This is a genomic window from Moritella dasanensis ArB 0140 (assembly GCF_000276805.1).
GTDB classification, from domain to species: domain Bacteria; phylum Pseudomonadota; class Gammaproteobacteria; order Enterobacterales; family Moritellaceae; genus Moritella; species Moritella dasanensis.
This window is the reverse complement of sequence record NZ_AKXQ01000009.1, coordinates 1-57,671: the sequence shown is the minus strand read 5'-3', so window position 1 is coordinate 57,671 and position 57,671 is coordinate 1. Positions and strand designations below refer to the sequence as shown.

The 57,671-nt window shown below is 35.9% G+C and carries 43 protein-coding genes and 2 pseudogenes (1 of these 45 running past the window's edge); 29 read left to right on the top strand and 16 right to left on the bottom strand.

The genetic code is table 11. From position 1 onward, the window contains the following. Positions 1-83, top strand: the 3' portion of a protein-coding gene (locus A923_RS22985; RefSeq protein ID WP_017221381.1) for a hypothetical protein. Its footprint begins 55 nt before the window's first position; the window shows 83 of its 138 coding nt (coding positions 56-138); its start codon lies beyond the left edge, outside the window; it ends in the stop codon at positions 81-83. Between the two features lie 130 nt (positions 84-213). Here A923_RS22985 and A923_RS0109205 read toward each other — a convergent pair whose 3' ends face one another. The 7 genes from A923_RS0109205 to A923_RS22520 form a co-directional block, all read right to left on the bottom strand. After that, the gene (locus A923_RS0109205) at positions 214-1,452 is read right to left on the bottom strand and encodes an ISL3 family transposase (RefSeq protein ID WP_420192180.1); all 1,239 of its coding nucleotides are present in this window, start codon (positions 1,450-1,452) and stop codon (positions 214-216) included. A gap of 678 nt (positions 1,453-2,130) precedes the next feature. Next, positions 2,131-2,805: an HNH endonuclease gene (locus A923_RS22770; protein ID WP_017221377.1), complete on the bottom strand. Its 675-nt coding sequence runs from the start codon at positions 2,803-2,805 to the stop codon at positions 2,131-2,133. A gap of 214 nt (positions 2,806-3,019) precedes the next feature. Further along, positions 3,020-3,295, bottom strand: a complete 276-nt coding sequence (locus A923_RS0109185; protein ID WP_017221376.1) for a hypothetical protein — start codon at positions 3,293-3,295, stop codon at positions 3,020-3,022. A gap of 843 nt (positions 3,296-4,138) precedes the next feature. Next, a complete protein-coding gene (locus A923_RS22640; protein WP_017221374.1) occupies positions 4,139-5,125 on the bottom strand; it encodes a cold-shock protein in 987 nt (328 codons plus the stop codon). 258 nt (positions 5,126-5,383) lie between these two features. Next, positions 5,384-5,953, bottom strand: a complete 570-nt coding sequence (locus A923_RS0109170; protein ID WP_017221373.1) for a hypothetical protein — start codon at positions 5,951-5,953, stop codon at positions 5,384-5,386. Between the two features lie 109 nt (positions 5,954-6,062). Further along, positions 6,063-6,410: a hypothetical protein gene (locus A923_RS23165; protein WP_202800837.1), complete on the bottom strand. Its 348-nt coding sequence runs from the start codon at positions 6,408-6,410 to the stop codon at positions 6,063-6,065. 825 nt (positions 6,411-7,235) lie between these two features. Then, on the bottom strand, positions 7,236-8,588 hold the full coding sequence (locus tag A923_RS22520) for an ankyrin repeat domain-containing protein (RefSeq protein ID WP_017221370.1): 1,353 nt from the start codon (positions 8,586-8,588) through the stop codon (positions 7,236-7,238). A 253-nt stretch (positions 8,589-8,841) separates the two neighbouring features. Between A923_RS22520 and A923_RS0109155 the strand changes: the two genes are divergently transcribed. Further along, a complete protein-coding gene (locus A923_RS0109155; protein ID WP_017221369.1) occupies positions 8,842-9,834 on the top strand; it encodes a helix-turn-helix transcriptional regulator in 993 nt (330 codons plus the stop codon). Between the two features lie 48 nt (positions 9,835-9,882). On the opposite strand, the gene A923_RS22980 is transcribed toward A923_RS0109155, so the two are convergent. Beyond that, on the bottom strand, positions 9,883-10,035 hold the full coding sequence (locus tag A923_RS22980; protein ID WP_017221368.1) for a hypothetical protein: 153 nt from the start codon (positions 10,033-10,035) through the stop codon (positions 9,883-9,885). A gap of 137 nt (positions 10,036-10,172) precedes the next feature. Here A923_RS22980 and A923_RS0109145 point away from each other — a divergent pair, with 137 nt between their 5' ends. The 3 genes from A923_RS0109145 to A923_RS23090 all read left to right on the top strand — a co-directional run bounded on the left by A923_RS0109145 (position 10,173) and on the right by A923_RS23090 (position 12,812). Continuing rightward, a complete protein-coding gene (locus tag A923_RS0109145; RefSeq protein ID WP_017221367.1) occupies positions 10,173-10,739 on the top strand; it encodes a hypothetical protein in 567 nt (188 codons plus the stop codon). Between the two features lie 35 nt (positions 10,740-10,774). After that, positions 10,775-11,542, top strand: a complete 768-nt coding sequence (locus A923_RS22635; protein ID WP_157532806.1) for an AbaSI family restriction endonuclease — start codon at positions 10,775-10,777, stop codon at positions 11,540-11,542. Between the two features lie 82 nt (positions 11,543-11,624). Continuing rightward, complete coding sequence (locus A923_RS23090; RefSeq protein ID WP_017221365.1) at positions 11,625-12,812, top strand: 8-oxoguanine DNA glycosylase OGG fold protein; 1,188 nt, start codon at positions 11,625-11,627, stop codon at positions 12,810-12,812. A 661-nt stretch (positions 12,813-13,473) separates the two neighbouring features. Here A923_RS23090 and A923_RS0109130 read toward each other — a convergent pair. Next, on the bottom strand, positions 13,474-14,178 hold the full coding sequence (locus A923_RS0109130) for a hypothetical protein (protein ID WP_017221364.1): 705 nt from the start codon (positions 14,176-14,178) through the stop codon (positions 13,474-13,476). Between the two features lie 812 nt (positions 14,179-14,990). Here A923_RS0109130 and A923_RS0109125 point away from each other — a divergent pair. The 4 genes from A923_RS0109125 (at position 14,991) to A923_RS0109110 (ending at position 20,228) form a co-directional block, all read left to right on the top strand. Continuing rightward, positions 14,991-15,566, top strand: coding sequence for a hypothetical protein (locus tag A923_RS0109125; protein WP_017221363.1), 576 nt, complete (start codon positions 14,991-14,993; stop codon positions 15,564-15,566). 346 nt (positions 15,567-15,912) lie between these two features. Further along, entirely contained in the window at positions 15,913-18,264 is a 2,352-nt protein-coding gene (locus A923_RS0109120) for a TOTE conflict system archaeo-eukaryotic primase domain-containing protein (RefSeq protein WP_017221362.1), read from the top strand. A 382-nt stretch (positions 18,265-18,646) separates the two neighbouring features. Next, positions 18,647-19,300 (top strand): GTP cyclohydrolase I FolE, encoded by a 654-nt coding sequence (folE, locus tag A923_RS0109115; RefSeq protein WP_237716198.1) that lies wholly within the window; start codon positions 18,647-18,649, stop codon positions 19,298-19,300. 55 nt (positions 19,301-19,355) lie between these two features. Next, positions 19,356-20,228 (top strand): 6-carboxytetrahydropterin synthase, encoded by an 873-nt coding sequence (locus A923_RS0109110; RefSeq protein ID WP_017221360.1) that lies wholly within the window; start codon positions 19,356-19,358, stop codon positions 20,226-20,228. Positions 20,229-20,296: 68 nt separating this feature from the next. Here the strand turns inward: A923_RS0109110 and queC are convergent, their stop codons facing one another. Beyond that, complete coding sequence (gene queC, locus A923_RS0109105; RefSeq protein WP_017221359.1) at positions 20,297-20,989, bottom strand: 7-cyano-7-deazaguanine synthase QueC; 693 nt, start codon at positions 20,987-20,989, stop codon at positions 20,297-20,299. A gap of 67 nt (positions 20,990-21,056) precedes the next feature. Between queC and queE the strand changes: the two genes are divergently transcribed. From queE to dpdD, 13 genes and pseudogenes are all read left to right on the top strand, one after another. Beyond that, the gene (gene queE / locus A923_RS0109100) at positions 21,057-21,725 is read left to right on the top strand and encodes a 7-carboxy-7-deazaguanine synthase QueE (protein WP_017221358.1); all 669 of its coding nucleotides are present in this window, start codon (positions 21,057-21,059) and stop codon (positions 21,723-21,725) included. Between the two features lies 1 nt (position 21,726). Further along, positions 21,727-22,668, top strand: a complete 942-nt coding sequence (locus A923_RS22160) for a DUF6884 domain-containing protein (protein WP_033197591.1) — start codon at positions 21,727-21,729, stop codon at positions 22,666-22,668. Between the two features lie 31 nt (positions 22,669-22,699). Continuing rightward, positions 22,700-24,091 carry a tRNA-guanine transglycosylase DpdA gene (dpdA, locus tag A923_RS23225; protein WP_017221356.1) on the top strand — a complete coding sequence of 464 codons (1,392 nt, stop codon included), beginning with the start codon at positions 22,700-22,702 and terminating at the stop codon, positions 24,089-24,091. After that, a complete protein-coding gene (locus A923_RS0109085; RefSeq protein ID WP_017221355.1) occupies positions 24,092-25,282 on the top strand; it encodes a DGQHR domain-containing protein in 1,191 nt (396 codons plus the stop codon). It abuts the gene before it with no gap. 173 nt (positions 25,283-25,455) lie between these two features. Further along, a pseudogene (locus tag A923_RS22765) lies at positions 25,456-25,838 on the top strand (integrase core domain-containing protein); the annotation flags it as partial. A gap of 230 nt (positions 25,839-26,068) precedes the next feature. Beyond that, positions 26,069-29,203: a protein DpdE gene (gene dpdE, locus A923_RS0109075; protein WP_017221353.1), complete on the top strand. Its 3,135-nt coding sequence runs from the start codon at positions 26,069-26,071 to the stop codon at positions 29,201-29,203. Between the two features lie 2 nt (positions 29,204-29,205). Continuing rightward, positions 29,206-31,686: a protein DpdF gene (gene dpdF, locus A923_RS0109070; RefSeq protein ID WP_017221352.1), complete on the top strand. Its 2,481-nt coding sequence runs from the start codon at positions 29,206-29,208 to the stop codon at positions 31,684-31,686. Between the two features lie 2 nt (positions 31,687-31,688). Continuing rightward, positions 31,689-32,630: a protein DpdG gene (dpdG, locus tag A923_RS0109065; protein ID WP_017221351.1), complete on the top strand. Its 942-nt coding sequence runs from the start codon at positions 31,689-31,691 to the stop codon at positions 32,628-32,630. Positions 32,631-32,632: 2 nt separating this feature from the next. Continuing rightward, positions 32,633-35,875 (top strand): protein DpdH, encoded by a 3,243-nt coding sequence (dpdH, locus tag A923_RS0109060; protein ID WP_017221350.1) that lies wholly within the window; start codon positions 32,633-32,635, stop codon positions 35,873-35,875. Next, on the top strand, positions 35,865-36,617 hold the full coding sequence (locus A923_RS0109055; protein WP_017221349.1) for a hypothetical protein: 753 nt from the start codon (positions 35,865-35,867) through the stop codon (positions 36,615-36,617). Before dpdH ends, A923_RS0109055 begins: the two co-directional genes overlap by 11 nt. Next, positions 36,610-41,079: a protein DpdJ gene (dpdJ, locus tag A923_RS0109050; RefSeq protein ID WP_017221348.1), complete on the top strand. Its 4,470-nt coding sequence runs from the start codon at positions 36,610-36,612 to the stop codon at positions 41,077-41,079. Before A923_RS0109055 ends, dpdJ begins: the two co-directional genes overlap by 8 nt. 23 nt (positions 41,080-41,102) lie before the next feature. Further along, entirely contained in the window at positions 41,103-41,660 is a 558-nt protein-coding gene (gene dpdK, locus A923_RS22155; RefSeq protein ID WP_192810678.1) for a phospholipase D-like domain-containing protein DpdK, read from the top strand. Next, entirely contained in the window at positions 41,644-43,911 is a 2,268-nt protein-coding gene (gene dpdD, locus A923_RS0109040; protein WP_017221346.1) for a protein DpdD, read from the top strand. Before dpdK ends, dpdD begins: the two co-directional genes overlap by 17 nt. A gap of 123 nt (positions 43,912-44,034) precedes the next feature. On the opposite strand, the pseudogene A923_RS0109035 reads toward dpdD, so the two are convergent. Further along, positions 44,035-44,286: pseudogene (locus tag A923_RS0109035) on the bottom strand (IS21 family transposase); the annotation flags it as partial. A gap of 207 nt (positions 44,287-44,493) precedes the next feature. Here A923_RS0109035 and A923_RS0109030 point away from each other — a divergent pair. Then, positions 44,494-44,748 carry a hypothetical protein gene (locus A923_RS0109030; RefSeq protein ID WP_017221344.1) on the top strand — a complete coding sequence of 85 codons (255 nt, stop codon included), beginning with the start codon at positions 44,494-44,496 and terminating at the stop codon, positions 44,746-44,748. Positions 44,749-44,756: 8 nt separating this feature from the next. Here the strand turns inward: A923_RS0109030 and dbpB are convergent, their stop codons facing one another. From dbpB to A923_RS0109015, 3 genes are all read right to left on the bottom strand, one after another. Further along, positions 44,757-45,893 (bottom strand): DGQHR domain-containing protein DpdB, encoded by a 1,137-nt coding sequence (gene dbpB / locus A923_RS0109025; RefSeq protein WP_017221343.1) that lies wholly within the window; start codon positions 45,891-45,893, stop codon positions 44,757-44,759. Positions 45,894-45,910: 17 nt separating this feature from the next. Next, positions 45,911-47,209, bottom strand: a complete 1,299-nt coding sequence (dpdA, locus tag A923_RS0109020) for a tRNA-guanine transglycosylase DpdA (RefSeq protein ID WP_017221342.1) — start codon at positions 47,207-47,209, stop codon at positions 45,911-45,913. A gap of 1,327 nt (positions 47,210-48,536) precedes the next feature. Further along, positions 48,537-48,773 (bottom strand): helix-turn-helix domain-containing protein, encoded by a 237-nt coding sequence (locus A923_RS0109015; protein ID WP_017221341.1) that lies wholly within the window; start codon positions 48,771-48,773, stop codon positions 48,537-48,539. Positions 48,774-48,928: 155 nt separating this feature from the next. Here A923_RS0109015 and A923_RS0109010 point away from each other — a divergent pair, with 155 nt between their 5' ends. Then, a complete protein-coding gene (locus tag A923_RS0109010; protein WP_017221340.1) occupies positions 48,929-50,461 on the top strand; it encodes a sigma-70 family RNA polymerase sigma factor in 1,533 nt (510 codons plus the stop codon). 89 nt (positions 50,462-50,550) lie between these two features. Continuing rightward, positions 50,551-50,952, top strand: coding sequence for a DUF6957 family protein (locus tag A923_RS22630; protein ID WP_017221339.1), 402 nt, complete (start codon positions 50,551-50,553; stop codon positions 50,950-50,952). Positions 50,953-51,594: 642 nt separating this feature from the next. On the opposite strand, the gene A923_RS0109000 is transcribed toward A923_RS22630, so the two are convergent. Together A923_RS0109000 and A923_RS0108995 are read right to left on the bottom strand one after the other, a co-directional pair. Further along, positions 51,595-52,641 (bottom strand): IS110 family RNA-guided transposase, encoded by a 1,047-nt coding sequence (locus tag A923_RS0109000; RefSeq protein WP_017221338.1) that lies wholly within the window; start codon positions 52,639-52,641, stop codon positions 51,595-51,597. A 68-nt stretch (positions 52,642-52,709) separates the two neighbouring features. Then, positions 52,710-53,573 carry a hypothetical protein gene (locus A923_RS0108995; RefSeq protein ID WP_017221337.1) on the bottom strand — a complete coding sequence of 288 codons (864 nt, stop codon included), beginning with the start codon at positions 53,571-53,573 and terminating at the stop codon, positions 52,710-52,712. Positions 53,574-53,752: 179 nt separating this feature from the next. On the opposite strand from A923_RS0108995, the gene A923_RS0108990 reads away from it, so the two are divergent. The 4 genes from A923_RS0108990 to A923_RS22140 all read left to right on the top strand — a co-directional run. Beyond that, positions 53,753-54,895 (top strand): helix-turn-helix domain-containing protein, encoded by a 1,143-nt coding sequence (locus A923_RS0108990; protein ID WP_157532802.1) that lies wholly within the window; start codon positions 53,753-53,755, stop codon positions 54,893-54,895. Positions 54,896-55,127: 232 nt separating this feature from the next. Next, the gene (locus tag A923_RS0108985; RefSeq protein WP_017221335.1) at positions 55,128-55,700 is read left to right on the top strand and encodes a recombinase family protein; all 573 of its coding nucleotides are present in this window, start codon (positions 55,128-55,130) and stop codon (positions 55,698-55,700) included. A gap of 385 nt (positions 55,701-56,085) precedes the next feature. After that, a complete protein-coding gene (locus A923_RS22145; RefSeq protein ID WP_017221334.1) occupies positions 56,086-56,286 on the top strand; it encodes a hypothetical protein in 201 nt (66 codons plus the stop codon). 883 nt (positions 56,287-57,169) lie between these two features. Beyond that, positions 57,170-57,671 (top strand): leucine-rich repeat domain-containing protein (locus A923_RS22140; protein WP_026006162.1); only part of this gene is annotated, 502 nt, incomplete at its 3' end.

Here is a 57,671-nt window from a genome sequence, read left to right as displayed (position 1 = left end):
CGGCTTTTGCTAAGGCTATGAAAAATGTTGCAATACCTTTAGAGCCTAAAGGATCTAATCACGATCGAAATTCAGCCAGCTAATTTTGGTTTCGAGTGTTCACAGGTTTCGAGTGATTATCCTAAGCCGCTTTTGCCCCAAACCTCGTTAGAGCTGTTACTCAGTCGAAATATATTCATATCAATTTTCCATACATTTGCGGCTCTTCTCCGCTTACATGAGCTTGATATTTGGATAAAAGGTTGAATGGGTATCAGGGACTGATGTTTGTCTGATCTTGAGTTTGAAGTATTCAATGTCTCGAATCCCTCTTGCTCTTCGCCTGAGTAAACCAATAGAGACATTCCCAGCTTCAACTCGAGCGTTGGTTAATCTATATTTTGCGTAATTACAGACGCCAACTTTTCTGTCCAGTAGTGCGTCTGCATAATTACTCAAGGACAATATTCTCGTTGATCTCGCAAGACGGCACCAAGCTTCAAGAGCCTCTACCATCGACTCGTAACACGGTTCATCCCATATTGCTTGTAACTGCTCTTTCAGCATATAAACAATGCAGAGCGTCTTGTTACTCTCGAGTAAGTCAGCAAGCTTATCCGACTGTCTGTCATCCAGTTTATGGGCGTTTTTTAGCAAGAGAAATAACGTTCCCTTGATCATTTTTTTCTCTTCATTAGAACCATTTCGAAAGGCTTTTGCGCGTTCTTTTTTGATTAACAAACAATAGTTTTGCATCACATGAAATCGGTCGAAAACAATATCTGCGTTAGGTAGCATTTGCCTTACTGCGGATTGATAAGGTTGACCCATATCCATTGAAACTGCTTTGATACCGTCTCTCGTAGCTGTTGATAGTTGCTTGAAGAACGAAATAAGGATCGCTGCTTTTCTACCATGTTCGACCCAAATTAAATGACCAGAAACCAAATCGTATACCACTGTCATATAGTCATGTCTTTTAGCTCGGGCTACCTCATCAACTCCAATATGGATTAAGTTGTTAAGCTTCTCGGGCTCCAAGCCAGGTAGGGTTGAGTGTAGATATTCCTTATCAATATTTTTTACCGTCTCCCAGCGAATACTTAGATGTTGAGAGACTGCGTGAATGCTCATGTATCGGCACAATCCACTGATGAACTGACAGAAACGCGTTGTGTATCTCGCTCCTTTTGCAACATATTCAGTAGCCTCAATCAACCTTCTGCCGTCTTTATCTCTGGTTTGAGCGAGTTCGACTTCGATGTGACAAGGATGACCACTAACAGGCAGGTCTTGTACCTGTCTTCTAACGTAGTGATCGACTGTACATAGTCTTCCAGTCCTTGGTTCTTCAACCTTAAATCGCCTGTCACGGCGGCATCGTACAAGAACGGAATGAGTCCCTTTTTCTATAGAAAAAGACTGTACACATTGGCCTTTAAAGCTAAATAGAGCGGATGATAATGATGGCAAGGTATATTCACTTATTCACAAACAAAGAAGTGTTGTAAATGATAGTGCTATTTATGATCTTTCGTATGAATCGACTCACCTAAGCGGAGAAGAGCCCTTTTTCTAATGGTTAATAACGCCGCATTAAGGTGCGACCAACGTGTACCACACTATTGGACAAAGCTAAAATAGCATCCGTTTGGGAGTCACTCTTAAACGATATGTTAGGCATTTATTTCTTACCTTTACCTACACCAAATCCCCCTCCGCTCACAATTTCTCGAGAATCGAGGAGATCTCTCGAGTAATTATGATCCTCAGATTTTACCGCCTTGTTTAACATCTGCCGTGGCGTTAAAGGATAATCTTGTTCGAATTCTTTAGGGTGCCACTCTTCAATATGCGTTTTAAGGTGCTTGGGAAGCATATTCTTACCACAATATAGACACTTTCGTTGTTCAGTTTCGTTGTTCAGGACTTAAAACTAAGGGTTTTGGTTGAATTTCATTAAGTATTTGTTTGGCTTCTTTAATTCCAGCCCAACCATTATGAGCTTTTTTATATGTACAAGCATTTTCTTTCTATCAAAGCTCTTACCGCAAATAGGACACTCTTTTTTCATATCATAGCCTTATACCAACGCCCCAGCTCAGCCGCGCGCGCCTTTGGCGCGTCGGCTGGATCGCCGTGTTATACGTATTATTTCTTGCTGATTCCAACATCCTTAATGCTGCGACATTTGCCACCCAAATGGATATATGCATGACAATTTGGGCACACTGGGCGAAGATCTTCTATCTGGTTCACGGTATACTCTTGATTTATAAGATGTAGTGGCTTTATGTGGTGAACATGAATAAATCCTTCTGCTTCATTCCCATACACTTCTTTAAAATTAAATCCACATATTATGCAAGAAGTCCCATAGTGATCAATGCACTTCTTGCGTGCCAACGAATTTCGTTCATAAGCATTTACATATAACTGCTTTACGCTTCCTTCAGTGTATTTTTCTGGGCTTTCGATTTCATCTTCAAACACATTAGTTGCATTGCCTTTACTTGTTACTACGCTTGCAATATTTCCATTTAATTCTATGGATATTTCATCATTTTTCTTAAATCCCGCTTCAAATATCACATCAGACAACCTAGCTGTTGGCTGCTTTAAATCTGGGGAGATCCAACATCCATTCTTATCTGTGTGCCTGATTCTAGCTATATACTTTTGGTCATCAACCAAAATTGTAATATTTACTGCTCCATTTCGCACAAAAGGAAGCATATGCTCTTGTTTAGAGTGAAAGCTAATCTCAACGGATTTTGTTTTGTCTGCATATTCATTCGGACATAGAACCTTCCCGGTAACCTTCATAACTTCTCCGTCCTCTGATACATACCAACGCCGTTTTAAGCGGCAAGTAATAGTTTGTTAAAATGTGAAACGAAGTGGAGCCGAGGAAACTGTTACGAGTCCGACTTGAAAACCCTCGTTAGGCTTATTTAATGCCAGATGATAACTCTAATATGTCCTTTAACTTTACATCTATATACCTTAGAAGTCCGAGTGCAGCAACTTGTTAGGTAAATTACTTTACACTTTGATTCGCAATGGATTTTGATAATGCTTCAATGATGGCTGCGCATTCAGGGATGTTTAATAGATCATTCTCAGCAGCAACCTCAATTAATGGCTGCAAATCACTTAACGGTAGTTCACTTGATCCGTGTGGACTAAAGCGACCAGAATCAGGGGCATTATAACGACACCGAATCGATTTCTCTTCATCATTCCAACTCGAAATTCCGACTTCAAAAGAGTGTGTGTCATTAATAATTCTAGTTTTACTTTTATCTACTTTCATAGGTATTCCTATATATATATTTAATGTGAAATAAGACGTTAGGCAATTATAATACTCCTAATAACAATTTAAAATCAATAGGATAAGTAGCACAACTGAGTTATAGATCTAACCTGGTACTTGCGTGAAACTAAGACTTGGATCTATAGAGACCTATCATGAACGCATGACAAAAGTATAAATCCAATTAAATCAGAACGATAGAGTCATTATTGCGGTGAAATTAAGACTTTTGACTATGAAAAATGAGAAGTAAACAAAGGAAATTGGTACTATTTTCATTATACCTGTATATACAACAGGTAAATCACGTAAGAGAATAATTGATTTTGGGATAGAAAAGTAATGAATAAAATAACACATTAGATTCAACACTCTAAGGCGGTATGTGCCCCAAATCAACTTAGAGTCGCTACTCACAGTCGCTACTCACTCACTGTGATCACTCACAATATGTTCATATCGATTCACTATATATTTGCTCATGTGAGGTATAGGAGTAGTTTTTCATATCACAACCACTCAAGCACCCAATGATGAGTGCCCGTAATGCGTAAATGGTTTTCAATCTTTTAATTGGATGTTAAAAGTAAACAAGTTTGAGTTACTACATATATAGGTTGCTGGTAACGCAGTCATGTTATTGAGAGCGCATACAAATATGCCTTTCTGGCTAATTATTGTCCAATTCAACTTTCTCCAATATGGTGAAAATAATCTAGGTGAGATAACGGAAAATATGCGTATTAAGTTCAATAGGCCGTGTATGGACGATTTGATCCCAAGATCAAAAAATATTCCGACTAGGAGTGCTGATTAACCATTTCACTACAGTTCATTACATTAGTAAGCTTCTGATTTCAACAACGGAGCACCGTTATCACCACTAATTGAAAGTATTTCACATACAATACTGTAGAATTTAGGCAAAATACCAGGAACAGTTTTACTATTACCATGATCATTCATAGAACGAATGTTTGAAAATTGGCCCCAGACCTGATTTTTAGTGATATATGTATTCACTTCATGATGTTTAGAGTAACGCTCTGTTTTATAAATTCGTACATATTGCTTAATTTCTTTAATTTGTTCGTTTGTAACACGATAATCTAATTTCAACCGTAGATCAGAAAAGCGTGGGTTATCAAAGATATTGAAGGTTTGTGAAGTAACTATTTTATTAGGTTTTATTTCTTGATTAGTTTTAGAATTTTCCAGTAACTTATTTAATGTCGGACTTTTGCTACTTTGAAGAGGTTGCTTAACAGCCATCTGCTCTGCAAGCTCCACTAAATATTCGACCGGTATTGAATTAGCATCTGTCCATGCTTGACTAACCGCCATGCCTTTTTCTGTTTTCTCAACAATAAACCAAAAGCTTATATTTGAATCAGAAGTGAGGTTAATTAATTCAGATTCAATACCTAACTTATTAACAACAGATATATGAAAGAAATACTCATTCTTCAAGATGTCTGATGAAGCTGTATCTTTTATAAATCCAAAACCTCTATCGCTATACTTTATGACATTTCCGTACTTCAATTTCACCAGCGGGTCTTCATGCAAAAAATTAACGGCTTTATGTTCTGTTACTAAATAAGAATTATAATCGGCATTTTTTCCTGAGTTGATATTAAAGCGTGCCATTGTGTTGCTATCAACTCTGAACCACCTAGTTTCATCATATCCACGAGTCTCGACACCATATTTAATATCTAATTCTCGATTCTTCTCTCTGTCGTGAAGATCAGTTAAGCACGTACCACCTTTTGCTTTCACCTGCTCCATTAATTGGTAGTATTCCTTCTCTGATGATGCAAACATTTATTTCTCTTTAATATTTATTAAGTTACTGATATTGTAGATGAAAATATTACTTTCCTCTACTCCAAGATAGAGAGATATTCTATTTCGACTTCCATGTCTCAACCGTGAAACCCAAGTCGGAGGGCTTATATAGTACCTTAACGGCTCATGTGAGGAATTGGTGTAGTTTTTCACATCGAAACCGCTTACTACACTCGATTATGAACATAAATTTTTTCCATCTTTTAACTGGACACTAAGGCGCTTACGCCCCCATTATATTTGAATTTCGTTCACTGCGATTAATAGTTTGTAGTTATGTTTCCAAAATTCTTGAGAGTGCAAACCACCAAAACTTATTTTATCTGAATAAGCAAATTCCTCATCGGATAAACATTTTGGCCAGTTTTCAAAAAGCTCTTTTTTTCCATTATTTTCAGTCCAAACATCAGCCAAGACTATGGAATAGCGCTTTCTCGGTTCAACTTTATCAATCAGCCCCTTTTCTAATAACTCAATCGAACTACTAAGGTGCATTCTTTCAATATCAGATTTGACACTATTGACTTTTGATTCCGGTGAAGTAAAACGCTTTGCTTCAATAAGAATCGTTGTGTTATCAGTAAATATTACAGCATCAATATGTGCTTTATTCTCTAAACTAATAGGGGCTTCAAACCATGATATACAATTTTCACCAATTTCATTTTCCATTGCGGCTACGAAATTATTTGTTAAGTTACGCTCAGTGAACCCTGTTGATTTATGAGCCGGATAATATTTATTTAGAATGTGAACGTAGCGTAAGTATGTTCGGTTAAATGCATTTCTAATATTATTTATCATAACTAACCTTAAAATATAATGCCTCATTAAGAATCTAAAAATTGTGTGCTAAAATACCAGCATCGCTAGATCGTCCGCTGTTTTTATTTCTTTTAAATGACTTGTTAGTTTAGAAAATGGTAAATGCGAATCTGGTGTCTTTTATCTCTTTCGTCATAATACAATTTGGCGCTAAATCGACATTATAGTCATCCGCATAATCTATAACTGCATTCTTGAGCTCTGTTTCTGACAGGGCATGATGAATCCCCAAAGACCACATGCTACGAATATCATCTTCAGCTCCCCTAACTAAGCTAATTTTACAAACGTCTTCCATCATGCCTCGGATGCACGATGCTGCACTTTTATTTTGCTTGATTTCCAACGCAATATATTGATTCAACTTAGCTCGCTTCTTACGGATAAGGAAGTCAATTGCCATATACTGTTTATTCTTTGATGAGCGTTTATCCATAGAATACTGAAATTATCTCAACCATTGATCAACTTCAATTTGATCCTCAATAAACATAGCAAATTCAACTTGAAGCCAAATTTCCCAACCTGTTATATCATTGCTGTGAATCAGATTCATTCGCCGGATGATATGTGCTTGATTGAAGAACTTCGTTACTAAGTCAGTTATAAACTTGAAATCACTTTTAACCATGAAACACCTATGTTGATAAATAAACTAACATTTTAATCGTGCAACTGCGTACATGAAAATATTCATTTTATAAAAATAACCTTATTATACTGATTTTAAATACATTTAATAACTTTTACATAGATTAGCCCAGAAATAAGAGCATGCTCATATGCAAAAACAACGAGACCTCACTATTAAAACGTAACGCATGTAACAAGTTGATTTACTTATCTTTGAAAGATAAATTCAGTACATAACGCGCAATATTCAAAAAACATTGGTAAAACTCGACATAATGTATTTTTAGCTAAATACGGAGTATAGAGGTAGGGTGAAAAAGGTTAAGAAAATATGATTAAAAGTAATGAATAAAATCACGAATTAGCCTCAACCGACAACACTCTAAGGCGCAATGTCCCTCTTTTTTAGATAGTAAATAGCTGACGCACAAACACCCCCATTGTGCCTTAGAATAATCACTCAGCCATTAAGGGCGCAAGAAAGGATTTGGTTGTTCGCTCTAAGCCGATTTCGCCCTGAAATCCGTAAGAGCAAAAGCTAACTCACATCCTGTTAATGCGAGTTAGCCATACGAGAACTTATCTGAAAGAGAGTGAGGTATAGAGCTGCGGTGATCAAGTTGTGGGGTCAAGCCCATCCAACATTTCGCCAATGATCCGCTTGTTCTTTATTCTGTTCAACTCCTACTCCTTCCATATACATCTGGGTGACATTGCGAGCGGCCCAACCACCGGCTAGTTCTGCTGCCTGAAGCAAGACAGAAAATTGATAGGCTTTGTCATTTTCTACCGTCTCAATTAGATCACTTACAGTCATGTCGAGAGCATAAGTTACAGAGGGCTTTTCTCCAAAACAAACCAGAAATCTTACCCAAGGCCAGTCTTTGTCGCTAATGGCCTTGTCTATTAAATTGTCATATTCCAGCATTCCATGAGGTCCCACGTGGGCTAACAGATATTTGAGTAAATCACGATCGGTTGAGTCACTAACGACAAAATCATTTAGCCAGTCATAATCGTTAGGTGTAAATGAAATATCTGCTTTTAGCTCCATTAATAAGGGGTATAGTTCTTCTGCATCACGTAATATTGCACTGTAAAAAATAGAGCTAAGTGAAATTGAGTGGTTAGCTAGGTGTTTTATCGTTTCCATCGCCAAACGGGTAAATTTATTAGAGATAGCTATATCAGCTATGGATTCACAGACTTCAATCTCAAATTTAGAAAGCTTAAGTAGTTCAGTTAGAAATTCAGCATCGAGAGAGCTTACACTTACAAAACTAGCGTAAATATATTCATCTAGCGCCCCTGATATTATTGCCCCACTATCATAAAGTTGAGGAAGGAGCGACTTACAGCCTTTAAACCAAGCCATGTAGTACGCTTCTGCGCTCTTTTCATTGTCTTGATCGAAATCTACGCCACTGTCTAAAAACAGCTTAGCAATAGTTCCATTGCCGTGGTCTAGAGCTATTAGAGTAGCAGTGAGCCATGATTCTTTTGGAAGAGATGCTGCGAGTGTATCCGCCAATCGGAGGTTTCCCTGGCTAAGGGAATTGTCTAATAGGGTCTCGTAATCTATGTCAGATTCACTTTTAATGCAAAGCTGCACGAACGTGGTTAATTCTTCGGGTGAAGTATTGGCTTTGGTCGCTTCTTTCCAAATATCCCCATTACGATCTAAAATATCGGCATCGTTAGCCAATAAGATGGCAGTAATCGCAGTATGGTGATTTATTATAGCTAACCAGAGTGCTTCGTTACTGTTTTGGTGAATATCTACATCTGCGTCTATTAAAAGTTCTACTATGAGGTCGTGACCTAACTGACAAGCCAGTAATAATGCTTGATTATCATTCTCTTCAATGTCTACATCTCGTGCAATTAAATCTGAAACAAGTTTGCCATTATTAGTTTGAATCGCATTTATGAGTTCATTAAATAATGATGGACTATCATCTTTCATGACTTCAGCTTTCATTTATATTCCTTATGTAGCAGTTTCTTAAAAAGGGACCTTAGAGTATATCTAAAGGTGATCCCTGACTATTTTTTATTAGTGAGTATCAAACGAAGTATTATCGCTAATAAAGCGACACCCAATGTCGTTTCAATAAAACAATCTTGGATGGGACATTTCTTTTTAAATCAATTAATATGTATTCATTGATGAACCTTGTAGGAAGACATTTGCCTTTAGTTACCAGAAGTCTTCTTTTTACCTTGAAGAAATTATGTCTGATACCCGAACACTGCGCCATATGGCGATACTCCGTTATATTCCCCAAGATCCACACTATACGACCACTCGAGAGTTAAGCGACAAGCTGAATAATGATGGTTTTGACATTAATATGCGGATGTTACAAAGAGACATTGAAATATTATGCTGCCAACATCCTTTGAGTTGTGATGATACTGTAAGGCCACATCGTTGGTTTCGTATTCAAGGCGTGAGCGATGCTTCGTTGGAGATGACCCCAAGCACTGCACTTGCAATTAATATGCTCAGTGAGCAATCTCATTATTTATTGCCTAGGCAAGTGCATGACAACCTGAAAGGTTTCTTCTTACAAGCAACACAAAAATTTGCTGTTGCACCTGAAAACCCTTTATATCATTGGCCGTCGCGCATTGCTAATTTATCGCCAGGCTTCCAGCTTTGTAAGCCGTTCATTGATGACAATGTGATGCAGGTTGTCGAAAAAGCATTGATCCATCAGCTGCCGCTAGTGATTAATTATCGTCCGCGCCCACCAAGGTATAGTAAGCAGTATCAAATAAACCCATTGGGCCTTGTCACTCGTGGTCCCGTTTATTATCTCATTGCAACATTACAAGAAAGTGGTGATTATCGACACTTTGTATTGCATCGAATTCAAGACGTAGAGTTAATGACTTCCGCGCAAAATCCTGTTCAAGATTTCGATTTATCGACCTATATTGAAAGCGGTAATCTGAGTTTCCCTAAAGACAGTGAGATCACACTTGAACTGAAAGTGTCTTATGTCGAAGGTTACCACCTGCTTGAAACGCCAATACACCCAGAACAAGAAGTCACCTACCCGGATCCTTATCACTTCATTGTAAAAGCAAAAGTAAACCATACCGAAGAATTGAAATGGTGGTTAATGTCGCTTTCTGACATTAGTGAAGTCATGAGCCCAGATTTTTTGAGAAATGAACTCGCTGAAAGTTTAGAAAAAGCGGTAGGTCAATATCGATAGCAACTAAAGGCGTTATTTATAACGCCCTTGAATTGAAGGTGGGAGTCTTTATTTAAGTTGTTCTGATTTAATCCAGCCAATTTGGCTTTTTGGCGGCTCTTCATCACGAATTCGTTTATAAGCATCACTTACATGATATGCCCATACTCGACATTTAGTTCGGCGGCCGTTCAGTGTGTATGTGATCAGATATTCTTTCATTGCATTGCACTCTTAATTGATAATGTAGACACTATTATCTATATCATTGCGTCAACCTTTGACTTGAACTAAAACGACATCTCATGACGCATTGCCGATTTACACTAAAGACCTTAAAATTATATGGGCGAGTATAAATGCTACTGTGGATCACCGATACACCAGGTCAACAACACGAAACAGATGAGTTGATTATTCGTACTCCAGGGCAAATAAGTGCGATCAGCCCTAATAGTCCGGCCTTTGTCGTTATTGATATTCGAGATTCGGTTCCTGAGGTTATGAATTGGGCTTCAAAACGCCAACAAGCCACGTTGTGGTGGAAGCCAGTCATTGATGTTCCCGCGACGCATTGTTATGTAAAAGCTGCTGAGTGTAGCGCAGCTGAATTTATTCCATTACTGAGTGATATATACCACCGAAATGGTATGATCAACGTGGCACCCTCAGAGTTAGAATCTATCGTAAATACCTACCGTGTTGCCCACATTTTTCTCGCACCCAGTGAGAAAGGTCACTTACTCAATTATCAATATTGGTCTTTAGGTTACGTGATACACCGCGATAGCAATGGAAGTATTGATGATTTTCAACGAGTGACGGAATTGGGTGAAAACCGTTTTAAAATTAAGACAATGAATTGCCTTATCATCCCTGATGATGGAAGCAATTTATTACTTACGTTTGCGGAAGCATGCGTCTAATTCTTACTTTGTATAGAAGGTTAACCGAAAGCATTATGGCAACAGAAATAGAGAAATTCATTCACCAGAATACGAAAACCAGTCACAAAAGATGGGAGTCGATCGTCATGTATGCTCTTCATTTTTCATTGAGGGATGTAAAGCTGTTATCGCAATATAAGATTGGCCCGTACTTGGTTGATGGGTACTTCCCCGATTTGAATTTAGTAGTTGAAATTGATGAAGCGCACCATGACTTTCAAATTGAAGACGATATCATTCGCGAAAACTATATCCAAGACAAGCTTGGGTGTGAGTTTTACCGGATTGATATCAAGAAGTCAGTGTATGAGCAAGTCGATAAGCTGATAGAAAGGGTAAGAAGCATCTCAACATCAGAGTGGACGATAGAAATAAAAGTAAGAAAAGAAGGCGAATATTCTAAACAGAAAAGAGAAGAGCTAGAAGAAGTAGGGGCATTTGATTTCTTAACTCATTTACAAGAAGACCTTGAGCAACTGGATATTATGGTAGATACCAACCATATAGGAACCCCATTAACGCCTCCTAATGGAGAAGTGGGATTTATGGTTAACTTTAATGGTTTAACATTATGCTTGATCGTCACAAAGAGCTTAAAGCCCAAACTTCTCGTAACCGATTACGCAGAAAATATTCCGGAGTTTTTGTCACTAGAGCTTTCAGACTGGAAAAATACGACTGGAAATAAATATAAAGTGATCGAAAACTTCAAGGGGCAAAAGTCTAACGATGAAGTATTTGAATATTTGAAAAACATTTTAAATCAGTTGCTTAATCGATAATGATAGGCGACTTTAGACCATTGCTCAATTTCGGCATTTAGCCGGCTGCTACCCATTACTTATTGATTAAACAAGGTTCAAGATGACCCCTTCATTTTTAAAAAATAATATCGAAAACATACAACAAATTCAACAGCCCAGCTTTAAAATTGCAAATTCTTACTTTAAGTACCGCACTTATGATGTTATCGATGAAATCTTAGATGAGTGTACAGACGGTTACATTGGCCGGAAACAAGTTACGGTATATTTTGAAAATCAGAATTACTATAAAGGTTTTTTTGCTGCGATGATTTGGGGGGGCATTTCTACGGGCGGTGTCACCGGTGACAACCTAACCAAATTACTTAACGTTACTCCGGAACGGTTAGAAAGTATCGTATCCGTTGTTAAACAGTTATTAGAACAACAGAAATTTTCACAAGCGTACAACTACATGGAAAGAGAGGGGAAGTTAAAAGGACTAGGCGATGCGTATTTTACCAAGCTGTTTTTTTTCATTGCCGCTGCGGATACCTTGGCTATTATCCCTCCTATTTTTGATAAGTGGACGAAACTCGCATACTGCGCATTGTTGATTGACGAGGGAAATGATCAATTGGCAAAACAGTATATTTCTCGAGTAGAAGGCGTTGAGGTTAAATTGAGGTCGGCCACTCGCAGAGTTGCTTTTAACGATTTTGTTCTACGGATGAATCGATGGGCAAAAGAGTGCGGGGTGGAGGTGAATCAACTAGAAAGCTATATATTTGGTACTCATCGCTCTAAAGATAAAACGAATAATAATCCCCGTTTTTATTTTGAGTCTTTTGTTGCTGCTCATAGCTTAGGTGTATTCGGCTCTCCAGTGACAGTAAGCGTAAATAAGCCAAAAGAAAAAGTCTCGACAAGCCCCTTAGCAATTGCTGTCGATCTAAAGGGGTTCGCAGAACACTTTAAGACGTTGGATAAAGCCCCAACTCAAGAGCAATTGTTTCCCATGCTCATTTGCTATTTTGAACAAAGCGCTCGGGAAGATATTAATTGTCGTGATTTGGCTTATACGCTTCAAGAACAGTATGGCTTTTGGGACACTTCAAAAGCGAAAGACAAATATCGAGCAGCTTATGATGCGATTGCCGCATTTTTTGTTTACGGTGAACTCCCTAAGCATCGTGAAAGATATATTACAAACGTACAACGACGGGCTAGGTTCACAGCAGAGTTCGGGGTGAACTTAATTGTCAGTCAGAATGACAACCGTACCTTTTCATTAGTTGCACAGAAGTAGCCGTTACAACGTTAAGCCTACTTTGTAGTAGTCAAAAGCTCAGTGAGAATGCACTGAGCTTTTTTACTAGCAGGTTTTTTGTTTATATGTACCTTAATAAAGGTTCGAAAAACTGAATGCAAAGTATGAAGTCAAGAAGGGTACTGGTAGCAATTCGCGAAGCGGACCAAGTAAAGGGTTCGGTATAGGGGTTGAATAGTAATCTTTTAAAATACCTATTTTAATGAATCTAGAAAAAGTAAATCGTTAGAATTTACTAATAGCAGTTCAATTAGAGATCGTAACTTGAAAATGCCGCTTTCTGAGTTCGAGTGATCATTATAAGCCGCTTTTGCCCCTTTCTGTATAGAGCTGTTATTCACTCACAATATATTAATTTCAATTTACCATACATTTTCTCATGTGAGTAATTGGAGTGATTTTCATATCACAACTGCACACGCGCTTTTTCCCCTGTAGCGACTTGTATCCCATATTACAATACGCATCTAATTAGGAGCCATTACATCATTACAGTTTACACGGTGTATAAAATGTACGTAGTAGTTCATTGTTTAAGTCATGTCAGATCTTCAAACACTCAATTTTAAATCAAGATCAAAAAACCTCCAGACAGGAGGTTAAATATCAATTAACTACAATACATAACGCATTATGCTAATTATTCTCTATCTATATCGAGCAACTCATAGACTGCACAAGCTGGTGAATAAATTGATTGTTCACAAACGAGTTTTCGAAATTGCCCTTCAGTAAGATCTACCAGGTCATTTTTGTATGCGTTCTCATAGTTAGTTAGATAGATTTCATCACAATCAGTAAAATCAGTAGTACTCCATTCAAGTTCTATAAAATCTTCGATATCGATATCGATATCGATATTATCTATCTGTTTCTGAACTCGATAAATAAAATCATTCCAATTTTCAGAGGACATGTGGATTCCACGATTGATAGGAAGATCATAAACTATGCCATTTGCATAATATGGTTTACTCTCTGTTGATATTGGTATTTTACACACAACGTTATCATTGAATATTAGAACACCAATACCGCCGTTATTCTCGAATCGCATAATATCGCACGAAAACAAATCTGAAATCTCCGAGCTCGAAATATCGAGACTCTCCGACTCATCAACACCATTAATTAGAGATGTAATTTCATTGACCCATATGAAAATTTCAGGAGCTCGCTGTAATTGCTGGAATGAACTAAAACCACAAGATTTTGAAATCGATTGATACAACTGGTTTAGTGTTAGTAATCGCGTTTTTGGATTAGTTTTTTGAAACAGAAATTTTACTGAACGTTTAAAAATTTCTGGTGTGGTTATTATTGCGGAACAATACATAGCAGACATAATTTTATCCTTAGTTTAAATATAAATATAAATATAAATATAAATATAGGTATGAGAATATGTCATTTTATGAGCATATCTATATTTATGAACTAAGTTCATTATGTGATAAATAGTGTTAATTAGAGTTATTGAAATTGATTTACGAATGACATACCGTAGGCTCAATCTAGCACTGTTAATACATTAATGATTTAAATTTAAATGTCAATATATTTTTGTGATTCAACGCTATGTTTAAAATAAGTATTCAGCAATGATTCTAAATTATTTGTATTTAATTTTAGCTGTGGTTTATGAACTCTGTGTTTGAACTTTCTTCATGATGGAGCCTTGGACGGAGGCCTGTTAGATTCTAATATTTCTGATAGCCAAGTCCTAGAAATTGAGAACATACTGCTGCGCCACCATATATTCTCGGTAACTTTCCAAGAATAGAAATAATTTTTGTATGTGTTGATAAAGAAGCGGTTCAAACAGCTGTTACGGTAACTGATAAATATGATCGCCTAACAAAGATTAAATGTTTTTTAGATAGCGGTACTTTAACTCAGGCAGAGTTTGAAACTGAAAAGAAAAAAATATTAACTGAGAAATAACACTTAACGAAGTTATCAAGGGCGACGCGTTACACTCGGCGGTTTTGGTATAGAGTGTTTGGTTGGTAAGTTTGTCTTGTCGCTTTTTATTAATATAAATATACTCAGACACACAACTGGAATTTCTCGTTTTAAGGCGTAAAATTCAGGTATGCTTGCAAAGTAATAAACATGTTATGCAAGCGTTAGACATATATTCGTGCATGGAGTTTTATGAAAATTATTTTTGTTGATGCAGAAAATGTTGGGTTTAAAGGACTTGAAGCAATTGACGCCAATATTATTGACAAAGTATTAGTCTTTTCTAGAGTTGAATCGATCCAATTGTATTCAGAGCAAAAACTTTACCTTTGTTTATCTGAGTATCCAGAAGGAGCAAACCAAGCTGATTTTTATATAATTTCTTACTTATCAAGGGTGTTGGCCACAGTTTCCAAAATTGAAAAGCAAACTATAGAATTTATATTATATTCTGATGATCTTGATTTGATTAATGCCTTTAAATTCCAATGTGATTTATTGGGAGCAAAAAGCAGAATAGTGTCATTTAATCAAAGCGTCAAGACATCAAATGTAGTTTGTCATATTGTAAAAGAACCAAATTCAGAGCTTATTGAAAAAAAGATCTTTAACATGCTCAATGAGCCTACGGGCCTATTTGACATTCAGAGCTCATTGAATATATCAAAGCCTGTTTTCACTAAAGCAGTTAACGAATTAGTTAAAAGCAATAAGATTTGCAGATCAAGTAAGAATACTAAACATTGGGTTCAAACCAAACATGCCTAACATATAAGAGCTTTAAACTAAAATAACAGTTGGCTATGTTCCGCTTAAGTAGCATTAATATCAATTTAGCCATACTGCTCCTAATGCTCATGAATCTTGTTAGTGCCATAACTCTATCAAGCTCTTGTCCAAAATCTAGTCTTTGTGATCTAGTCTTAGGTTGTGATCTAGTCTTAGGTTGTGAACTAGTCTTAGGTGTGATCTAGTCTTAGGTGATCTAGTCTTAGGATCAATCACCTTGGCTACATGTGCCTAAAACGTATCATTTATCCTGATAACTACGGGAATCCTGCATAATTTCTTTATTATCTTATACTTAGGTTATGATTTTATTGAGGTACTTCATTTGTCAGTTATCACGGATCAAGCTCATCTGTTGACTGAGTTAAAAGCTATAGATATTCGTCTTCAACAAATTGAAGTTGAAAAACAGAAACTTTTAGCTGATAGACAAACATTGCTAAAACAACAGTATCAATCATCAACCTGTAGTCCAATGACTCCTGAACAAAAGGTTGAAATATTTGCAGGCCTATTTAAAGGGCGGAATGATATTTATGCCACAAGATGGGAAAACGCAAAGGGTAGAAATGGTTACGGTTTAGCTTGTGATAACGAATGGAAAAATGGGGTATGCGCAAAGCCTAAAGTAAAGTGCGGAGAATGCCCAAACCAGCAATTTAAGCCAATCACTAAGCAAACCATTTATGACCACCTTTCAGGTAAAATAGTCATCGGACTTTACCCTCTCTGCAAGGATAGTCATTCCCATCTACTGGCTATTGATTTTGATAAGTCGGATTGGCGAGAATCCATTCAAGCTGTATCCAAAGCATGTTCGACTCATGAAATTCCTCATGCAATTGAAATCTCACGTTCTGGCAATGGCGCGCATTTATGGGTGTTTTTCTCCGAGTCTATACCAGCCAAAATTATTCGACAGCTTGGCTTTTACATATTAGATAAAGCCATGGATATTCAACCTTCGCTTTCTTTTGAGTCTTATGACCGATTGTTTCCCAATCAGGATACGATGCCCAGTGGCGGTTTTGGAAATCTGATTGCGCTCCCTCTGCAATTGAACGCAAGACATAAAGGGTTCAGCTTGTTTGTGGATGAACAATTAATGCCATACCCTGACCAATGGGACTTCTTGGCGAATATAAAACGTTTCTCACTGAATCAAGTACTCAAACTTATCGGTTCTTACCAACCAGTAAGTAAAAAAGAAGCATTTGAACTCACAGACCCTTGGGATACAACAAGTAAGTCAAACCTCAATAGTCTTGTACCTCATTGCCCTGCGACCATAGAAGTCACATTAGCGAACCATATTTATATACCAACTGATTCATTGCCCAGTCCTTTGCTCACTAGTCTAAAGCGTATTGCGAGCTTTTCAAATCCAGCATTTTTTAAAACCCAGGCGATGCGCTTTTCTACTCATGGTATCCCACGGTATATTAGCTGTGCTCATATTGAAAATGGCTATTTATCTCTTCCAAGGGGCTGTCTAGATGATGTGAGCTCACTTTTAACACATCAAGAAATTAGCGTTACTTTCAATGAACAAAGAACCAATGGACAACCGTTAAATCAAATCAAATTCCTTGGTACATTGAGAGGTGAACAGCAGAATGCTGTCGATGTCATGGCTTCTCATGACACGGGGATTTTACACGCGCCAACGGCTTTTGGAAAAACGGTTGCCGCTATTGGCTTAATTACCAAGCGAAAAGTAAATACACTTATCTTAACCCACAGCAGGCAACTGCTAGACCAGTGGAAAGAGCGGATCCTGTCATTTACTTCAGGTATTGATGTTGGTGTGTATGGTGGTGGGAAGAAAAATCCGACAGGGCAGGTAGACATAGCAACTTATCAAAGTCTCATTGATAAACGCGACAACTCAATATCAGCATTAACCCGAGAATATGGCCAAGTTATTATTGATGAATGCCACCATATTTCAGCACCTCGATATGAAATGGTGATCAATGAAATAAACGCCAAATATGTGCATGGACTAACAGCGACACCAGATCGACAAGACGGACATCAAAAAATAATGTTCATGATAGCTGGCCCTGTAAGGCATAAAGTAATTTCAGACCATGGCAAAAACTTTACTCAGACGGCCCATATAAAACAAGTAGAAAGTCTGCCGCCCTCTGAACTCACTGACACAGATAAAAGACCGCATATCGCTTCTGTCTATCAATGGATCATGGAAAATGACGAAAGAAACCAACAAATTATTAGTGACGTAATAGACGCCGTTAATGCAGGCCGTAACCCACTCCTTTTAACGGAAAGAAGAGAGCATGCCCAAGTATTATTAAATGCATTGGAAGCCAATAAACTGAGCGCTGTTATTCTTCGAGGTGCTATGAGAGCAAAAGAGCGGGATGATGCGAATGAAAAATTAAAACATGCTCAAGTGATAGTGGCGACAGGTAAGTACATTGGTGAAGGCTTTGATCTACCACGCCTAGATACATTATTTCTGACAATGCCGATATCTTGGAAGGGCTCACTTACACAATATGCAGGACGTATACATCGACAATCGGAAGGTAAATTTGACACTGTCATCTATGACTATGTTGATACTGAACTGCCAATGTTAAAGCGGATGTTCAATAAAAGAAGTAAGAGCTATAAAACCATGGGATATGAGATTTGTAGTTCTAAATAACTTGCGACCGCTCACTTTGGTGTGTTAATTGGATAGGCTTTTACTAGCAGGTTTTTTGTTTTTAATATTAGCTAAGTTAATTTTGTCTCTTCTTTGTTTATATCTACATTAAGCCACAACAGTTCGAAAAAATTAATACAAAGTATTGAGTCAAAAGAAGGGGACTGGTATCAATTCGCGAAGCGGGCCAAGTAAAAGGTCGGTATAGGGGGAATACCGTAGATAATGGGATCTTTTTTGATGTGCCGTCCAAATGGACGGAGTAAACCATTACCTTGTGGTCGCTCTGACCTATCTAAGTTACTCCTCTAATGAACGACCTTGTTACTCTAGCTAATATAATGGTATTATTAATTCCGTTTTAGTATTGAGAATTATTATGATTTGCTTATCTAATGAAGCAATTTTAGTCAGAGATGAGTTAATTAAAAGTGGTCTTGAAACACCGATGGCGAATCCATCCTTTTTAACCTCAACGCAAAAAAAAGACGGAATTGAAAACCACTTTGTTGAAATACTTAAATTATTAGGTCTAGACCTTACAGATGATAGCTTAACTGAAACGCCTCATCGAATTTCAAAAATGTATGTTAATGAGATATTTTCAGGACTCGATTACCAATCTTTTCCTAAAATTACGACCATAGAAAATAAAATGCAAATTGACGAAATGGTTAAGGTTTCTGATATAGCATTAACGAGTACTTGCGAACATCATTTTGTGACAATTGATGGCTTTGCTACAGTGGCATATATTCCTAGAGCTAGGGTGATTGGTTTATCTAAAATCAACCGTATTGTGCAGTTTTTTTCGCAACGGCCACAAGTTCAAGAACGTTTAACTCAACAAATACTTGTTGCACTGCAAGTATTATTGAAATCGAAAGATGTTGCAGTTTCTATTAATGCTACTCATTATTGTGTTAAGTCACGTGGTATTATGGACTCATCAAGCTATACAACAACAAAGTCTTTAGGTGGTGTTTTTAAATCTCGACCCGAAACAAGGGCTGAATTTTTAAGTTATAAAGCATAATCGTCACTTTGACTAACTCTCTAATTAATATTATTTTCTTGTTTAGGAATACCGAATGCATCTATTTGTAGATAACCTTACCGTTATTGATTGTTCACTATTAACATCAGAAAAAGGAATTACTGGTGAAAGTTTTAATGTAGATTTAATTTTAGGTGGAAACCTAAATGACGAATCTATGATTTTCGATTTTGGTTTAGTAAAAAAAGCGATTAAGAAAATAATTGATGATGAGGTTGATCATAAATTGGTTATTCCTTCTCATAATACAGGTCTTAAAGTTAATGATTTAGGCGTTAATCAGCAAATTGACTTTAGCTATGCTGATAGCAAACATGTGTTCTTAAACAGCCCTAAACAAGCATTTGTGTTTATGGATACAGATGAGATAACTAAAGATGCGATTAAGCAATATTTAGAAGAAAAAATATTAACTCAATTACCACCTAACGTAACGTCAATAGAGCTTAACTTACATCATGAAGTTATCGACGGGGCTAGTTTTAGATATTCACATGGATTGAAAAAGCATTATGGTAATTGCCAACGTATTGTTCATGGACACCGTAGTCGCATCAAAATATTCCAAAAATCAGAGCGACAAGCACATCTCGAAGAGTTGTGGTGTGAGCGATGGGAAAATATTTATTTAGGTACCGAAGAAGACGTTGTTGATTTGGAGATGGTCTCATTATCGCAAACAGCACATAAACAGATTAATGGTGAATATGTAATCTTCTCCTATATTGCACCACAAGGTAAGTTTGATCTTGCTATTCTGAAAAATGAAGTAGAGATATTACCTGTTGATACCACTATTGAGAATATTTCTGATTACGTTGCAGATAAAATTGCCCAATTACATGATCTAGATAATGTGAAAGTTCATGCTTATGAAGGTATTGGAAAAGGTGCAATAAGTAGTTAATCAATAAAGTGGCTGATGATATGGACGTAGATTTTATATCATCAGCCTTTGTATTACCGATATTAGTATTAAAGTTCGGTTTTATCTTTTAATGATGCTTGATACTTATCTTTATTTGCTAGATATTGCGCTAATCCTTTACTGCGTAAGTCACATGAAGGGCAATCACCACATCCAGAGCCAATAACCCCATTGTAGCAAGTCAGAGAGTGCTCTTTTACAAATTCTAGTTGGTTGTAATAATCAGCTAAAGCCCAAGTTTCAGCTTTATTTAGCCACATTAGTGGTGTTTCGAAGGTAAATTCTTTATCCATCCCTAAATTACATGATTGATTAATCGACTTAATAAACTCATCTCTGCAATCTGGGTAGCCTGAAAAATCGGTTTCACATACACCTGTGATAACTGTTTTAGCGCCTACTTGATATGCGTAGATACTTGCAAGGGTCATAAATAGTATATTACGTCCAGGTACAAATGAATTTGGTAAACCGTTATCCATCAATTCATGTGATACCGCTATATCATCACGAGTTAGAGAACTAATCGCTAACTCGTTTAAAAGACTGACGTCTATAATCTTGTGGTTAGCCACATTGAAATGAGCGGTGGCTTTTTTTGCAACCTCAATTTCTTCGCTATGTCGTTGGCCGTAATTAAACGTAATACAATCAACAGAATCGTATTTTTCTAAGGCTTGGATTAAACATGTGGTGCTATCTTGACCACCGCTAAAAACTAGGACCGCTTTATTTGACATTAGTATGTCCTTTTAAAATAATATGATACAGTTAATTCGTTAACTGTAATAATATACAGGTGTATAGATGAAGTATCCAGTAAATGAAATTTTTGAAACAGTACAAGGGGAGGGCCACTTTACAGGTTATCCCGTCATTTTCATTCGATTACAAGGTTGTGATGTTGGTTGCGCATGGTGTGATACGAAACAAACTTGGATTGTTGACCCTGATATGCAAGTTCAGCAAGATATTGTAAATAAACCATGTAACGATAAACCTCACTGGGCTTATTTTACTGCTAATGAGTTTATCAAAACCATACAAAAAAATAAATTCATAGCAAAACATATTGTTATATCTGGTGGTGAACCATGCTTGTATGATCTCATACCATTAACAAGTGAGTTGGAAGAATCAGGGTATTTTTGCCAAATTGAAACATCGGGTACTTCAGTCGTGAAAGCAACGGCGAGTACTTGGGTAACTGTATCGCCTAAAATAGAAATGAAAGGTAAGTTACCTGTGTTGCAAAGTGCTTTAATTCGGGCGAATGAAATAAAACATGTTGTAGCAATGGAAAAGCATGTTGAAGAGTTAGATATTCTGATCAGAGACGTGGATATTACAAATAAAGTCATGTGTCTTCAGCCTATTTCCCAGCAAAAACGTGCAACAGAACTTGCAATAAAAGTGTGTATTGAACGGAATTGGAAATTGTCAGTACAAATGCATAAATATATTTTTATAGATTAATATGAATAAAACTCATTTTATAACGACCTGCTCAGCACTAAAAAAAACGAAAGCGAGTCCTTTTCATCAATTAGGAAGTGCTTTAGTCAATGCATCATCTACGAAAGAGTTAGTATCTCTTTGGAAAGATAATGTTAATAGGGTCCCTTCTCCAAGGTTTGAAGCTAAAGATCTCTATAGAGGCGTTGCATGGAAAATGGCGTTAGACGCATCTATTAGCTGTAATATGAATCTTATGGTTATCTCAGCTGGTTTTGGACTAATTGATAGTTCAATTGAATTACCGAGTTATGACGCTACATTTGCTCGTCCATCTGGCAACACGGGAAATTCAATACCGGCGCCATTAAATGAATGGTGGGATGAGGTCCATAAACAATTTGAAAACAACAGTAGTTTTAAAGAATTATTTACTAAATATAGTAATGATAAATTTATCATTTGTTGTGGTAATGATTACTTTAAAGCGATTAAAAAAGACCTGACACAAGCGGTTCCTTTTTTATCAAACCCATCAGAGCAGCTTGTTATTGTTACATCTTCATTGGCAGATTGTGATGATTTACTACGACCATTTTGTATCGAGTCGAGCTCTACAGTAAAGCAGTTGGCAGAGATTGCACCTGATGGAAAAAAAATAACCGATAGAACAACGACAGTCGCAGTCGCGACATATTTCGCTTTTTTATATTCGAAGAATAATGCTCCATTTTCAAAGATTAGAAAAGAAATTAATGATAAAATAGATAGCATTAAAGTACAAAAACAGGTTAAAAGAACCTCTCGCGATGATGACTATATTGTTAAGTATATCCAAAATGCATTAATCACTGACGCTAAGTTGTCAAAAGCTAAGACATTTAAGCAATATCATTCAGATGGAAATGCTTGTTTAGATACACGCTTTGCGAAATTATATAAACAAGTTATTGAATCTAAATAAAGTAACCCCTAATTGAAATAAAGAGTTCATAGTGAAACAGTTTGATTTTTACTTCCCTGATAATAAAGATTTCGTAGACCCTGAATTTAATGGTATTACGAATACAAGAACTAAGCATTATCGTCAGTATGACGATGGTGCATATCCGCATGAGATATTAAAGAAAAAAGCATATGACGGAATGCTAGTATCTTTGGCTGCTGTAGGCACAATGCAGAAGAAAGGGAAATATTACGAACAAGAGCTAACGGAAGATTTTTATTTTGGTGGTGCTCGAGAGTTTTTACGATTAAATGAGCCACAACATCAAGATATAAAGTTGATGGGGGATTGTGGTGCTTTTGATTATGTTGGTGAATTTGAACCTCCATTTTCAATTAATGAACTGATTGAATTTTATGAACGAGGTAAGTTTGATTACGGTATTTCGCTGGATCACATCGTATTTCCATATGCTAAAGATGATGAAGCGCTAGGTAAACTACCGCATGCGGACATAGCAGAATCTGAACGTCGCATTGCAATCACTCTTAATAATGCAAAAGAATTTTATGAACGCTCTCAAACGTGTTCATTTGAAGCTTACGGTGTAGCTCATGGTTATAGCGTAGACTCATTTGTCCGCTCTGTTAAAGAGTTAGAAGCAATAGGATACCGCCGTATTACTATCGGAGGTATGATCAAGTCAAAGACGCCTGATTTACTGGCTTTACTTGAAGTATTGTCTCGTGAAAAACATCCAGACACTCAATTTCATTTACTGGGTATCTGTCGCTTTGAAAACATTGATTCCTATATCAAATTCGGCGTAACAAGTGCAGACAGTACATCACCTTTGATGCAGGGCATTAAGGGTGGTAAATATTATGATCTTAATCATATAACTAGTAAGGTTGAAGAGAGCTTATCAGCTCGAATACGTCAATGTGATCATACAAATGTACAGAACCTGATTGAGTCGTCTCGACATTTAATGAAAGCTGTTGTTGCTCAGATGAGTGCAGATGACGAGTTTGATATTGATTTGTCTAATACTGCATTATCAATGAACGAGTGTGTTAAGAGATTAGAAGTTGATTGCATTGAAAAATTGATTGCGTACGAATCTGGCAGTTTGGATTTTGAACATGCATTTAAAGCATTTAAAGCATATGAAAAAATAACAAATCCTAAATATCTAAATCCACTTCTTAGCCAAGTTGAAAAAAATAAACTAGCTAGAGAAATGGAACATTATAAGACTTTCCTTAAAGATAAATTGTGGATGCATTGTTCATGTGGTATTTGCGATAAAGGCGTTATGAATATCATTTTCAGAAGTAATCAAACTAACCGCCGCCGTGGTATTCACAATTTGTCGGTTATAACTGAATTTAAAACAATCATGTTAAAACAAGTTAATGATAATGAAGGTTGTAATTAAATGGTAATGCAAGTTTTAAGAATTGAAGCAATTCAAAAAGAAGTTAATGGTGTTACCGTTTATACTGGTTGGGTTGAAGGAAAAAAAGTTCGTAATATTGCCAAAATCGTACATATAACCCGTGAGGGTGAGTATATCCAAGGCTATCAACGTTCTGAAATTCCAAAACATATTGCAGGTATTACTGATTATGTTGAATCTACTAATGCGACCATTTTAGCTAACCTTGTTGTTGGTTTTGATAAAACGGTAACATTTGAACCTATAATAAATGGCAGTAGTTTTGGGCATCTATTAGTGCCTTATGATCCTGAACTTCCATCAGACTTGTTACCAGGCGCTATCGTCGATGGTCAACAGCGTAGTGGTGGTGTAAAAAATAGTTTTCATGAATCTTATCCATTACCTATTTCTGTATTTATCTCTGAAGATGAAAAAGACTATATCCAGCAATTTTTGATATTAAATTTAGGTCGACCATTAACTAATGTACAGCTTAATGCATTGGCTTTATATGATGATATCTATAAACCACCGGCGTTAGCTGAAAAAGCATTTCCATTATCAATGTCTGAAGAGTTAGGCTTCCGTAATCATAATTCGCCATTGCATGGACTGATAAAGTCAAACGGAAATAAAGAAGGGTTGATTGCAGAATCTTCAATCACTGAGTTTATCTCGAATGTTGAGCGACAGGTGTTAAGTGTCATCGGTGTTCGTGTATATCAAGACTTGAATCCTGAAACTCGTTTATTATTTGCTGAGATCGTAGTTAATTTTTGGCACGCTGTAACTGATGTATTTAGTGATGATTGGAATAAAAAATCACGAAATATGTCTAATACCTACATTATTCATGGTACTACGATTATTGCTTTCTCATTGTTATGTCGTCATATGATAAGAGAGTTTAAAAAGTTACATTCTGGTATCCCGAGTGCTGAATTTTTCAAAGGTGAACTTGAAATAATCAAAGACCACTGTCATTTTAGCTCTGGGACATGGAAACTCGGGATTACTAAAAATGATGATTACCCAGAGTTCTCAAATGATGAATATTTAAGTTACAATCGTAGATGGAATGACTTTCAAAATACAACATCTGAAAAGCAATTACTTGCTACGCATGTGCTAAAAGTGTACGAAAATCAAAAAGGATACAAAAAAGTGTATCCATTTATTTTTAAATAAATAGGATTACTTTGATATTAAGCCGGTTACTTACAGTAATCGGCTTTTTTATTACGTATTTATCAAAAAATTGACAAACGAAATACTTTGAAATAACTATTTATATTACAATTACTTAATATCTATTAAAAATAGGTCGGTAGACGATTATGGGCTATATTTCACTAGCCTGATCGTCCTTGACGAGTAAAGCACTAGCAATGGTATTTGAATCCCGAGGTAAACCCAAAGGCGTAATGTACACTCAGATCAAGATTGCCATTATACAAGCAGGCAGTTCCGTCAAAAGCTATGGTGTTATCAGATAAAACAAAGCATGAGTCGACGTGGTAATTGTTGGGATAATAGTCCAATGGAACGCTTCTTTAGAAGCTTTAAAACGGAATGGATGCCAAAAAAGGGTATTCAAATAGATGAAGAAAAGCTAGCTATTACGAATTACATAACAGGATATTACAGCCAAGTTAGGCCACATCAATACAACGGTGGTTTAACTCCGAATGAATCAGAACGAAGATACTGGTTAAAACACAAAACCGTGGCCAAAATCAGTTGACCACTACAGATAGATGTACCAGGTTTTAATGTAATTTAAAAACACCTCAAAATATTTTCAAGAAAGATAAAATGTTTATGGTGGTGTAGTTGCGAAGATGGATACTGCTGAGGAATACGATAAATATCGTTCAGCACTTAGAGAGCACGAAAATGTGATTTGGTTTAAATAGGTTCAGTAAATACCCATTAAATAGCAGTTTCAACTTTATAAAGTTTAGCAGGTTAATTATGAGTTCAGTAAAAGTAGGTTCTTTGGTTCAAAGTCATATGGCTTTTTCAGGGGTTGGAAAAATTGCTTCAGTTAATATACAGAAAAAAGAAGTCGACATTGCTTTTTTCCATTCTCCTCAAAACTCATCAGAGCGGACTATTACTGTTAATGTTAATGAATTACGGATAGCGGAACTTCAATTACAATCAATTGTTTTTTGCCGGTTTGGAGTAAATCAACGCTGGAAACAAGGCTTCTATGATGGTGCAAGGCCAAATAACCAAATTTTGGTAAAATTTAATTCCAGCCATTCAGATGTGTTTGATATCGAAGACGTTTATGTCCCTAATATTAATAATCATTCAGCTATAATTGCTCAGGACTTTTTAAAGGAAAAGTGCACTGTTTCTCCAATACTTACCGATATGCGAAATAAATTTTTCAATTCATATATTGAACAACGCATTGCATGTGAATCAATTCCAGCTTTGCTTGGTAGCGCTGTTGAGCTTGAAAGCCATCAATTAGCTGTAGTCAGTCGTGTCCTCAGCGATAACAAACAAAAGTATCTTTTGTGTGATGAAGTTGGTTTAGGTAAAACTATTGAAGCGGGCTTGATTTTAAGGCATCACGTAACAGATTACGGTCGAGATGCAAAAGTGTTTGTTCTAACTCCTCCTGCATTGATGAAACAATGGAAAAAAGAATTGGAATCAAGGTTTCATCTTGGTGATATTTTGGGTTTAGTTTCAGACTCATTAGGTGATAACTTTGATGAAGACCAAATTATCTATATTGGTGAATATAAAGATATTACAAAACTGTCTAGTCAAATTGGCAAAGCAAGTATGGTCATAGTTGATGAAGCTCATCACTTGTCTAAGTTAGCTTGGGATGGAGGAGTGATTGATCGGTTTGTGTTTGATGCGATAGCAGAAATATCGGACTCTGCTATCTGCTCATTACTGTTATCAGGTACACCTTTAGTTGGTAAAGAAAGAGATTACCTTGCCATGCTCCACTGCCTTGAGCCTAAAAAATACGCTTTAAATGAAATGTCTGTTGAGCGATTTATAGAACAAACTCATAACCAGGCTGAATACGTTTCACTTTATCGTAGTTTAGACCCCGAAATGGAAGATGATGATATTGAAAGTGCGTTAGAAGGGATTGAAGAACTTAATTTGAATGATAGTAAATTGGAGTCTTTAATCGAACTCGCGAAGCCTTTTGTTGACTTTTTTAATGATGAAGACGTGGATTTATCACAAAGAAAAAAAGCTGTTTTAGATCTCAGAGCATACTTTGGAGATTACTATACAACCAACTTTCGCATGCTTAGAAACCGCCGTGATTCTAGTAATGGTCACTTTGATAATAGCAATATAGAACATTTATTTCCTGGCTTAGCGCCTCTAACTACAATGAGTTGGAATCTTCCTTTATCAAGAGTTCTACTTGATCAGCAACTTGATGATTTAAGAGGGATGAAGGTGTCATTAAAGTCACCTGTATTGACACGAGAAACCTACCTTTCCTGGATCGAAGCTTTAATGTTAAGTCCTGAGTACTTTGCGGAAAAAATTAAATTGGATGCTTTAACAACATCATTGTCCGAAGAGGAACGTGATTACTGGTTGGAGATGCTGAACGTATCCAAAAGTGAGCAAATTGCAAAAGATGAGGCTTTAATTAAGGGGATCATCGGCTGGAAAGAAAAACATTCATTGGGTAAAATAGTTGTTTTCTGTGGTGCAATTTCTGTTGCAGATAACGTTTTTAAAACGTTATCAACAGTATTCGAATGGGAAGTCGAACGACACGAACCTGGTTTAGCTCCTAGGTTCACCAGCGAGGAAAAGATTAGAATTTTGGTTTGTGATCAACATGGTGAAGATGGGTTGAACTTGCAGGGAAAGATAAGGTTGGCAATTCATTATTCATTGCCTTTAGAGCTAAATAGAATTGAACAACGCAATGGCCGATTGAACCGTTACTGTGCACAAAGCAAAGGAGTACATCCCGTTCAGAATATGATTATGCTACCTGAGAGGGAGGGATTTTATAATGGTTGGGCCAAAGTGTTGTGTGATGGAATCGGTACATTTGGAAAGTATCGAGCAAGTATTCAAGAACCCATTGACCAGTTTTTAGGTAAGTCGTGGACATCTGTATGGGAGTTTGGACCTCAACACCTTAAGGAAATGACAATAGCTTTAAATAGTCTTAATGGACTGGTGAATACTGAGTTAAGAAAACTTGAACTACAAGATACAATGGACAAAGATACTCTCGACGTTCGCTCGTCTATTAAATTCTCCGAAAGAATGACATCAGAGGATGAAAGGTTTGAAATATCTTCTACTGATTTGTCTAATTGGATAAGTAATGGATTGTTATTCACCATGAAAAATGGAGACTTACCAAACACATTTACGATGTCATTTGTGCATGAAAAAACTAGGGTCAACGTCAGTAATTTAATTAAGCATTGTATCATTGGATTAGACTTTGATAATTCAACATTCGCAAATCCGAAAACTCACCAAATGTCTTTTGAGCGAACTTTATGCGCTGAATCTGGCGCTTACCCATTCCGCTTAGGCCAACCATTTGTTGATGCAATTTACAGACTTACTAGTGAATTAGCTTACGGTATCAGCAGTGCGTTTATCAGAATGGTGCAAGCACCTATTGAACCTAAACTGATATTCAAAACACAATGGATATCTACATATTGTGAAGATGAGTTAGTACCAAATCAAATACGAGATGACAGTGTTGCAAAACCCATGATTGCTGAAACACTCTACCAATCAAATGGACAAATTATTTCAGAAGGTGTATTGAGTTTTCTCATAGGTGCTCCATATTCTAAAAAGCAAACTAAAGTCGATGCTGCTGGCACAGTAATTAGTTATAGCGACAAAAATATCTCAATAGAAAAAAATGGTCAAGATGTTGTAGATCTATGGGAATTTGTAGAGCAAACATATACCCAACCTGTATGGGAACAGTCAATTGATGCTGTCTGTGAGCAAAGTCAGATAGAACAAGAACGTAAATATAAAGATCAAAACCCGACAATTGATTTAAATAAAGTCTCAAGCCAGTTGTTATCTTTACAAGCTATCTTATTGGTGGGGAATTAATCTTGCTTGGATGTAATAAGATAAAATTATCAGAGATACTTCCTCAATCTAGCATCACCAAAATTTGCCAGCAGTTATTAGACTTTCCTGAAAGTCAGTATACGCAACGTCTACAAACTGCGATGCAAGATCCAAATGTTACTCTTTATGAATTTTGGATGTTGGCAAAGGACTGTTTGTTTGCTTGGCGACTTTTTGAAGAGAAGCCATCATTAAATCTATTTTTTAAGCCATCAATAGAACAGATTAAGTTTGCACAAGATTTAGGATTATCATTCGATGCGGCCCGTAATGCTCTTGTGTTGCACAAAGATATTGCAGTCGATTATCCTGAGTTATTTGATGTTTATAAGCTTAGAGAAAAACGAAAAACTGAAAAAGTAGAAATCGATCCAGCTTTATCACACAAGTTAAAAGGAAAATATACCCATTATACCAGTAATGCTCAAAGAGAAGCTGTAAGAACCACACTCCTATCTGAGCCTGGTAGTACTATCGTCGTGAACCTTCCTACAGGGTGCGGTAAGACTTTTGTTGCTCACTCTTGTGCTCTATTTTCAGAAAATCATCAATTAACTATTGTAGTTGTTCCAACGATAGCTTTAGCTATTGAACAGGGTCAACGTGCAAAAGAATTCTTGGATCTTTCTGATGCTCAAACGGTTAAAGGATATTGCTGGCACAGTGGCTTGAATAAATCGGATAAAGACAATATTCGTTTACAAATTGACTCCGGCCAACAACGTGTTCTTTTTGTCTCTCCAGAATCATTAACTAAAAGTTTATTGCCTTTATTGTTTAGACAGTCAAAAAAACGCATGATCGCGAATATAGTCATCGACGAAGCTCATCTGATCGATACTTGGGGGGCTGGGTTTAGACCAGAATTTCAACGAGTAGGCCCATTGATTTTGTCTTTAAAACGCGAATCGGGACACTCGATTAAAACGATTCTTATGTCGGCAACATTTACAAATAGAAATCTAAACACGGTTAAGAAACTGTTCTGCGCTGAGGGTAATGCACCTATTATTTATAACGGCTCTTTTCTAAGACAAGAAATGTTTATAGCCAAAAAAGAAGTGTCTAAAGAAAATCATATGGATACGGTGATCAATAAGATCACCCACTGCCCTAAACCGATGATTGTTTATACATCTTTGATAGAACAAAGTACTGACATTATGGAAAAGTTAATCAGCCTCGGTGTTACACGGTGTAAAGCATTTACCGGTGAAACTGATATAGAAGGTAGGGAGTTGATTCTCAAGCAATGGAAAAATAATGATCTCGATATTATTGTTGCGACATCGGCATTTGGCGTTGGAATGGATAAAGGAGACATTCGAACAGTTATTCACGCATCTATTCCTGAAAACCTTGACCGATATTATCAAGAAATTGGCCGTGCGGGTCGTGACGGACTTGCTTCATATTGCGAAATTGTGTACCACAAAGGTCAATTAGAAGAAGCTCGTGGTCTAAACCGAGATGCAATTATTACGGTTGATGTAGGTCATGAACGCTGGGCGTTAATGAAGAAGCACGGTAAACAAATTCATCAAGGTTCTGAATATCGTTATTATCAGGTAGATCTGAGGGTGTCACCTGAGCGTTTAAATAGACAAACGGACAGCTCAACAAAATGGAACGTTCTAACATTACTTCTCATGCAAAGAAGTGGATTGATAGAGTTGCTATTTAATCCGGTTCCATCGGACATACCTGAAGATAAGATTGAGTCGGAAATATTTTGGGCTAACTACCATAATTCAATCACAGTAAAAATTATTGATGAGCAAGAGTGGGAACAAACATATTGGCAGGATGTTGTTGAGAAACAAAGACAGTTAGAAATGCTATATCAAAAAGAAGGTTTATCTGTTTTTGAGAGTTGGTTATTTTCATCGTCACCAGGTTCATTGTGTCAACTTTTGTATCAGTTTTATGAACTAGACGGTATTAAACCAAGTTATGCATGCGGCAGCTGCCCTGAATGCCGTGAAAAAGGTAAAATGTACATGAAATCATCGGTAGGGCATCAAACATCTCTTATTGGTTTGGGTCACTCAAAGCATGATGAGATCGAACACATTTATTTTAAAAATGATAATAAATCAAAAGAGTTAATAGCCGAGGCTTTCATTGCATTACATAACAAAAGGAAAGTAAGCGGTATTGTTTGCTCCAAATCGATAACAGAATTAGTTCACAAGCAACACCCGGTTGGCCTGCCGTATTTTTGGGCTTGGATCTCAATTAAAGATTTCGAAGAGGATGAAGAGTTATCAAACCGTTATTCGGTCGTAATTATTGATGATAAAGAGCAAGGAACCGCAGATTTACCCTTTTTTTACACTGGTTATAATTATTTTTTTGCAAATGAAGAGTTAAAAGAACCAAAAAGTTTCCATAGACGCTGGTGGGAAGCTGCAAGCGATTCAATTTCCTTAATTAATTTTATGAATAAAGTAGGGGCTTAATAATGTCCATAATAAACAATGCAGCTAAAGGAAGTAATATTGAGGCTTTGTATTTGTTAGATAGAACAATTACTCAGTTCTCACTGAAGAACCCGGATAAATATCTCCCAGAAGATAAACTTATATTGATTACAGCGCCGAATAATCTCTTCGAAGGCGATGAAAAAGATGACAGTGGTTCTTTTAAGCGTCTAGTTAATCCAGAAAAAAAAGTAAGGGAAACATTGGCATTTTGGGGGGCGAATGGGTTGTGGGACGTTTCCAAGGAGGGCGTCAAGAGTCATTCAATACTTGATAATTCAGATCAATTACCTAAACGCTTATTAAAACTGATTGCGAGTAAAGAGTATGATTTATTGAATGGTAATGATATTGAACCATTTTTAAGGTTTTTAACATTATTTTTATGTATTGATGAAATAACCTTTGTTGGCCAACAAATATTAGATGGGAAAAAAGCTGGTGAACTAGTAGAGAAGTTAGTTGCTGATGATTTAGTAAATAATGCAATGTCATTAAACTCTAATGAACGTCCTTTCTTTTTTTCATATGCATATTTATTAGGTTTTTTGGAGCAAATTGATAAACGAAAGTACTTCGTTGATCCTACGCGAGCTATAAGAATATTTTTACCTGACATTTTTAAAGACAAGAAGCCTTTGTACTTTGGTGAGTTTTTATCGAGATTAAATGCCTGTTTGCCCGTGTTTGATGAAGGAGAATATCGTTTACTTGTTGAAGATAAAATGATTCGTGATGTTGATGATTGGTCGCCGGATAAAGGTATTCGGTTATCAGCAAGTTTAAGTATTGCTATTGAAAGGCTTTGCCGTGAACGTAGAATCGTTTGTGATTTAGGTTCGGACAGTAAAAACAGATATTACTTAACATTACCTAACGGAATGGAAAAAATTATCAGCAATATTCAGTATTTAGAGGGTTAATCATGAGCATCAAAAATTATTGGCCTGCTCTTCAAAATGTTAAATCATGTATCTATAGTGAGGCTGAGGAGTTAAGTGATGCTTTACTTCTTGCTGTACATACTCCAATGAGGTTGGTGAGCACGACGTTTGTTGATCCGCAACCACTAGAAAAAACAGAGCACGATCTTTTAACGCATTTATTAAATACCAAGAGACCAATTCCTATTGTAGGTGAGTCTGGAGGAGGAAAGTCACATTTAGTGCGTTGGTTGCATGCTAAATTAGAACTTGAACAAATCGTAAAAGATGAAAAGTGGCATATTGTTCGTATTCCAAAGAATGCGACAATGGTACAAGTTCTAACTCGGTTATTGAATGGGTTAGAAGGTGAGGCTTTTGAGCAAGTTCGCCAAGGTATTATGTCCGTTGGTTCTAAAATTTCGCAAGAATTGATTACAGGGCTATTTTATACCTATTTACAAGAATCCTTTAAAGTTATTAGAGAAGATTCGGAACATAAAGCTAAAGATGCAAAAAAGAACAAAGACCTCACTCAAGCTCAGAAGTTTAAAGATAAATCTAATATTGCAAAGAATTTAAAAATTTGTTTCTCTGATCCAGTATTTAAAAGCTTCTTTACCGGCGACTCGAAGCCTATAACAAATACTATTGAGAGATTAAGCCAGTCTAAAAGTTACTCTGAAGTGTATGATGCTGTCTACTCTGTTTCGGTTGATGACATTAATGTTAGTAAGAATAATTCGTTTGAATTAGATGAACTTAGTCGTGATGCACGTAAAGCTTTTGAAGCCTTACGCTTTTTTACGTCAAATGATTTTGAAAATGAACCTCGTGCCAAGATGTCTGTAGAGATTATTAATCAGGCCGTTAATGACACCACTAAGCTTGTTTTTAAGCATTTATTTACATTTAATAATGGTTCATTTCAAGATTTATTTATAGATATTCGACGCGCCTTAAAAGATGAAGATAGAACTTTGGTTATTCTTGTCGAAGATTTAGCTGCAATCTCAGCAATTGATGATGTTCTGTTAGACAGTTTACTCCAAGAAGATATCTATGATGGTAAGCAAGAACTGTGTCCATTAAAGTCTGTAATAGCAACGACAACAGAGCAAGAGACATACCTGAAGCGTCGAGAAACTATACTTACACGCTCGACGTTTGAGTGGCGTATACCGACGGATGAAGACTTGCGTAAGATAGAGTCTACTACTAACGACATTGATCTTGTTGTAGATTTTTGTGGTCGCTATTTAAATGCCGCTCGTCTTGGCATTGAGGTAATAGAGTCTCATTACCTTAAAGGCAATACATCTGTTCCGATCTGGTCATGGTCTGAAGAATTGTCTGAACATGATGAAAATACACTATCAGATTTTGGATATACATCTAATAGCACGCCTTTATTTCCCTTCAATAGAACCGCCATAAGTAATTTGGCAAAGCTCAAAGTATATAGGAAAGGTAGCAGTAAATTTAATCCTCGAATTGTGATAAAAGAGCTCCTTATTCCCATTTTACGGGACAATCACTCTGATTTTCAAGGTGGTATCTACCCATCGACTAACTTTACAGATAAATTCCAAGCTATATGCCCAGACTCTATTAGAGATTGGTCGATGAGCAATACCTTTGATAAGCCTATGCGTAATCGTTTAAATAGTTTCTTAACTATTTATGCATCATCTTATGGTGTGAGACAGAGCTTTAATGAAATAAAAGATAGCATTACAACGAATCAGGTTGAAGCTTTTAACCTACCCTCTGATAAATTTAACGAATTAGCGGTAATTGTTGAGCGATGCACGAAATGCTCAGAAAAATTAGATGAGTGTGTTTGTGGTACAGTTGAGTCCAAATGCCCTGAGTGTTCAAATCTATTATCAGGTTGTATCTGCAAAGTTTTACCAAAATGTAATAGCTGCGGTAAAAGTAAGACTGAATGTGTCTGTAGTGAAACTGAATTATTAGAAATAAAAATTAATGACTGGTTTAACAATAAAACTAGGTTAGATGCTGTTACTTCGAATGATATCCGGAAACATTTACTAGAAGTATTGAATAATGATGCAACTTTGTCACATTACGGTCTTGTGAGTACAAACAAATGGGGGGGGAATAAATCACTGTTCGACTTTGCATTAAAAGGTGCTCGATATAATATTTACATCCCTAAATCTGTTGCATCGATAGATTTAGAGGTAGTTTCTATTTGTAAAGAGGGTCAACTCAACGATAGTGATGAATCCTTTAAACTAAAAAAACAAATAATCGCAATCGTTCGTTACGATTACCATAAGAAAAAAGGTAATGGTTGGAACTATCCTCAAGGATTTGATGATTATTCGTACTATATGGAGTTTTTCTCGGCTTGGATCCCAAGTGCAATCAAGCTTTGTTTGAATCACGTTAGAATCGAAACGCCTAAGTTATTAGCGAAGCAGAAGAGTTTATCTATTGCATTAGGGTTTAAGGACGATATTAAGGATTATCTAAATCTATTTATTCAAAAAAGCTTACATATCGCTGATAAGTTACCAGTACCCATCAACAGTGATTTTGCTCAACTTCAACAGCAACTACTTAAAGACTGGGATGAGATAAGGGAGCAGTGGTTAATGAGGGTCTCTTACTCTCCTTCATCTGGTGGAGGAGAAGTTGGTGTTGATGCTCCTTTGTTTTTTAAATACTTAAAAGACTCAAAAGCGCATAAAGAACAAGTATTATCAGCCGAACAAAGACGGTTGTTTAGAAGCGCTAAAACAGACATATCCGATTATTTAATGGTCCTATTTAAGGCAACACAAGATTTTGTTAACACTGATGATGCGCAAGAACAACTTCAGGTTCTTGATGATGTATATAGCTCTATTCCACCAGAGATGATGCCTGGATCATTAACTATAAGAAAAGCTAAAAATCACATAAATAAGTTAAAAGAAAACTATGAATGGTCAATAATTGAAAACTCTCGTAAGTTTGTTAATGCAGATGATGAAATTGAAGAATTACGTGCATTATATAAAATAAATGGTGAAAAACTTAAGCAATGGTTAGTCGTTTTGGAAGATTTTAATAATGTTAAGTCTTCCGCTTTGCTAAAATTACAGCGGAGTAATATTGATAATGGCGGTGATAAGATGAATGAGTATAAATCAAATATCGAGCTGTATTTTGATGTGATCGATTCAGCAATTGGAGAATTGGAAGTTAAAGAGGAGGTTTCTAATGACCTTTAAGTCCAATGTTCATTTATTGCAAACAGAAATTAATAATTATAAAGAACTTGAGAAAAACATTTCAGTTGTCGATAGTTACTCTACAATTGCGGGACGCTTGAATGATATATCCACATGTCTAAAGAAAGAGGTGAAAAAAAGCCAACTGATTAGATCCTTAGATGATGAACCTGGTGAACACTTATATTCTGAATCAGAAGTTTTCCAAGAACTGCCTTATTTACTAGAGCTATCTACTTTATCTCGACAAGCTTGGGATGAATTTAAAGATAAATCATTGCAAGATAGTAATAATAATTTGTTTAATTTACAAGATAGTGTGAAAAAAAGCACAAAAAAGTTTTCTGCGTATCACGATTTATGCTGGGCTGATTGGATTTCAATTAAACAGAAAGATTTTGTTGTACCAGAATTAATTTTAGAAAATCAGAAGAAAATATATAAAGATAATGAGCTTTACAATAAATATAAGTCTTTGTTAGAACTTTTTCATCAAGAAAAAAAACATTTTATTTTTGATGATAAGCAACTACAAAGCTTAAAAAAAGTTATAGGTCAATTATCTGATTTACAAGGTCAGATGAAAAAAGATAACTTACCTCAACCGGTACAAAAATTCTTTGATTCAGTGAATAATTATCGATTTACACGCCCAACACTGGATTTATTAACTGAAGAAGTGTTCATTTGGTTAAAAGAAAATGACATGTTAAGTCAATTTATGGTGACACCAAATGTCTGATATAAAAACAATAATGCTAAAATGTCTTGATGAACTTGAAGAGAGAGAAACAAAGTTGCTTTCATGGGGAGACACCGATGTCTCCCATACAGAAAGTGAGTTGCTAGATATCATAACTAAGCATATCGGAGTATTTGACAGTGCGAGTGAAATTATTGAAGAGATGCTTCGAGTTTGTTTTATTTTCCAAGTTGAAGGAGAATATAATGCCAAACTATATCGCTCAAGGATGGCTGAGACGGTAAGGTTACAAGTTTCATCAAGGCAGTGGTTCCATGGGCAAGAGTTACATAAAACTAAAACTTTGGTCTCAGACTTTCGTTTCCTCCGACGCCCTCGTCGATATCCATCTCGTTCAGAACCTTCTGAAAAGTTAATAGAGCTATTGAAATCGAAAGGCAGCATTAATCAAGTTCAATCAGAGATTATTGATCTGTTGCTGACTAATGGTGAACATAAATTTAAGCTAGCTGGATTTCAATCAAGAGCAACAGAACGTATTTTAGAAAAATACGATCAGCATTTGAAAAAACAATTTACCCCTACGGCATCGATAATATGCTCAGGAACAGGTAGCGGCAAGACGCTATCCTTTTATCTGCCAGCAGTGACACAACTTGCTTCTCAATTACTTACAGACAGTACTCCAAGAGTCAGAATTCTAGCAATTTACCCGCGAAATGAACTGCTTAAAGATCAATTTTCTGAAACTTATTCCGAAGTTAGAAAGTTAGATTCATTTTTGCAACAACGTGGTTGTCGAAAAATTCGTATAGGAACGTATTTTGGAAATACCTTTGATAAAAGTTGTGAAGACAATAAATTGTTTAATACATTATCTTGCCCCTTCAATAGTTGTGGTGGGAAGTTACATTTTAAAAAAGCAAAAAACCATCTTCAGTGTGAAACGTGTTTGAATATTATTGATGAGGGAGAAATTGGGTTAACTCGACAGTCTCAACGATTTAATCCACCAGATATATTATTCACCACAACTGAAATGCTGAATCAAAGGTTAAGTGATAATTTTTACAACCATCTTTTTGGTGTTAAAACTGGGTATACAATTCCGATTGTATTAATGGATGAAGTCCATACTTATGAAGGAAGTAGTGGTGCTCAAGTATCATATTTATTAAAGCGTTGGATGAAGCGCTCAAATAATGCCCCACACTTTGTTGGTCTCTCTGCAACGCTAGATGACGCTCAGCAATTCTTTGGTGACTTAACAAGCACAAAGAAAAAAGATGTTGACCTAATTGAACCTAAAGAAAGTGAAATGGAAGAAGAGGGGGCTGAATATATGCTTACCCTTAAAGGAGATCCTGTTTCTCAATCAGCTCTTTTATCAACAACAATTCAGGCTACCATGCTTGCAAGTCGGATGTTAGATCCATTAAAAGGTGCCAACTTAAATTTGTCTGATGGTATATTTGGTGAGAAAACTTTTGTTTTCACTGACAATCTAGACGTGATCAATCGAATGTATAGTCAACTCTATGATGCTGAAGGGTGGTATTCTCCAGGGTATCCCAAAAACAAACCTTCTTTAGCCTATTTGAGAAGTGTTATTCATTCTGATTATATGCGCCCGCAAAAAAAAGAGGAAAGAAGGAATCTTGGATTAGAGTGGGGAGCAGTTACAAAAATTGGCCACGATATGAGTGCCCAATCTCGGGGAAATGTAGCTAGAACTTCTAGCCAAGATTCAGGTGTAAACAATAGCTCTGAGATTGTTGTTGCAACGGCATCACTTGAAGTCGGATTTAATGATCCGAAAGTTGGAGCTGTGATTCAGCATAAAGCGCCAAGGAACATGGCATCTTACCTGCAAAGAAAAGGTCGTGCGGGTCGTAAAAGAGGCATGAGACCTTGGATGTACACGATACTTTCCGATTATGGTCGGGATCGAGTTACTTTTCAGCAATATGAACGTTTGATTAGCCCTAAAGTTAAGTCGTTCAAACTACCAGTTGAAAATTCGCATATACAAAAAATGCAGGCTAACGTTGCTATCATTGACTATTTAAGTATATTAATTCCTCATATACATGTCTGGCGTACTTTATCAGACCCTAAACAAAATCTTCCTCGGTTAAAAAAAATAAAACTGATAGTTTATAGATGGTTAGAGGTAGATAATAGTGGCATTGAAAGGTATTTAAAAGACGCCTTAAGTATTGATGATACAACTCTGAAGCAAGTGTTATGGTCCTCGCCACGTTCAGTCATGATGGATTTTCTTCCTAGTTTACTCCATAAACTTGAAACTAACTGGGCGGTAAATGGTGAAGAGTGGGCAGGGTTAATCAAAGATATAAGACACCCAATGCCAGAGTTTATTCCGCCTAACTTATTTAGTGAGCTTCATACCCCATCGTTATATTTAATTTTAGAAAGGGGAAGGTTTGATAACCCCTGTTCTGAAGGAGAAAATATGGATTTATTTCAGGGCTTAAAAGAATTTTCTCCTGGAAGAGTGTCCAAGCGTTTTGCTGTAGATAACGAAAGCGATACTGATTGGTTAGTGCCTGAAGGGTTTAAACCATCTCCTGGCATTCATACCAGTATTAATTTTGATATAGAAGAAGCTTTCTACCAGAAGGAACATCAACAATACATTACAAAAGTTCTCGATGAAAATGATCAAGAAGTGGACGTATATCATCCTATTAAAGTGAAAACTCAGCGAATTCCAAGTGACAAAAAGTTTCATAATGACCCAAGAATAAACTATAACTTATCTCCAACAAGTAACTCCTTCCTTCGATGGTGTTCTGATTTTAGAACACCTTATGATCGAGGCGAAAATATGCGCATTCCTCAGAACTGTGATTGGGTTAATATTATTTCTCAGATGAAATTTTTCATGCATGATGAAATAAACCCCGTTGAAGTGATTAGATATACAACCGGAGCAGATTCGGAAATTAAATTCAGGAATAGTAAAGAAACATCTTTAACGACATTCAACTGGACACTAGATAGCAGACCTGTTGCTATTGGTACTCGTCTTTTTGTTGATGGTATAAAAGTTGTATTCGATATTGATGACGTACAACGAAAGAATATGGCGTCATTTGATAATAATTCTTCAGCTTTAAGATTTTCGTATCTTGAAGATTCTTTTGTTTCAAATGAAGTTTATAAGAACAATTTTTTCTTTGCAAAGTGGGTTTTTGAGTGTGTTACAGCGGTACTCGTTATCCTTATGGAAGAAAACAATCAGACCTTGAATGAAGCGGTAAATGAATTGTCTACATCTTCTGGATTAAGACTACTACATAGTATCCCCTCTGAAGTGTTTAACATGAAAGAGAGCCATGAAGATGATGCTTCTGGTAAATCAATTTTTAAAGATCAGGAGTTGCAGGAAAAGTTAAAAAACTATTTTGAAAGTCGTGAAGGCATTCAAGAAATACAGCAAGCACTCAGTGCTGTAAACCATAACGAATCAAACTCTGAATATATGGATTGGATAAAAGAGGTTCTCGGATCAACAATATCTGGTGCTATGGCAAACTTGATTGTTCAAGTTTTGCCAGATGTAAACGATGGGAGTGTCGTAGTCGATCATTATTGGAGTAATGATAAACTTAATATTTGGCTAACTGAGTCTGAAATAGGTGGTGTGGGCATCATCAGTCGCTTTAAAGATGTTTATATTGATGATCCGCTGAGTGTCATGATGCAATTTAGTCGGATATTTGATGCTGATGAAAATGAACAAGTAGATTTCGATTTGTATTATTTACTCAATGAGAAAAAGAAAAAACCAGAGCTAGCAAGTGCGTTTGAGCAACTACGGACTTCTATAGGTTATAAGCAAAGAGTTGAGTCACATGATATTTTAAATAAAGTGGTTTCTAATACAGGGGTATTTACCTCCCATACTTGGAATACGATGCTACATACCCGCGTGTTTAAGCCTGGTAGTAACCAGGAACACGATGAATTTTTATCTAACCTATTATCTGAATGGCGTGGTATTGAAGACAAAATGGGGATGGAGATTCCACTCAGTATTATTTCTCATATACTGGCTAAAAGACACCATAAAGGAGCAATGCAATTAAGTTCTTATCGTAATTCAATTTTGAGTCTTTTGTGGCCTCGCGGTAACCAAATTCGCCAAAGTCGTTTGGATAATTATAATCGATTTAATTCGAAGCAAGTTCGAACTGAGAGGTTGTTACTCTCTAGTATTTTAGCTACTGATGCAATTAAGGTTGTTTATAAAGCAGGATGGGAAGAAAAGGTTGAATCGTTCCTGACAGATGACGGACGATGTGTATTGTCTATTTCAAGTCGTGGTCGAAATAAAATTGGTGCAATCCTAGCTATTATTAATACTATGGTAATAGATATGGGGGGGCTACTTATTTATCCCAGAGTTTCATTGTTAAAGCAGTCAATAGGAATCATTGAATTGAGTATTGAAATATCGGAGATCATCCAATGACAATTTCGCATACAAGACAAATCATGACAAAAACATTTGCTGGTAAACGACAAATAAAAGAAGTAATTTCCTCTATGTTAATCAGTGAAATTTTGAATCCGAAAGAGATTTGGCTGGTTAGTGCGTGGGTCAGTAACTTTGACCTCTTAGATAACCGTGCAGGAGCATGGGATATATTAAACCATTCTTGGGGTCATCGAGTTATACCTTTCTTTGAAGTATTAGAATCGGTTGTTTCAAGTGGTTGCAAAGTGAATGTTGTAATAAAAGATCATGAAACTAATTGTAGTGCACTCAATCACCTCAGGAACGCGTTATCGAGTTACCAGAACTTCCAAATACTATTGACTGATGATCTTCATACTAAAGGACTATTAACTAATGATGCATTTTTAAGTGGATCCATGAATTTTACTTATTCTGGGACGAATAGAAATGATGAAATGATGACTTTTGAACGCTCTGATAGTGTTGTTGCAAATACTTTTTTGCATTTTAGTTCATCATATCCTCTAGAAATTAATATCAAACAAGAACCCATTGATGACACAGAAGAGGAAAGTGATGACTGGTTATTCTAACGAAGAGATTTTACAGAATTTCTTCTCCTCTGACAACAAAGTTCAATATATAAATACTTCTAGTAATAGCATCAAAAAAGTTAATGATGCTAGAGATTCACTGAATTCTTCTTCTCAAATGAAATACATGGTTAGTTTTGATGGGAGTTTCATTCGTTATTACGTATTTTGTGACGATCTACTTTTGACGAACCAGATTAAAGAGTGGATGAGTAGGTCGTTAGGAACATCACATACTTACTTGACTGAAATGCGAACAAAGCCAGTATTTAAGTATGAAGAAATGTTATTAAATCGCTATAGCCATGGTGTAATTGTAGTTACTCAGATGCAACCATCCAATATTTATGTAGGTCAACGTAACAAGCAGGATTCTGTTCTTCTTAAAGAGGATAATGTATATATTGACACCGTTATTAAACGTACAATTGAAGCAGTAAACCGTCGACCTACTTTAGAAGTTATACGTACAAGACCACTGGGACGAATACTTCGTGACTTCTATTGGTCATGTAACCAGTGTGATGGCAAAAAAGCTTTTGAATTCTTTGAAGAGATAAAGAAGCAAGAGTTACTAGATTATCGAAATATAACATCGATTGAACTTCAAGCTTATGAAGCCGGTAATGAGTGGGAGAAGATCATTTCTCACCATCAACTTGAGCACCTCCTTTGTGGCGTCGTTTCTTTGAAGGTGACCGAATTAGTGCTTAAAGCGCACCTTCAGGCAAAAGATATTGATGTAGATAAACTAAACCAAATAAATTGGTATGAACTTGAAGACTTATTAATAGATCATCAAGCTTTTTTCTTAAGAAAACCCATGCTTAAAGAAGAAAACCAGTCATCTGTTTATTACTGGAAAGCTTGGGCGATCATTGCATTTGCATTAAATATTACTGATTTTGAATCACATATCCCGAGTATTGTACCTTCTGAGTGGCTATCTTCACTGCTGAAGGTAGATAGAAAAAAATCTGCATCAAATATTCTTATAGAGTCACCATTAACTCGCCTAGTAAATGCGGACGCTAATTTAGAAAATTCTGTTGAATTGCTTAAATATGGGGAAACTTGTTTTGAAAGTGAAATAAGGCCACTAGTCGAGTGGTTATTTGAACTTCCTTTAATCATTGTAAGACAAATTAAATCACAAAAAATACTCCGTAATATATTCAATCAAATGGAAGAGGTTTATTACGAACTATTTCCGATAACTTTTGAGGGTATTTCAGAGGTTGAAGCTGTAAAAGTTAATTCTCCTGACGATGACGGAATTGATGCTGCCACTCTTATTCCTAGCCAAGATGAGTTACAACCTAAAGTAAAACATGTTGAAAAACACATTGAAAGTTGGCACGATTGGTTTTGCGGGAAAGAAAAAGCTTTATCAGTTAGTTATGAATACTTCAGAGAGTGGCCAATAGAATGTTTTGATGCTCTTGCTGTGTTAACTGCAATTGAAGAAACGTCAGATGCAGATGTCATTCGAAATGTTTTACCACATTTTTTGAAGTGGATTGATGATAATCTAATTAAACCTAGCGCTTCATTATGGGTAGTTTTACTAGAGTTAATTGCTATAGATGAAAATAAATCAATTATTACAATAGAATTACTTCATGAACTCGCTGAACGTTGTTTAACCTCTGCTCACTCGAAGGATGAATATGTACGGGTTGTTGAGGGGTTATCTATTTGCCTGGAGGATGGCTTAACACTACATACGCTATCAAAGTTTATTGATGTTTTTGACTTACTATATCAACACACTTCTTTGAAAAGTCAAAATCTGGCTGTAACATTTAGAGATACGATGGTAGTTTTTGGCTGTCACAACTGGGGGAAATACACAGTAAGTCAACGTGTAATATTTAGTGAAATGCATTATTTGCTATTAAGCTATGAGTTCTCGCCCCCTAAGTGCGAATTAGAGCATGAGCAAAAAGTTGATTTGACTGATATTCAAGGGGTCGTTGGTATTTACTCGTTGTCTGAGAGTGCTTTAATGAGAGCAAAAGGGGTTATTACTAAGTACTGTCCGAAGATGCAAATAATTTTGAATTCAGATAAAACTAATACATCCGCATTAACAAATATGGTGAAGAAGTCAGACCGTATTTTATTCTGCGACAGAAGTGCTGCGCATCAAGCGTATTTTGCAATTAAAGCTATCTCTAAAAATATCACTTACGTGAATGGAAAAGGAAGTACTTCAATAGTGAGGACGTTTTTTGATTCTCTATCTTAATATAAAGTCAAAGCTCATTTAAACTTTTTAGTATTTAGCTTTAGTAAGCGGTCATTACGAATATATGACAAATTAATTTGTAGTGGTCGCTAATTTTCCCCCTGGTTTATTTCTACGTAGGCGCAGTGTGGCAACAAATATCTGAGCACAGCAAAGCTCTCCGATGTCTGGATTTATGATATCAACGGTTGGTCCACAGTAGTCGATAAACAGTTTATCACCAGCAATATGATGCTGGCGCATACTATATTTCTGGGTTTTAAGCCAACGGGTATATAGCTCAAAGAACTGTGTATACGCATAAGCTGTACCGCGATATTGTTGTTGACATTCTTCCCACAACAACCGCTTTGTAATGCCTTGGCGCTTTAATTCTTTGTAACACTTAGCTAAAATATCTAATTACTTCTTGTTTTGTAACAAGAGTGCCGCACATCATGCGTATTATGGTGTAAAGTCTATTAATAAAGATATCCTTTATCCTGATGGAAAAGGTTCATCATCAATTATTAGAGTGTTAATGGACTACTTGAATAATCAAGATCTAATAGCCGCTTAAACAACCGTTACAAAGGAATTATGATGGAAATTACATCTGAGTTAAAAGAATTAAGTCTGCGCGTTGCAGAGCACCTAATTAAGCATGAACGTGGTGATTTCTTATTAAGTGTAGCTAGTGGCCAATTATTACCTGAGGAAGAAGGTAACAATTGGTTAGAACTGAAGAAAAAAGTCGTTGATGGAAATGTGTCAGATGATGAGATAAAGCAATTGGTATTACTTTCATCTCATCATCCATTTAAAGATGCTTGTGAACTGTATTTAGTTTGGAAGTAAAGATATTGCTATTTTAGATTGGATACATTGTTTAATGAGTTGTATAGCTTTAATAAATGGTCAGACAATTGCTTAATATCTTTAGGCAAATTCTGAATATCATTCCATTTTCGTAATATTCGATGGCCATCAATATCAACACCAAAGTCCCACACGCCTGAACTCCAATGGCAATGTGGGACTAGGTATTCTAATTTTTTAATAAAGTAATCTTTCAGAGTTACCTCTTGGTTTTTTATGATGTAATCGTAATATATCTCATCAAATAATTGACCTGTTCCTGCAATTCCAGCACCGTGTAATAAACGTGAATATCGAGGTTTCTTACCCCAATCGTCAGAGAATACTATTTTTACACTCGCCCAAAAATCATGAAGTATTGCTATCATTGAATTGAATTCATCTGGTTTTGCTGTCCCTGTTTCAGGATCTCGATAAACATACAAAGCACCTTCTCTTAAACTATTGTCCAACATTTTTATCATCGAGTTATCGGCAACAATACCATCTGGATTAGTGATTGTTTTTATCATGCCGCTTAGTGGAGATTCTTCATTGTTATTTAGATGCTGGGTGAGTAACGATGGAAATTTTTTACGACGTAAATCAGGTGGGAGCAAACCTTTCGTATAAGGTGCTAGTTCATATAATAGTGATTTTGATAAAGGCTTAGTTGAATTGACTAGCATAAATTGCTCACGCTGTTCTTCTGCACTGTCGGTTATAAAAACAGATGCGGGCATTTCAAAGTAGTGACTATCAGCATCTCTTAGTGCAGCTGTTCGTTGTTGACCGTCAACTATTAACCCAGGCTTAACCCAGTCCTGACTATCAGTATTGAAGGGAATATTTAGATAACCAATATTTTTATTATTTTCTAGTTCTTCAAAATAAACGCTAGAATTAAATGCGATGACAATTGAATTTGGGATCATTGAATTTGGTGATTCAATATATTTTTTAATTCCGGATATATGCTTTATAACTTCAGGACGTTGATAACCTATAATGTGATTTAATGTATTACGTTTTATTCTTGAAATATCACATACTTTATCAATTAACTTGCCTTCGATCGAAATGCTAAATAATTGACGGTCTTCACTTTGCTGGATTTTTATTGCAGGTAATCTAATTATCTTCATAGCAATATGCCTATTAATTATCTCGATTGTTGAAGTCGAGTGTACTTTACTTGTATGTTGTGAAAGCCACGACGTTTGTTTCTCTCCGCCCCGCGATAGATCACTACGTTGATACCTATATCATCACATATCTCGCAGCCACAACTCTCCCATGGACGATCTGAAAGAGTTTTATGATAAGCGTCATACATATGACCCCTTCCTTCGGTGTGCAACATTTCATACTCCATCAAAATGTGAAGAGTATCATCAAGTGTAGCTTTATATGACTCATAGGCTTGAAGCGTATTTAAAACTCTTTTTTCCATAATTCTTGCTACGTCATGCGATATAGAACCTGATTGTATTAAATTTTTTAATTTTAGATTTGCATCTATTTGAGGAACTTTAAGCGCTGTATAATAATCACCACTGATAGTGTGATAATTTTTTTTACTATCTTTAAACGCTTGAAGTAATGGTGTTGTGCTATCAAAACTTGATACACCAAGATTGCTGAATTTCTCCGCATGCTCAACTCGGGATATTCCTAATAGATGAAACTGTGTTTTACTTTTTTTTATGTCTTTCAAATATGATAAAAGTTCTAGTAATTGATGAGACTGTAGAGGAACTAAACCACCTAATGTGATTTTGTCATATCCCATTTTCATCAACTGCTTTACAGAGTCACCATATGATTGAAGATCCCATCCATGAGCAACGCCATAAGGAATAAAGTTAGTAGACTTAGATTGGATTAAAAATTGTTCAGCATTATCTAAGGTTAAACTTTGTCTATATCGACTATCTTCTAGTTGAGAAAAAAAAGTCTCAATATGTTTAATTTTATTAATATCGTGAGGCGTAGAGTGTGATATACGTTCTAAGTATTTACGTTTTTTATTTATGTCATCATTGTTGGTATACATGAAAACGATGTGATCTAGCGATATGCCGTAGTCAACGCCGCTTTTTGTGTAAAAGTCGATAGTATCTTCAACCGTAAATGGTGGTTTATCTTCAAATGCGTAAGAGAACGCTCCGCAATCTCCAAATACTTTGATATCAGAAGGTAAACGAAAAAAACGATGTGATTTTTCTCGATAAAATCGATGTCTTTGGGCTGCACTATAAGTCGTTTTTCCTACGTGACCAGGAATGCCATCAACAATCGCTTTGGATACGAGTAGGCCATCGTAAGGTTTTTTCTCAAATAGTTCATGTGCATAACGATCATCTCGTTGACGAACTCTATGTTCATTTCTTTCTTCTGTATTGAAGTTAAAACTAGGATCCACAAAATCTTGGCTATCAGGAAAAAAATATTTGATCACTTGTAATGTCCGTAAGCGAAAATTTATGTTTTGTATTGTAATTTAATTCTTGCGCTTTAGCTACTGAATGAATTGTTTAAAATATTAGAAATTCAAAATGTATGGATGAATGTATAAGTTATTTGAATTATTTAATGTGACTGTTTGAATATTGATTACTGGATGTTTTCGGTGCAAAGCATCGGTATACCTCATTTCTTTGAAATGAGAAAAAGACCATTCTGTACTGCAATTAGCTAACTTTGAAGCATGCTCAGAGGGTGAGGAAAGGTTCAATGAACAGGGAAAGTAAAGATCTAGAGATTTTCTGTTCCACAGATCATATTGAAGAATATACAGTTGAATATCTAAAATGAATCAAACTCGAATATGAACGATTGTTCAGCATTTCGATATCGATTCAGAGTTAGTAATAGAAGTTAACGGTCGATTTCAACGATCGTTGTTCTTGTAACAAAAATAGAGTGGATAAATAAAATATTAGTTATATAATTTTTCACTCTGCGTGAGAGTGAATAAAATTCCATTCGCACTACCTGTATGTGACGTGTTGGTAGTTGATCTGCCGTTCTCGGTAGGTGATCTACCGTTCTCGGTAGAAGAATTAATTGCCTCTCTTCGTCTTGAGTATATAACTTTTGTTTTAAAGGCCTTTGTTCCTTATATTAGTTATATAATCATTATAATTGTTACAACCGTTATAATAGTTATAACACAAAAGATAGATTTAAAACAGCAATTAAACCCAGGCATTTAACTTTAATTTACTGTTTTAATTGACAAAAGTATTTATTTTCAATATGGAATATCCTTGTTAGCTAAAATATGATCACTTATCGTCACAAGATGTTTAAGTGAATATATTTATATTAACGTCGTCAAAAACACACTTAAACAATCCGCTTAGCGTATCTGGCGTGTAAATCCTGCATCCAAGAAAAAGGTTTAACTATTGTTGCCGAGCATCCAATGACACATCAAGCGCTCACCACTAATCATCCTGCAATACAACAAGCATTAGCGAGTTCATGTTAGATCTTGGGCGCCATGGCGCGTGATGATTATGAGGCTAGACGTAAGCGCCAAAATCAAGAGATTGTGAAGACCTGTATAAATGTAAATCGGTTGATGTCGAATTACATAAAAACTATGCTTCTGCTGGAGTGAATCATGCTGATATACAAGATGCACTTAGTTGCTCTTGATCTACGGTTGCGCGTGTACAGAAATTAATGTGATGCACAACTAATCATATATCATTTAGGCAAGAAGTGGTTACCGTGACGTATTGAAACTAGGAAATTGAATTCTGTTTGTTTAACTTAACTTATTTATCAGAACTATTTATGAATTCAAATATTGGTATTAACTCACCCGGGGGACATTCCATTGCCTGGGCTATACGGCATAGCTTTTCTACTGATGTAGATACCGTTCCACTTTCAATCCTACTCATATAACTAGGTGTAATATTTGCTCTAGATGCAACTTCTTGTTGGGTTAGATCCTTTTTAACTCTAGTGATCTTTATCTGTTTCCCAAAAGTTTTAGCAAAATCATCCATTTATAAAAACCTTTTTAAAGCAAAAATGATCTCATATAAAAATATTTTTATCGATACCATACATGGTAATAACTTTCCTTATATGGAAAGTTTATGCTATGTTTATAAACTTGAATTGTACTTTTATTGTTTAGGTCTGTGGATCCGGTGAATTTATGGGAATCGAAAATGAGTTAGTCGAATTTCTTGAAAAGAATATCAAAGACGGGGTGAATAAGCCGAGGGATATTGAAATTATTAAATTTTACTATGGATTAAAAGATTCACCTTGGCCAACGCTAGAGGAAACTGCCAAGATTTTTTTAATTGGTAGTCGAGAGAGAATAAGGCAATTAAGAAATTCTAAGTTTAGAGATCATGTTGATGAAAATGATCTCCCATCGCTTCATAAATTTGTGAAAATATTACAATCCAAAGAGTATTGGCTGGTGTCAAAATTCGAAAAAAAAATTCATGAGTCTGGATTAATAAATCGAAATACTCACATAAAAGGTATCTTTAACCTCATTGAGGATGTCGGCGTTTTTTGTGGTTTCGAAATTTATAATTCTGATCTAAAGAGGTCAACAAGAAGGTCTTACACAGATAACAGAAATAGCTTTTTGATTAAAGTTGTAGACATAAAAGAAGTGGCGAAACTGCTGAATCAAGGCAAAGGATTGGGCCGTTGTGGCGTTGCGAATTTAAATTATTTAGAAAATGATCTTGGTAATTATTATCAATTAATTTTGTCATTGATTGAAAACTCTCCTGCAACTTGGGTCAAAATCGATAGAAATGATTGCTGGTATGTTTTCGAAAATATAGACAACACTCTCGTTAATTATAGTGAAAAAGTTTTTTTGGTAATCGACAGTTGTGATTCAAATAGACTAGCTAAAACTTATAGAAATGCATTGGATGGAAGAACATATAAATACCCGTATCCGCCTGTAGAGATTATTGAAGAGTACTTAAAAAATTCTATATATTTTGTTAATACTGGGTCTGAATTAACATTCACAGGGAAAACTACAAAATTAACTGATATTGAAAAAGATTTAATTTTATTTTTTGCCTTACAGACGACCTTATCTTTTTCGACCCTAGATAAACATCTATCAAAAAAGGGATATGGAAAGCCATACATACTTAAAGCGACAAATTATTCTCCTTTTGTGTTTGTAGATAAAAGACAAGGCCTTAAGCATCATGTATATAACCTAATTGGCCAAATTAAATCAACCTCAAAACTTCAGCCAGATTTGAATATATATGAATCATTCCTGCTCAGGTTGAGATCATTTCTTAATACCGGTACTGATAAAATAAGTGATAAAGCGACTAGAAAAGAGCAGTATATTCTTCAAGAGTGGCTGTTTAAAGATAAAACTCATGAGCATTGCGCGTTATGTGGCGGGGAATTTAGTGTAAAGACTCTAGTTGCTGCACATAAAAAACTTAGATCTGAGTGCAATGATATAGAGCGATTAGACCCGTATATTGTGATGCCGTTATGTTTGATGGGCTGCGATTATCTGTATGAAAATATGTACATATATATCGATGGTGAAGAAGTGAAACGTGGGATCGAGTTTCCGGATTTAAAAACGGAATCTAACTACATAGACGCATTAATTGGACGCAAAATTGATTCGAAATGGCTTTTGGGTAATCAATCTTACTTTCGGTCTCCTAGCAAAGCATAGTTGCGTACAAACTGCTGATGTGGCATTCAATCAGTGCTTATTGATAACAAATTTTGTGACTAAATTTACTAGAAGACTTAAGGGCTTGTATGAGAAAGAATAACGTTTATGAATATTTTAAGTCTTTGAATGGAACTCTAGAGTACGATTTTGGTTGTGACATGAGTGAAGTTCAGCAGCGAATTGATGATGCGTATGGTCTGTTTTTTGGAAAGGCCATCTGTGTTGTTGCAGATTGGCGTTGGATCGATATTGAATTAACTAAAGAAGAAACGAAACGTCTGCCAAGCGATTTAAAACCAATGATTTTGTTTGCAGATACAATCCTAATTGATTCCCCTTACAGAGGCATAGATTGGGTTCTAACTTCAATACTATCGGAATACCAACATCCGGGGCTATTTGTGACAAGGAATACATGCTATGTAATAGTAGGGAGTGGGTTAAGGTGTCAATTACCGTTTCGTGATCTTGCTTTATTTGATTTTTAGCCCCCCCCAAGTTCCACGTTATTCTATTAATTACTGGTTATTCATTCGCATAGCGGTCAAGTTTAAATTCAAAATTAGCTTATTTAGTGCACATTGATATCAATTTAGAAAAAGTGAATATTTCTATACTAAAAATCAATGGTGATGAATGAAAGATGCGGTGATTGACGCTATATAGCTTCTACAAAGGTAATCATCATGTCATAAATTATGATTACCTATTTTGCCGGTGTTATGTGTCAGATTGGACGCATAACACATATGTTCTTAATTCTGTTAATCAAGAACAAGTAAGCCTTCATCCTATCTCTAGGTCGAATCATAATATGAAAAATAAAAAAATCACTTCATCTGTCAAATAGCTGTTAGATCATCATCTACAGCAAACACATATTTAGGCTCACTTAGTGTAGTCTCACTACTGCCTATTTATACAGGGGCCTAGACATTATCGATTAACTTTTTTCTGGCACTATTTAAAGAGTTGGCTCATATTCCTAGTTAGGCTTATATGTCCAGTTAGTTTGAGGCTCAGTGAAAAGTGTGAACTTTTTATTATTCATCGTAGGTTAATATACTTCAACTCAGTTAGTTCAAACCACATCGATTGCTTTGATTGAACTAATTGAGTCATGTCTCTGATTAATTTAATAATCTATTTTTATCGAATAAACTTTTATTTTTCAACATGTAATAAACACAGCGCCCGAGTTTATGCGATAGTACGGCTAACGCCTTTGCTTTACTCATGCGCTTTTGTAGCTTTTTAAAATACAGCTGAGCTTCAGAATTATCACGTAAATATAAGGCCGACATTTGAGAAAATGCTAATTTTAAATGACCATTACCTATTTTATTCCCCCGAGAGCCGTAGCTTTTCCCTCCGGAATCCGCTTTGCATTTAATTAAACAAGAGTATGAAGCAAAATTCTGTACAGATGCAAAGCGATTAATATTACCGATCTCATAAAGAATTGTAAGCGCTATAATTTGTCCAACTCCAGGGATAGATTTTAATAATGAATAGTCTTGAGTATTATGTTGTTTAGCCATTGCTTCAATGTGACGTTCCACCTTTGAAATATCTTTATTCATGTGTTCAACTGTATCAAGATCTAAATTAACACTGCATAGGACTGATTCGTTAGCTTGTTTGAAGATATTACGCATTGATTCTCGAGATTTTGGATAACGTAAATTAACAGTGGGAGCTAGCAGGTTATATTGATTCGTAGTATTTTTTACGTGTGCTTTAAGTTGTGCTCGATAATTTACCATGCGATTTCTTCGGCGAAGTAGATCTCGTGTTGCACGCATTTCTTCGGCATAAACATAGGCAAGAGGAAAGGTACCACTACGCATTAATATTGCAATTTTGTATGAGTCAATTCTATCATTTTTTGCCTTACCAGCATGGATTGCTTTCATATATAAAGCATGGCCTAAAATAAATTTTATATTGTTATTTTCGCAGTAATCAGAGAGCCAATACCAACAATCCATACACTCGACCCCAACTACAATGTTGTCGATGAAAGGCGCTAATATTTCACATAACTTCTCAGTCGATGGTTTTATTTCTTTATGCAGTACTACGATACCGTTACCATTGATAATACAGATATATAAGCTGCGTGCATGTAAATCGATACCACAATAATAAGGGTGTGTCTCGTTATAAAATCTCATTAAATGTTTCCTTTTATTTATTTATATTATTCAAACTACTAATTAATTTAGTAAGCGAAGAAATGGGTTCAACGGGCATTTAGCGCTTGTGAAAGTGAATCTCGTTCTCTTTGTGACAGTGATAATTCATGTTGCAATTGTGATATCTGTTTTTGAACTTCTATTAGTTGAGTCTGCACCTGGCTTAATTTTTCAGCCTTTATTTTTAATTCTTGTAGATCAGTTTCTAATCGTGAATTATCTTTCGTAAAAGCAGTTTTTTCTGTTTGTAGCCGAGCGATCAATATGTTCTGATCTGCTATTGATAATTTAACAATGTCTAATTGTTTTTGAGCTTGTTCATTTTGTGAGTGCTTAATTTCGAATTTAGCTACATCTACTGTTAGTAATTTAACCTGTTCTCTTAATTCAGCGTTTTCTGATTCAGCTTTTTCCAATTGAAAATTTGCAGATTTAACAAGTGATTCTGCTTCTGACTCTGCTTTATTTTTTGCTATTTCAACTACAGTAACCTCTGCACTGATATGTTTAAGTTTTGCGGTAATCTCATTAACAGATTGGATATTTAGCTCTTCTGCTAATTTAATCCGCTCTTGGCAATCGACTTCTTTTTCATCAAGTAATTCGATACTCTCTGCAAGTTGTAATTTTTGACGATTTACAATTTCCGATAGACGGGTTGTTTTGCGATCAACAACAAGCTGAATTTCACTTGCCAACAACTTTGCAATTTTGCTGCTGCCGAGTTCACTTTCCATTTTTGAAACTTCAGCATCTCGTTTATTAAAAAAATCTCTAAGAAAACCTGATACGGTTTCAGTTCTGCCGCCTGTGATGGAAATAACCCCTCGGACAGTCGGTTTGACACTTGCTGTTAGCATATTTGAAGCTATTTTTTCTACTTGTTCATAAGTGATTTTTTGTTCAGTCATTTGCATGCCTTATTTAATTATTTAAATACCTTCAAAAAGGAAGCAGGAAACAATGGTTTCCATCATTTTTTGTTACCTTTAAGGCATTCCGTCAAAACTTGTATTGACTTAAATGCATGCTAATCAACTATAATAAATATTTCGTGCAGAAAACTTAGAAATGGGTGGACACTCTAGCCGTGAATAATGTAGATAAAAATTTTGTAGTTTTATTAGATAAGTTATTGCTGGAACATAAAAGTGAAGTCAGTGACGGTTTATTTAAAAACTTGGAGACACTGTTAAGTGATTTGAAAAAAAAAGGTGTGTCTTTCACTGGTATTAATAAATATCAGCCTGTCTTGATCTATGGGAAATCAAACTTATCAAGATTACTAAAACAATATGTTGATCCGCATTTATTTGCAATGCAAGACGCATTACACAAGCATTTATATTTAGATATCAGCCTTACTGAAAGCTCTCTGATTGATTTTAAATATGGTCAGGTCACAGAGTATTGCGACAATCTACAACGTGTTGCCAAGCGTTTGTCAGATAATGTAGAACTTAATATTAAATATAATGCCACATCAGATATATCTTTTATTAGAATTTTTTTGCTCAATATTCATTCGCTTGTTTCAACTGACTCTTTCAAAACGTGCAAAGTCTGTTTTAGACGAATATTGTCAAAAAGATATTGTTGGTTACACAAATCTGACGATAATAAATTTTATAATCAAACAATACGAGTCACCAAATTTAAAAATGTAGAAATGAATAAATTTATAGAAAAGTGGAAAGCTAAAAGAGCATTTTTAGGCGATCATCCTCACCTAATAGCAATGGAAAGTGGGCAGTATTCTGGAACACAAGGCGAGCTTATTAATGCAGATGAAACCTCAGTTGCTATTCCTGAAGATATTTATAATTTGATTAAATCTTTTTCTCAGCCTACCTGGATTGACGGTGGGGAGGCTATTGAGAGTTTCATTAAACATGAATTACCACTAGTAAATAGAATTACAGAAGAACAAACGAAGAAGGTTGATTCTTTTAGTAAATATGTCAAGAGAATATATAAATCTGATTTTTTAGATAATCGCTATGAAACTTCAGTGTCTGAGCTTTGGTTCTTCTTTACGCTACTAGATGCAGAGTGTTGGCTCGAAGCTAGAATTGAAGCTGAAAAAGAACCTGATCTACGAATGAAAAATACAGTTGAACGAGACAATGAAATAATGAAGTTAAGAGAAGAGGGGATGTCTTACAGAAAAATAGGTAAGGAGATTAATATTAGTAAAAGTCTTGTCGAGAAAGTATGTAAAAGTATTGCCTGAGTTTTATTTGTTAATACCAAGGTGAATTACAATTACTTAGTATGATGGCGATAAGACTTTTGCAAGATTCATCTTCTATATTTCTTTCTTAAGCAGTATCAAAAAACCGTCGTATATTGATACCAGCCTTCCATATTTAAAACTGGTGTCAAAAAAGTAGGGTGTAGACTTAATGATACTTTAATTATATGATACCCCCATATTTGATACCTTCTATAAAAGTGAGTGACCAATGCGTATCTTCTCCTATTGCCGAGTCTCTACAACAGAGCAAACCACCGAGAATCAAATAATTGCTATCCGTCAGAAAGGGTATGAGGTGAATGACTCTCGTATTATTAGTGAAACGGTTTCAGGTTCTGTTGAAGCAATGAAGCGGGATAAATTTAAGATGCTAATCAATCACCAGATAGAAAGTGGCGATATGTTGGTTGTCTTGAAGCTAGACCGTTTAGGTCGAGATAACATAGACGTACAAAACACAATAAACCTGCTTACAGAGAAAGGCATTAAAATTGTTTGCCTTGACCTCCCTGTTGCAGATCTTTCTAGCGCAGAGGGTAAGTTGATGTTGCAAATGTTTTCGGCCTTTGCTGAGTTCGAGCGAAACAGAATTAGAGAGCGAACAAAAGAAGGGCTTGAACGAGCTAAAGCTCAAGGTAAAAAGCTGGGCAGACCAGAAGCCCACGCCACAACGCATTCAGTTCAGGTAAAAAAAGCAGAGGGGTTATCGCAATCAAAAGCAGCAGAAGCATTAGGTTTGGGAATTGCTACAGTGAAAAGACATTGGAATAAAGCGCATTAGTCTAAATATAATCTATCAGTTTCACATCTACGATGAGACTATTATTCCATAATAGATTCCCCCCAAATAAGTGAAATATCATTTCCTGGTGCCAGTCAAACTAATTTTTTATGACCAGCGAATGACATTTAGTTATACCACAGTGTTTAATAAAAACTGACTTATCTTACAAAGAGCACTTTGCAGTTTAGATTATTTGCTTTACCTATTTATTTGGGGGAACTTACTTACGCTCGGTTTATCCCAAAATCGAGCATAATTTGCTAAGTCGCTTTCGTCCCCTTTAGCGAGTTAGCGATTTCATAGCTTTTACAACTGAATTCAAGTAAGACGCAGTAAAACTCGTTATTGAGCAAGGATATACCAGACAAGCAGACGCGATAGCTTGGGTATTTCATTAAGTGCTATCACGCATTGGGTTAAGGCTGAAAGTGGTTCGCAAGCCAGACCAGGAACCAAACAAGAAAGCTTAAACCTATCTGAATGTAATGAACTTGATATGCTACGTAAAGAAAACGCTAAACTGCTGATGGAGAAGGAAATCCTAAAAAAGGCCGCAGTCTTCTTTGCCAAGGAAAGCGAGTAAGGTTTCAGTTTATTGCTGAGTATAAGAAGACATTTCCAATTCGAGTTACATGTAAAGCAATGGGCGTAAGCCCTAGTGCTTTTTATCACTGGCTATCAAATAGAGCGTCGCCCAATAAAGATGTAGCGCTCGATATTAAGGCAACAGAGATATTTAATTCTCACAGAAAAATACTAGGCTATCGCAGATTAAAAAATGAGTTACGCAAAGAATGATTTGATGTTGGTTATTATAAAATATGGCGCTTAATGTCGCGCTTAGGCTTGCAATCTCGCTACCCAAAACGATTCAAGGTAACTACTGATAGTAAGTATAATTTTAATATTGCAGATAACTTGTTAGACCGTAAATTCGATGTTCAGCAGCCCAATAAATATTGGACAACGATATCACCTACGTTTGAACGTTGGATGTATTTAGCCGTTGTAATGGATTTATATTCAAGGCAAATCATTGGATGAAGTATTGCCGACAACATGAAAACATAAATGTGTTTGCAGGCGCTACAGATGACTTACTAGCGACAATGGAGATGATACCCAGCATGAGCGGCAAAGGTGAGTGCTGGGATAATGCACCAACAGAGCGATTTTTTAAAAGCTTCAAACATTGATTCACCATCGGTATTGCTTTATTAAATTTATTTGAAATTATGGCTATCTTCACCACTGTATTTCTATGGTGTATTGGAAAATCTGTGACGATTTTGATAATTCTGAGTGAATCAATGATTTAATTAGTCTTTAAATCATATTAATAAAAGAATTATACGAGATGTATGCATTTTAGTGATACATTGTTTAATTACATGTTTTATATATCAAAATTTACGGTTTTGGTCAAAAATATTAATCTTCTTAGTTAATTTGGTGCTATAGATAGTATGAACAAAAATGCTATAACTCTTCGTCAATCATCTGCATTGACTTTGACAAAAACGAATAACTTAATTTCGTTAACTAAAAAACTGCTCTCTGCGAAAAATGCGTTAGCGCGGCCAATAAATAATGATAATTGGTGTGAAGAGCTATGGTCGTGGGCTGATGCAAATAGTATTGATGAATCTACTATTCCAAGAACCGTAGATTCTCTTGTGCAACTCAGTAAGCTTGAGTTATTTAGCAACCAACTGCGAACGGAACCCCCTGAATCACTAGGTAATTTAATACAGCTAACTGATCTATATTTAGCTGGTAATAGACTCGTTGAACTGCCTAAATCGTTAGGTAACTTGACTCTGCTTACTAAGTTTCGTTCGCAGGGTAATGATCTGGTTGAATTGCCTGAATGGCTAGACAACTTAACGCAACTCACTGAGCTTAGTTGGTGGGGGGACAGATTAACAGAGTTACCAGAGTGGCTAGGCAACTTGACTCAACTGACTA

What these genes read in the sequence shown, in the direction of transcription:
- A923_RS23165 (WP_202800837.1), bottom strand. Translation starts at nt 6,410, where the DNA reads ATGGATAAACGCTCATCAAAGAATAAACAGTATATGGCAATTGACTTC.
- dpdE (WP_017221353.1), top strand. Translation starts at nt 26,069, where the DNA reads ATGAGTTCAGTAAAAGTAGGTTCTTTGGTTCAAAGTCATATGGCTTTT.
- A923_RS0109170 (WP_017221373.1), bottom strand. Translation starts at nt 5,953, where the DNA reads ATGATAAATAATATTAGAAATGCATTTAACCGAACATACTTACGCTAC.
- A923_RS0109130 (WP_017221364.1), bottom strand. Translation starts at nt 14,178, where the DNA reads ATGTCTGCTATGTATTGTTCCGCAATAATAACCACACCAGAAATTTTT.
- A923_RS0109085 (WP_017221355.1), top strand. Translation starts at nt 24,092, where the DNA reads ATGGTAATGCAAGTTTTAAGAATTGAAGCAATTCAAAAAGAAGTTAAT.
- A923_RS22635 (WP_157532806.1), top strand. Translation starts at nt 10,775, where the DNA reads ATGGCAACAGAAATAGAGAAATTCATTCACCAGAATACGAAAACCAGT.
- A923_RS0108985 (WP_017221335.1), top strand. Translation starts at nt 55,128, where the DNA reads ATGCGTATCTTCTCCTATTGCCGAGTCTCTACAACAGAGCAAACCACC.
- A923_RS0109155 (WP_017221369.1), top strand. Translation starts at nt 8,842, where the DNA reads ATGTCTGATACCCGAACACTGCGCCATATGGCGATACTCCGTTATATT.
- A923_RS23090 (WP_017221365.1), top strand. Translation starts at nt 11,625, where the DNA reads ATGACCCCTTCATTTTTAAAAAATAATATCGAAAACATACAACAAATT.
- A923_RS22640 (WP_017221374.1), bottom strand. Translation starts at nt 5,125, where the DNA reads ATGTTTGCATCATCAGAGAAGGAATACTACCAATTAATGGAGCAGGTG.
- A923_RS0109145 (WP_017221367.1), top strand. Translation starts at nt 10,173, where the DNA reads ATGCTACTGTGGATCACCGATACACCAGGTCAACAACACGAAACAGAT.
- A923_RS0109010 (WP_017221340.1), top strand. Translation starts at nt 48,929, where the DNA reads ATGGGAATCGAAAATGAGTTAGTCGAATTTCTTGAAAAGAATATCAAA.
- A923_RS22980 (WP_017221368.1), bottom strand. Translation starts at nt 10,035, where the DNA reads ATGAAAGAATATCTGATCACATACACACTGAACGGCCGCCGAACTAAA.
- dbpB (WP_017221343.1), bottom strand. Translation starts at nt 45,893, where the DNA reads ATGAAGATAATTAGATTACCTGCAATAAAAATCCAGCAAAGTGAAGAC.
- A923_RS0109055 (WP_017221349.1), top strand. Translation starts at nt 35,865, where the DNA reads ATGACCTTTAAGTCCAATGTTCATTTATTGCAAACAGAAATTAATAAT.
- A923_RS0109030 (WP_017221344.1), top strand. Translation starts at nt 44,494, where the DNA reads ATGGAAATTACATCTGAGTTAAAAGAATTAAGTCTGCGCGTTGCAGAG.
- A923_RS0109185 (WP_017221376.1), bottom strand. Translation starts at nt 3,295, where the DNA reads ATGAAAGTAGATAAAAGTAAAACTAGAATTATTAATGACACACACTCT.
- queE (WP_017221358.1), top strand. Translation starts at nt 21,057, where the DNA reads ATGAAGTATCCAGTAAATGAAATTTTTGAAACAGTACAAGGGGAGGGC.
- dpdG (WP_017221351.1), top strand. Translation starts at nt 31,689, where the DNA reads ATGTCCATAATAAACAATGCAGCTAAAGGAAGTAATATTGAGGCTTTG.
- A923_RS22770 (WP_017221377.1), bottom strand. Translation starts at nt 2,805, where the DNA reads ATGAAGGTTACCGGGAAGGTTCTATGTCCGAATGAATATGCAGACAAA.
- A923_RS0109110 (WP_017221360.1), top strand. Translation starts at nt 19,356, where the DNA reads ATGCATCTATTTGTAGATAACCTTACCGTTATTGATTGTTCACTATTA.
- A923_RS22630 (WP_017221339.1), top strand. Translation starts at nt 50,551, where the DNA reads ATGAGAAAGAATAACGTTTATGAATATTTTAAGTCTTTGAATGGAACT.
- A923_RS0109125 (WP_017221363.1), top strand. Translation starts at nt 14,991, where the DNA reads ATGAAAATTATTTTTGTTGATGCAGAAAATGTTGGGTTTAAAGGACTT.
- A923_RS0108995 (WP_017221337.1), bottom strand. Translation starts at nt 53,573, where the DNA reads ATGACTGAACAAAAAATCACTTATGAACAAGTAGAAAAAATAGCTTCA.
- A923_RS22520 (WP_017221370.1), bottom strand. Translation starts at nt 8,588, where the DNA reads ATGAAAGCTGAAGTCATGAAAGATGATAGTCCATCATTATTTAATGAA.
- dpdD (WP_017221346.1), top strand. Translation starts at nt 41,644, where the DNA reads ATGACTGGTTATTCTAACGAAGAGATTTTACAGAATTTCTTCTCCTCT.
- A923_RS22160 (WP_033197591.1), top strand. Translation starts at nt 21,727, where the DNA reads ATGAATAAAACTCATTTTATAACGACCTGCTCAGCACTAAAAAAAACG.
- dpdJ (WP_017221348.1), top strand. Translation starts at nt 36,610, where the DNA reads ATGTCTGATATAAAAACAATAATGCTAAAATGTCTTGATGAACTTGAA.
- dpdK (WP_192810678.1), top strand. Translation starts at nt 41,103, where the DNA reads ATGACAAAAACATTTGCTGGTAAACGACAAATAAAAGAAGTAATTTCC.
- queC (WP_017221359.1), bottom strand. Translation starts at nt 20,989, where the DNA reads ATGTCAAATAAAGCGGTCCTAGTTTTTAGCGGTGGTCAAGATAGCACC.
- A923_RS0109000 (WP_017221338.1), bottom strand. Translation starts at nt 52,641, where the DNA reads ATGAGATTTTATAACGAGACACACCCTTATTATTGTGGTATCGATTTA.
- A923_RS0109015 (WP_017221341.1), bottom strand. Translation starts at nt 48,773, where the DNA reads ATGGATGATTTTGCTAAAACTTTTGGGAAACAGATAAAGATCACTAGA.
- dpdH (WP_017221350.1), top strand. Translation starts at nt 32,633, where the DNA reads ATGAGCATCAAAAATTATTGGCCTGCTCTTCAAAATGTTAAATCATGT.